Source organism: Flavobacterium sp. SP2 (genome assembly GCF_057626655.1).
The window spans coordinates 288,358-346,028 of the sequence record NZ_JBVHBT010000005.1 but is presented as its reverse complement, the minus strand read 5'-3'; the positions used below and the strand labels follow the sequence as shown (position 1 = coordinate 346,028).

At 31.9% G+C, this 57,671-nt stretch carries 55 protein-coding genes (2 of these 55 only partly in view); 35 read left to right on the top strand and 20 right to left on the bottom strand.

Annotation, left to right across the window (positions count from 1 at the left end; genetic code table 11):
* The 4 genes from ACZ098_RS12570 to ACZ098_RS12555 all read right to left on the bottom strand — a co-directional run.
* Positions 1-354 carry the 5' end (the start) of a hypothetical protein gene (locus tag ACZ098_RS12570; RefSeq protein ID WP_487312098.1) on the bottom strand. The gene continues 1,956 nt to the left of window position 1, outside the view, so 354 of the gene's 2,310 nt are visible here — the first part of the coding sequence; the start codon lies at positions 352-354; its stop codon lies off the left edge, out of view.
* A gap of 808 nt (positions 355-1,162) precedes the next feature.
* The gene (locus ACZ098_RS12565; protein WP_487312097.1) at positions 1,163-2,155 is read right to left on the bottom strand and encodes a hypothetical protein; all 993 of its coding nucleotides are present in this window, start codon (positions 2,153-2,155) and stop codon (positions 1,163-1,165) included.
* Between the two features lie 388 nt (positions 2,156-2,543).
* Positions 2,544-3,485 (bottom strand): MBL fold metallo-hydrolase, encoded by a 942-nt coding sequence (locus ACZ098_RS12560; protein WP_487312096.1) that lies wholly within the window; start codon positions 3,483-3,485, stop codon positions 2,544-2,546.
* Between the two features lie 248 nt (positions 3,486-3,733).
* Positions 3,734-4,522: a PhzF family phenazine biosynthesis protein gene (locus ACZ098_RS12555; RefSeq protein ID WP_487312095.1), complete on the bottom strand. Its 789-nt coding sequence runs from the start codon at positions 4,520-4,522 to the stop codon at positions 3,734-3,736.
* Between the two features lie 353 nt (positions 4,523-4,875).
* Between ACZ098_RS12555 and ACZ098_RS12550 the strand changes: the two genes are divergently transcribed.
* Positions 4,876-5,514 carry an SOS response-associated peptidase gene (locus tag ACZ098_RS12550; protein WP_487312094.1) on the top strand — a complete coding sequence of 213 codons (639 nt, stop codon included), beginning with the start codon at positions 4,876-4,878 and terminating at the stop codon, positions 5,512-5,514.
* A 278-nt stretch (positions 5,515-5,792) separates the two neighbouring features.
* Here ACZ098_RS12550 and ACZ098_RS12545 read toward each other — a convergent pair whose 3' ends face one another.
* The 6 genes from ACZ098_RS12545 to ACZ098_RS12520 all read right to left on the bottom strand — a co-directional run bounded on the left by ACZ098_RS12545 (position 5,793) and on the right by ACZ098_RS12520 (position 13,886).
* Complete coding sequence (locus ACZ098_RS12545; RefSeq protein ID WP_487312093.1) at positions 5,793-6,422, bottom strand: hypothetical protein; 630 nt, start codon at positions 6,420-6,422, stop codon at positions 5,793-5,795.
* A 321-nt stretch (positions 6,423-6,743) separates the two neighbouring features.
* The gene (locus ACZ098_RS12540) at positions 6,744-7,370 is read right to left on the bottom strand and encodes an AAA family ATPase (RefSeq protein WP_487312092.1); all 627 of its coding nucleotides are present in this window, start codon (positions 7,368-7,370) and stop codon (positions 6,744-6,746) included.
* Positions 7,371-7,750: 380 nt separating this feature from the next.
* Positions 7,751-8,734, bottom strand: coding sequence for a transcriptional regulator (locus ACZ098_RS12535; RefSeq protein WP_487312091.1), 984 nt, complete (start codon positions 8,732-8,734; stop codon positions 7,751-7,753).
* A 131-nt stretch (positions 8,735-8,865) separates the two neighbouring features.
* Positions 8,866-9,156, bottom strand: coding sequence for a helix-turn-helix domain-containing protein (locus ACZ098_RS12530; RefSeq protein WP_487312090.1), 291 nt, complete (start codon positions 9,154-9,156; stop codon positions 8,866-8,868).
* A 1,437-nt stretch (positions 9,157-10,593) separates the two neighbouring features.
* Entirely contained in the window at positions 10,594-11,424 is an 831-nt protein-coding gene (locus ACZ098_RS12525) for an RteC domain-containing protein (protein WP_487312089.1), read from the bottom strand.
* A gap of 32 nt (positions 11,425-11,456) precedes the next feature.
* Positions 11,457-13,886, bottom strand: a complete 2,430-nt coding sequence (locus tag ACZ098_RS12520; protein ID WP_487312088.1) for an aminotransferase class I/II-fold pyridoxal phosphate-dependent enzyme — start codon at positions 13,884-13,886, stop codon at positions 11,457-11,459.
* Between the two features lie 222 nt (positions 13,887-14,108).
* On the opposite strand from ACZ098_RS12520, the gene ACZ098_RS12515 reads away from it, so the two are divergent.
* From ACZ098_RS12515 to ACZ098_RS12500, 4 genes are all read left to right on the top strand, one after another.
* On the top strand, positions 14,109-14,492 hold the full coding sequence (locus tag ACZ098_RS12515) for a DUF7793 family protein (RefSeq protein ID WP_487312087.1): 384 nt from the start codon (positions 14,109-14,111) through the stop codon (positions 14,490-14,492).
* A gap of 299 nt (positions 14,493-14,791) precedes the next feature.
* Positions 14,792-15,712: a helix-turn-helix transcriptional regulator gene (locus ACZ098_RS12510; protein WP_487312086.1), complete on the top strand. Its 921-nt coding sequence runs from the start codon at positions 14,792-14,794 to the stop codon at positions 15,710-15,712.
* Between the two features lie 102 nt (positions 15,713-15,814).
* Positions 15,815-17,308, top strand: coding sequence for a MauE/DoxX family redox-associated membrane protein (locus ACZ098_RS12505; protein ID WP_487312085.1), 1,494 nt, complete (start codon positions 15,815-15,817; stop codon positions 17,306-17,308).
* 88 nt (positions 17,309-17,396) lie between these two features.
* A complete protein-coding gene (locus tag ACZ098_RS12500) occupies positions 17,397-17,657 on the top strand; it encodes a DUF6520 family protein (protein ID WP_487312084.1) in 261 nt (86 codons plus the stop codon).
* A 38-nt stretch (positions 17,658-17,695) separates the two neighbouring features.
* Here ACZ098_RS12500 and ACZ098_RS12495 read toward each other — a convergent pair whose 3' ends face one another.
* Genes ACZ098_RS12495 through ACZ098_RS12485 form a run of 3 tightly spaced genes read right to left on the bottom strand, consistent with a single transcriptional unit; the run spans position 17,696 to position 24,804 of the window.
* Positions 17,696-20,311 (bottom strand): S9 family peptidase, encoded by a 2,616-nt coding sequence (locus tag ACZ098_RS12495; RefSeq protein ID WP_487312083.1) that lies wholly within the window; start codon positions 20,309-20,311, stop codon positions 17,696-17,698.
* A 60-nt stretch (positions 20,312-20,371) separates the two neighbouring features.
* Positions 20,372-21,775 (bottom strand): RagB/SusD family nutrient uptake outer membrane protein, encoded by a 1,404-nt coding sequence (locus ACZ098_RS12490; RefSeq protein WP_487312082.1) that lies wholly within the window; start codon positions 21,773-21,775, stop codon positions 20,372-20,374.
* Between the two features lie 20 nt (positions 21,776-21,795).
* The gene (locus tag ACZ098_RS12485) at positions 21,796-24,804 is read right to left on the bottom strand and encodes a SusC/RagA family TonB-linked outer membrane protein (RefSeq protein ID WP_487312081.1); all 3,009 of its coding nucleotides are present in this window, start codon (positions 24,802-24,804) and stop codon (positions 21,796-21,798) included.
* Between the two features lie 1,663 nt (positions 24,805-26,467).
* Here ACZ098_RS12485 and ACZ098_RS12480 point away from each other — a divergent pair.
* The 25 genes from ACZ098_RS12480 (at position 26,468) to ACZ098_RS12360 (ending at position 46,174) form a co-directional block, all read left to right on the top strand.
* Complete coding sequence (locus ACZ098_RS12480) at positions 26,468-26,689, top strand: helix-turn-helix domain-containing protein (protein WP_487312080.1); 222 nt, start codon at positions 26,468-26,470, stop codon at positions 26,687-26,689.
* A 159-nt stretch (positions 26,690-26,848) separates the two neighbouring features.
* Positions 26,849-27,277: a hypothetical protein gene (locus ACZ098_RS12475; protein WP_487312079.1), complete on the top strand. Its 429-nt coding sequence runs from the start codon at positions 26,849-26,851 to the stop codon at positions 27,275-27,277.
* Between the two features lie 182 nt (positions 27,278-27,459).
* Positions 27,460-28,050: a hypothetical protein gene (locus ACZ098_RS12470; protein ID WP_487312078.1), complete on the top strand. Its 591-nt coding sequence runs from the start codon at positions 27,460-27,462 to the stop codon at positions 28,048-28,050.
* A gap of 210 nt (positions 28,051-28,260) precedes the next feature.
* The gene (locus ACZ098_RS12465) at positions 28,261-28,518 is read left to right on the top strand and encodes a DUF7660 family protein (protein ID WP_487312077.1); all 258 of its coding nucleotides are present in this window, start codon (positions 28,261-28,263) and stop codon (positions 28,516-28,518) included.
* A 176-nt stretch (positions 28,519-28,694) separates the two neighbouring features.
* Positions 28,695-28,904, top strand: coding sequence for a hypothetical protein (locus tag ACZ098_RS12460; RefSeq protein WP_487312076.1), 210 nt, complete (start codon positions 28,695-28,697; stop codon positions 28,902-28,904).
* A gap of 182 nt (positions 28,905-29,086) precedes the next feature.
* Positions 29,087-29,581 (top strand): hypothetical protein, encoded by a 495-nt coding sequence (locus tag ACZ098_RS12455; RefSeq protein ID WP_487312075.1) that lies wholly within the window; start codon positions 29,087-29,089, stop codon positions 29,579-29,581.
* A 173-nt stretch (positions 29,582-29,754) separates the two neighbouring features.
* Positions 29,755-30,375 (top strand): hypothetical protein, encoded by a 621-nt coding sequence (locus ACZ098_RS12450; protein ID WP_487312074.1) that lies wholly within the window; start codon positions 29,755-29,757, stop codon positions 30,373-30,375.
* Positions 30,376-30,609: 234 nt separating this feature from the next.
* The gene (locus ACZ098_RS12445; protein ID WP_487312073.1) at positions 30,610-31,647 is read left to right on the top strand and encodes a WG repeat-containing protein; all 1,038 of its coding nucleotides are present in this window, start codon (positions 30,610-30,612) and stop codon (positions 31,645-31,647) included.
* Between the two features lie 789 nt (positions 31,648-32,436).
* Complete coding sequence (locus ACZ098_RS12440) at positions 32,437-32,850, top strand: hypothetical protein (protein ID WP_487312072.1); 414 nt, start codon at positions 32,437-32,439, stop codon at positions 32,848-32,850.
* A 211-nt stretch (positions 32,851-33,061) separates the two neighbouring features.
* On the top strand, positions 33,062-33,493 hold the full coding sequence (locus tag ACZ098_RS12435; RefSeq protein WP_487312071.1) for a hypothetical protein: 432 nt from the start codon (positions 33,062-33,064) through the stop codon (positions 33,491-33,493).
* The gene (locus ACZ098_RS12430; RefSeq protein ID WP_487312070.1) at positions 33,494-34,291 is read left to right on the top strand and encodes a sterol desaturase family protein; all 798 of its coding nucleotides are present in this window, start codon (positions 33,494-33,496) and stop codon (positions 34,289-34,291) included.
* 184 nt (positions 34,292-34,475) lie between these two features.
* Positions 34,476-35,312, top strand: coding sequence for a hypothetical protein (locus ACZ098_RS12425; RefSeq protein WP_487312069.1), 837 nt, complete (start codon positions 34,476-34,478; stop codon positions 35,310-35,312).
* 195 nt (positions 35,313-35,507) lie between these two features.
* A complete protein-coding gene (locus ACZ098_RS12420; RefSeq protein ID WP_487312068.1) occupies positions 35,508-36,122 on the top strand; it encodes a hypothetical protein in 615 nt (204 codons plus the stop codon).
* 213 nt (positions 36,123-36,335) lie between these two features.
* Positions 36,336-36,737, top strand: coding sequence for a hypothetical protein (locus tag ACZ098_RS12415; RefSeq protein ID WP_487312067.1), 402 nt, complete (start codon positions 36,336-36,338; stop codon positions 36,735-36,737).
* Positions 36,738-36,954: 217 nt separating this feature from the next.
* Positions 36,955-37,314 (top strand): hypothetical protein, encoded by a 360-nt coding sequence (locus tag ACZ098_RS12410; protein WP_487312066.1) that lies wholly within the window; start codon positions 36,955-36,957, stop codon positions 37,312-37,314.
* 243 nt (positions 37,315-37,557) lie between these two features.
* Positions 37,558-38,157: a hypothetical protein gene (locus tag ACZ098_RS12405; RefSeq protein ID WP_487312065.1), complete on the top strand. Its 600-nt coding sequence runs from the start codon at positions 37,558-37,560 to the stop codon at positions 38,155-38,157.
* A gap of 216 nt (positions 38,158-38,373) precedes the next feature.
* Positions 38,374-39,672 (top strand): hypothetical protein, encoded by a 1,299-nt coding sequence (locus ACZ098_RS12400; RefSeq protein WP_487312064.1) that lies wholly within the window; start codon positions 38,374-38,376, stop codon positions 39,670-39,672.
* 48 nt (positions 39,673-39,720) lie between these two features.
* Positions 39,721-40,077 (top strand): hypothetical protein, encoded by a 357-nt coding sequence (locus tag ACZ098_RS12395; protein WP_487312063.1) that lies wholly within the window; start codon positions 39,721-39,723, stop codon positions 40,075-40,077.
* A 182-nt stretch (positions 40,078-40,259) separates the two neighbouring features.
* A complete protein-coding gene (locus tag ACZ098_RS12390) occupies positions 40,260-41,246 on the top strand; it encodes a S41 family peptidase (RefSeq protein WP_487312062.1) in 987 nt (328 codons plus the stop codon).
* Positions 41,247-41,419: 173 nt separating this feature from the next.
* Positions 41,420-42,025 (top strand): hypothetical protein, encoded by a 606-nt coding sequence (locus ACZ098_RS12385; protein WP_487312061.1) that lies wholly within the window; start codon positions 41,420-41,422, stop codon positions 42,023-42,025.
* Between the two features lie 190 nt (positions 42,026-42,215).
* Complete coding sequence (locus tag ACZ098_RS12380) at positions 42,216-43,118, top strand: hypothetical protein (RefSeq protein WP_487312060.1); 903 nt, start codon at positions 42,216-42,218, stop codon at positions 43,116-43,118.
* A gap of 520 nt (positions 43,119-43,638) precedes the next feature.
* Positions 43,639-44,163: a hypothetical protein gene (locus ACZ098_RS12375; RefSeq protein WP_487312059.1), complete on the top strand. Its 525-nt coding sequence runs from the start codon at positions 43,639-43,641 to the stop codon at positions 44,161-44,163.
* Positions 44,164-44,344: 181 nt separating this feature from the next.
* Positions 44,345-44,935, top strand: a complete 591-nt coding sequence (locus ACZ098_RS12370; RefSeq protein WP_487312058.1) for a hypothetical protein — start codon at positions 44,345-44,347, stop codon at positions 44,933-44,935.
* 178 nt (positions 44,936-45,113) lie between these two features.
* Positions 45,114-45,542 (top strand): hypothetical protein, encoded by a 429-nt coding sequence (locus ACZ098_RS12365; protein ID WP_487312057.1) that lies wholly within the window; start codon positions 45,114-45,116, stop codon positions 45,540-45,542.
* Positions 45,543-45,760: 218 nt separating this feature from the next.
* Positions 45,761-46,174, top strand: coding sequence for a hypothetical protein (locus ACZ098_RS12360; RefSeq protein WP_487312056.1), 414 nt, complete (start codon positions 45,761-45,763; stop codon positions 46,172-46,174).
* 285 nt (positions 46,175-46,459) lie between these two features.
* Here the strand turns inward: ACZ098_RS12360 and ACZ098_RS12355 are convergent, their stop codons facing one another.
* Entirely contained in the window at positions 46,460-46,663 is a 204-nt protein-coding gene (locus tag ACZ098_RS12355) for a hypothetical protein (protein WP_487312055.1), read from the bottom strand.
* A 266-nt stretch (positions 46,664-46,929) separates the two neighbouring features.
* On the opposite strand from ACZ098_RS12355, the gene ACZ098_RS12350 reads away from it, so the two are divergent.
* Genes ACZ098_RS12350 through ACZ098_RS12335 form a run of 4 tightly spaced genes read left to right on the top strand, consistent with a single transcriptional unit; the run spans position 46,930 to position 48,518 of the window.
* Positions 46,930-47,688, top strand: a complete 759-nt coding sequence (locus tag ACZ098_RS12350) for a hypothetical protein (protein WP_487312054.1) — start codon at positions 46,930-46,932, stop codon at positions 47,686-47,688.
* Positions 47,689-47,728: 40 nt separating this feature from the next.
* Positions 47,729-48,124, top strand: a complete 396-nt coding sequence (locus tag ACZ098_RS12345; protein ID WP_487312053.1) for a DUF5675 family protein — start codon at positions 47,729-47,731, stop codon at positions 48,122-48,124.
* A gap of 9 nt (positions 48,125-48,133) precedes the next feature.
* Positions 48,134-48,355 carry a hypothetical protein gene (locus ACZ098_RS12340; RefSeq protein ID WP_487312052.1) on the top strand — a complete coding sequence of 74 codons (222 nt, stop codon included), beginning with the start codon at positions 48,134-48,136 and terminating at the stop codon, positions 48,353-48,355.
* Complete coding sequence (locus ACZ098_RS12335; protein WP_487312051.1) at positions 48,336-48,518, top strand: hypothetical protein; 183 nt, start codon at positions 48,336-48,338, stop codon at positions 48,516-48,518. The genes ACZ098_RS12340 and ACZ098_RS12335 overlap by 20 nt, the downstream gene beginning before the upstream one ends.
* 86 nt (positions 48,519-48,604) lie before the next feature.
* Here ACZ098_RS12335 and ACZ098_RS12330 read toward each other — a convergent pair whose 3' ends face one another.
* From ACZ098_RS12330 to ACZ098_RS12315, 4 genes are read right to left on the bottom strand one after another with little or no spacing between them, the layout of a single operon-like run.
* The gene (locus tag ACZ098_RS12330; protein ID WP_487312050.1) at positions 48,605-49,894 is read right to left on the bottom strand and encodes a PcfJ domain-containing protein; all 1,290 of its coding nucleotides are present in this window, start codon (positions 49,892-49,894) and stop codon (positions 48,605-48,607) included.
* Positions 49,895-49,898: 4 nt separating this feature from the next.
* Positions 49,899-50,255: a PcfK-like family protein gene (locus ACZ098_RS12325; RefSeq protein ID WP_487312049.1), complete on the bottom strand. Its 357-nt coding sequence runs from the start codon at positions 50,253-50,255 to the stop codon at positions 49,899-49,901.
* 11 nt (positions 50,256-50,266) lie between these two features.
* Positions 50,267-50,446: a hypothetical protein gene (locus tag ACZ098_RS12320; protein ID WP_487312048.1), complete on the bottom strand. Its 180-nt coding sequence runs from the start codon at positions 50,444-50,446 to the stop codon at positions 50,267-50,269.
* Positions 50,447-50,475: 29 nt separating this feature from the next.
* Entirely contained in the window at positions 50,476-50,898 is a 423-nt protein-coding gene (locus tag ACZ098_RS12315; RefSeq protein WP_487312047.1) for a DUF6943 family protein, read from the bottom strand.
* 901 nt (positions 50,899-51,799) lie between these two features.
* Here ACZ098_RS12315 and ACZ098_RS12310 point away from each other — a divergent pair.
* Entirely contained in the window at positions 51,800-51,964 is a 165-nt protein-coding gene (locus tag ACZ098_RS12310) for a hypothetical protein (RefSeq protein ID WP_487312046.1), read from the top strand.
* Positions 51,965-52,372: 408 nt separating this feature from the next.
* On the opposite strand, the gene ACZ098_RS12305 is transcribed toward ACZ098_RS12310, so the two are convergent.
* Together ACZ098_RS12305 and ACZ098_RS12300 are read right to left on the bottom strand one after the other, a co-directional pair.
* The gene (locus ACZ098_RS12305) at positions 52,373-53,524 is read right to left on the bottom strand and encodes a hypothetical protein (RefSeq protein ID WP_487312045.1); all 1,152 of its coding nucleotides are present in this window, start codon (positions 53,522-53,524) and stop codon (positions 52,373-52,375) included.
* 55 nt (positions 53,525-53,579) lie between these two features.
* A protein-coding gene (locus ACZ098_RS12300) for an NACHT domain-containing protein (protein ID WP_487312044.1) crosses the window boundary here: on the bottom strand, positions 53,580-57,671 show its 3' portion. The gene runs 162 nt beyond the window's last position; the window shows 4,092 of its 4,254 coding nt (coding positions 163-4,254); its start codon lies beyond the right edge, outside the window — the gene reads right to left on this strand; its stop codon occupies positions 53,580-53,582.

Sequence of the window (57,671 nt, the reverse complement as noted above, 5' to 3'; positions counted from 1 at the left end):
AATAAAAAAGAAAACGGTTAAAAATACACTACTCAAGAAAACTAATAATTTTGCGGAATTATTTATCATTATGTTATCCCAGCCAAAAAGTGGCTCAAAATTGAATATTAAAAAAGGAAACGTTAATATAGTTATAAATAGTGTCAATTTAAAAATAGAAATTCCAAATTGTCTACGGAAAAATTTCTTTTTTAATGCCTTTTGAGGAAAATCATTATTGAATAAAACTGATATATATTCAGAATTATACTTTTCACCAATGTTTGATATTTTGTCAACGATTATAGGATAAGCAATACCAAAAATTGCAATATCAATCGCGACACAAATTTCTATTATATTTTCTATCGTCATTTCATGTTTTGTGTTTGATTCTGAGGTAAGCTTGCCACTAACGTGTTGCCGCTTCACGAAGTTGCGGATTTTCAACACTTTAGTTTACAAATATAGACAAAATTTAGTTTCAAAAATTACCAATTCTGATAAATCCCAAACCCCGCAATTTCGTGAAACGGCTGTTGTGCGACGGTTTTTTCTTTGAGTACAATTTGCATTTAATTTTAAAAAAAATATTATAAAAAAACTTATTTTTTGATGTTCCATTTATAGGACAAAATAATTACATAATTGGTTTTTTTAGTTTTTAACTTTATAAAAACTAAAAAAACCAAAGAAAATTTAAATAAGTATTTTTAAATATAGTTTTTAAAATTTCATTTATTTTCGTTTTTTTTAATTTCACGTAATGTAAAAATCATTGCTACTATTAATAATAAATTTGAAGCAATTCCGGAATAATGGTTGTTTTTTAAGTTTTCAAAGTCCAATTCAGTTATGTTCAAAATCAGTAAAATTAAACTCGCTAAAATTATTATGTAAGCAAATTTTTTTCTATTCATAATTATTATTTATTGATATTATTATTTATTTATTATTTCGTTCCGTCAAAATGACGCACAACTAATGTATTTGCGAAAGTTTATGTAACATTTACGTTATTTAACGTAATGCCGCTTTGCGACAGTTGCTGCTTTTATCACAGCCGTAAGCAAATATACCGAAAAGTTATGAAAATAAAACGTGATGAAAAAGAAAAAAGATATTCATTAAGCTTTCCAAATAAAACCCAAGCCTAGCGTAAAACCTGTGTTGTAGGCTGTTTTTATTTTTTTATTTTTCTCATAATTATATTTACAAAACTATATAGAATTGAAATTATTAATAGTAAAGTGAATTCTAAAATTGCAGAAAAATTAGAATATTCCATTCCCTCAATACCAGCAATGTCATAATAATATTTTTGTTTTTTTATTATTTTATTTTTCAAAATTAAAAATTCATAAACAGGATAATGATCGTTTTCAATTTCTCCACTTTTTAATGTTACAAACAAATATTTCCTAAAATATTTTATAGTTGGTTTTCTAGTTTCATTTAATATCGTATGAATTGAAAAACTTGAATTATTTTTATTAATAGTTACAAATTCAATTACCGAACCATTATATTGATTACCATAGATTTCATAAGAACTTTTTGGAACATCTAAAAACTTTGATTTTTCAATTAAAGAAAAGATTGAGTTTACTTCTGTTTGGTTTAATTTTGCTTTTTTAGATTTTAAAATATTTTTCCATTGGTCAATATTTCCATGAGATTTTCCATTGGTTACTATAGCTCTTATTGGTCTTTCATTATTTGCATAATAAGTATCTGAAATTCGTTCAACGTTTTCAAATTTTGTAGAATCTGAATTAATTCTATATGTTTTATCATTGATTTTTTTTTCAAAACTTGTAATTGAAAGAATTTCTTCAGTTTTATTTAATTCTTCAAAAATGGCTTGTCTTTTAAAAAAATATCCCCAATAATTATTATTTATTATGATTCCAGTCAATGTTAAAATTAATAAAAGAGGAAAATATAATTTACCAATTTTCAGTAAATAATTTTTATTTACAAGTTTAGCTGAAATACTAATACTTAAGACTAAAGGAAAAATAATAAAAAAAATGTACCAAGAATATCTATCTGAATGATGGTAATAAAAATATTGTTCGGTTTCTAAATTATTAAAACTTATTATTTTTAATATAAATCTTATAATTGTATAAAAAATTGAACTTACAAATAGTAAATTTAGATATTTCTTCATTTAATTATTTTATCTCGTTTCTGTTGCTCGAAAATAGCCTATAACGTCCCCGCGCTACACGCAGTTTGGGACTAAATTAAGCCCATTCTTCGGATTTGCCAAATCTTCCATATACAAAACCAACTTCAAATTAAGCCAAATACCCAAATTGCTTGTAGAGTGTGTTGGGCGTAGTTTTTCTTCTTCGTCATTTGTGCATTTTACGAAATATTTCAGCCATTGTCGGCCAGCCTATATACTTATTTTCTTTGAGATAGTTTGAATCGGTCTCAATTTCTGATAGACGAATTATCGTGTCTTTTGTTTGTACATAAACATTGTTAAATGTGAATATTAGCAAAGCTAACAGATATTCATGCTAATTGAAATTTTGGATTTTGAAAATAAACTACTTTTTTGAGCGTTTAAGAACAAAAGGCTCTCCGGGTGCTAAAACTTTGATTCGTTCAGGATTAACAACTACATCGTAAAGTTTTTTGGGATCTCCATTAAATGGGGCAAAGTCTGGTGAATCTACCGAACCCCAATGACAAAGTAGAAGCAATGCATTAGGATATGCGTTTGCAATTTTTACTGCTCCTTCAAAAGTAAAGTGCCACTCACTATCTGAAAAGTCAAATAAAATAGCATCAGGTGCTGTCATTGTAAGGTGTTCGGGTATTAGTCTGGAATCACCTGTCGCCCAAATAGTACCGTCTGGTGTGTCAAACCAGAAGCCACAAGCATCTTCATTTTTAAACCAACGTTTACTCATGCCTGGATAAGCATTCTGATAGGCATGATCAGCAGGTGTCAATTTTATAGAAATGTTTTTCACTTTGAAGTTCTCACCAATGTTGTGTCCAACTGATTTGAGGTTTAAGTTTTTCATCAATGAGTCAACATAAACTGTCGAGTGGTAAACATCCGTAACTTTTGACATTGCTACATTTGTCGGAACACTAAAATGATCGTTGTCGGCATGAGTTATGAAAACTGCATCTAAATGTGGGACGTCCTTAGCTGAAATGGGGAAGTCAATTAAAAGTGGCATATCGAAGCCTTCAAGTAGAGGGTCAACCATAAAAGTTGTACCACGACTATTAATTAAAAAGCCCGCCATACCTAACCACCGGAGTGTTGTCTTTTTCGATTTGCCGAATGCCTTCTTGCCAAAGGTTTGTGTCGGCGGTGCCTTAGCTTGATACTTTTTTTGAACAGTCTTTGTACTATCAGAAAAGGTTTGTGCACCGGAATTGATAGTTACAAAAAGTGCGGTAAGTATGGTCGCAATAAAAGATAGTTTTTTCATTATGTCAACTTTTCGTTCTTTAAATTGTTTGTCACTCATAAATTGTCTGATTGTAATGAGGTGTCGTTAAAATTACGCCCAACTATTGTATTTGTGAAAGTTTATGTAATCTTTAGGTTGTTTAAAGTTTGGCGTCTTTCATTCAGTTGTTGCAGCAAACACTTAGCTTAGCAAACCTACAAATTCTCTTTGAAAGGTATAATTGTGGCTATCAGCCTATTTTCTACTGAATCTAAATAATAAGGTGTAGCCCAATAATTGATTGCATAAATTTAAAATGGTTGTTATTATTCTATCCAAAAATTTCCAATTGAATATGTTCTAGCTTGTCCGCTAATTATTACGCGATTCTCTTTATTTATACAATTTAGTTTTCCAATTCGTTCTGAGATTTGTAATGCTTTAAGTTCATTTTTATTTAGACGAGTTGCCCAAAATGGGATTAATGAACAATGTGCAGAACCTGTAACTGGATCTTCTAAAATAGAAGCTTGCGGTGTAAAAAATCGAGAAACAAAATCGCAATTTATTCCTTCAGCAGTAACTATTACTCCACCTGTTTCAAGGTTTATTTGGTCAAAGAATTGGCGGTTGATCACTATGTTTTTTATATCTTCCTCTGAATCATACAACAATACATAATCTCGTGATTTTAAAACTTTTTTTGGTTGTATGTTTACTGATTTTGCAATGTTTTCAGGTAAACTACTTTCAATCGGCATCCTAGATGGTAAGTCCAAGTGATAGAAATCATTTTCTGCTGTAACTGTTATGTCTCCGCTTAAGGTTTCAAAAATTATTTTATTTTTCTTGTAATTGAGAATTGTTTTTAAACAATGCGCCGTAGCAAGTGTTGCGTGTCCACACAAGTCCATTTCAATTTCGGGAGTAAACCAACGTAGGTGTATTTTTTCGCTTTTATCAACAAAAAATGCGGTTTCAGCAACTGCATTCTCTTTTGCGATTTTTAAAAGAATATCGTTTGGTAACCAATTATTTAATGGTACAACACAAGCAGGATTTCCTCCAAAAATAGTATCCGTAAAAGCATCAATTTGATATAATTCTAGTTTCATTCTATAATTTTCTGTACAATTAGTGTAACCATTTGACGGCTTTATGAAGGGTTTGCGACTATAGAGTTCGCCTTTACAAATATAGTCAAAACTTTAAAATTAATGTTCTTTCCAATTTCAAATATATTGTATGGCATTTCTTTCTTGAAACTGGTTATAATTTAAATTTTTGCAAAGTTTTATTTGTATTTTAACTTGTTACACTATCTTGATTTTATGCAATACAACCGCTACCCATTAAGTTTTTCCTCTACATGTTGGATTTAGACTTATAAATAATTTGAAAATGAATTTAGTAGTTATGAAAAAAGTTTTTAGTTTTTTAATTTTCATTATTTTTACTAAAAAAAAGAATGTGCTATTATGTCCAACAAGGGAAAAAAGCTGGTGAATTAACCGATTATTTGGGTCGGGGTATTGATGATCATGAACCTATTCTTACCTCGGATTTTATAAATGGTTTTAGCCATCCTAATTTACCAATCCTCCTAGATAGCACACCTAATCTTATAACCACCAATTTTACTTGGGGATTGCTTCCTACCAATAGCAATAAAGACTTTAGAAAAAGTACGCTTAATGCTAGGGTTGAAACACTTGAAGCAAAGCCGTCTTTTTCACCCTCTATAAACAAGCGTTGTTTGGTTTTAGTCACTGCTTATTATGATTGGCATTGGAACGATCCGTTGGGAAAATCAAAAACCAAGTATCAAATCAATTCTCAAATAGATGAAGTGTTTTTTCTAGCAGGCCTTTATAACAGTTGGCAGGATAAGGATGGTCAAATTTGGAATACCTTTAGTATTGTAACTACTGAAGCTAACCAAATGATGCAGTATATTCATAATCGAAAAGAAGCTGCAGGTGATCAAAGAATGCCTATTGTTATACAAAACACTGATGAACAAGCTTGGTTGGATTCTAAAAATTCCCCTTTAGATTTTGCGTTTCCGAATTACCAACCCAATATTATTGGATTTCAAAAAGTTTAGGTAATGCTTTTAGCTTTTACTTCTATTAACTCTTGACGCATTTCAATCATCAAAGAAGTTAAGTTGTCGGTTGAAATATCAGACTTGCGGTCGGTGCGCCCAATGTTGCATTCGTATTCCCAAATCTCTAGAATATCGGAGGCTTATGCTGAAAGGAATCCTAGGAAGGTTCGGATTTAATTTATGGTTGGATTGTCATTTTCATAACCCTTGACTTTATTCCTACTTTGTCGCGTTTCACATCATTAACCGCATGTTTTTTTTGCATTATTCTGATGCTATACATTAGTATTGTTTCCTAGTTTGTTTATATAACCCATCAGACCATATATTGCACAACCGTTTTTTTGTTCCCCTTCTAACTGTCCAATTTCTATAAATTCAATTGCATTTGCGAATATCTTTTCGCCTACTAGGTGTTCGATGAGGATGTATACGGCATCTCTAATATTGGGATTTTCTTTATGAACGATGTAATTTTTTAACAGGACTTTGATTCCTACTACTGTTGGTTTGTTTGGATTTTTAATTGGGATGAAGTACATGTCACTTATTCTCAAGTTGATGCCGCAATAGTTGAGTGGTTTATCTGTTCCTTCTATAAATTTTGTTAGGTTGGTCTCGGGTTGGAGGAAAGCTTTGATATTCCAGCGTTCTATTTTGGGTGCATGATGCACTAATAACTCTACTTCTTTGAAAAGGTATGGGTTTCCATTGGCTGTAATGATTAAGTCGGCGCAAGTATTTTTGTACTTGATCACAATGTCAAGGTTTGCGTTGTATTGGTGCAGCATTTTTTTAAGTTTGTTGAACTGGCTTCTTAGTTCGTCCTGTTCGATTTCGTTTAGCAGTAGGAAAACGAAGTTGTTTTGTTGGAAGTAGTTCCAGAAGTTGGTTATTGTTTTCATATTGTTTTTTTTTAACCACTAAGAGCGCGAAGAAGGCATAAAGTTCACAAGGTGTTATTATTTCTTGTTCGGTGTTGTTTTGTTGGAAGTGGTTCTAGAAGTTGGTTATTGTTTTCATTTTTTTTAACCACAAAGAGCGCGAAGAAGGCACAAAGTTCACAACGTGTTATTATCTCTTGTTTGGTGTTGTTTTGTTGGAAGTGGTTCTAGAAGTTGTTTATTGTTTTCATATTGTTTTTTTTTTAACCACTAAGTGCGCGAAGAAGGCACAAAGTTCACAACGTTTTATTATCTCTTTTTGGGTGTTTGTGATTCTGTACTTTATTTGCGTTTGTCTTTCGTTGTATTGTCGAAAGCTATTAAATTGCATAATTCTCTTAATCGAGAGCGCACCCGATTACCGTACTGGGTTTCAATTTCGGTGGCGGATAAGTTGGTGGTGAGGTGTGTATGGATTTTTTTTGTTGTAAAAATATCGTACCGACTCAGCAGTATTTCTGCCATTACATTGCATTCGTTACCGAAGTATTTTAGGTTGTTTTCCGTTCCTAAATCGTCGAAGCAAATCGTTTTTGGTTCTGCTTCATACAGTTTTCCTTTGCTGTATCTGTGTATGATTTGATAACCGTCTTGAATGAATTCGAAGCTGACGTCTCGGCATGGTTTTACGTAAAATTTGTGATTGGTAGGAGTGAGGTATTTCATGATGTTCATTAGTGAGGTTTTGCCACAGCCAATTGGTCCGGTTAATACTATGCCCTTATTGAGATTTATTCCGTATTTGATACATGTTGGTTCGTCTTTTAGAAAATAGGCACTTAGCTTGTGGATTATTGGGTAATCGGTTTCAAGGATTTTGAACTGATTGCCGTATAGCTCGGTGCCTTTTTTTTCTATCCAGTTGGTTATTTCAGGGTAGCTGTAGTTTGATTTTAAATTTTCATTCATTTGGATGATTTTTTGTTCGTCGACGCGAGAAATGGAACGCGGATGAAACTGATTTAGGTGATTTTAGCGGATTTTTTAAACACATAGAAACATAGATTTTAGTTTTTTTTTCTATGCGCTTCGCTTTGGATAGCTTTTCATAGTTTTCGGTGGAGCGAATTTTGGCACGCGGATGAAATGGATTTCTCGGATTTGCGCGGATTTTTTACATACATAGAAACATAGATTTTAGTTGGTTGTGTAGGCGCTTCGCTTTGGATAGCTTTTCATAGTTTTCGGTGGAGTGAATTTTGGCGCGCGGATGAAATGAATTTCTCGGATTTTCTCGGATTTTTTAAATATAAAGCACTTCAACTGCACACGGTATGACAAATCACTTATTACAATGGTTCTGCATAGTTTTTTTCGGTTGTTGCGTTTAGTTGTTTTGACCGGTTTGGTGGATTTGTGTCGGTATTTTGATTGAAATTTATACTGTTTAGGATCCAGTTTTGCGCAGCAGCTTGCCAATTTACCATTGGTGTTTTTCCTCCAACCAACCAACCTACACTGGAAAAATAATTAAAGAATTTTTGGGCTTCCAGTTCTGGGAAGTTGTTTTCTTTGAAATAGGATTTGACATTTTCGATTGTTGGTTTTTCATTTTTCAAATGAGATACCTCGACTGCGCTCGGTATGACACAATCGTTCGTTATGTCTTTTTCTTTTTTTTTGGAACTTTTTTGCCGACTTGTTTTTGTGTGCTCCGCATTGTAGTCGGCGAATGCCGGAGAATATGATTCGGTTCTTTTATCCAATTCTGCGTCCGGCATTTCTTTTTCTAATTTTTCTAATTTTTTTAAAATGAATATATCTTCTTCAATTTTTTTTGCTTGCTTGCCCACGTTTACACCGTTTAAATTGTTTGAATTGTTTGGTTTGTTTGTATTGTTTATATAAGATACTAGTGCTTGTTCAGTACGTGTTTCCTTAGTAGTATACGACTTGTCTGCTACTTGTTCTGTGGCTAGTCTACTAATTGGTTCATTTTTAGGTCTTGTTGTTTTTTCGTTTTCTGGTATCGGTATTAAATCGATTGCGAAATTGAATAAGTATACATGACTTCCTCTGAATGGATTGAACGATGGCTCGTATTTTATGTATCCCAACGCATGAAGGTTCTTGAGGCATTTGTGATAGGTCGCTTTCGAACTTATTTTGCTTATTTGCATTATTTCATCGCGTGAAATGCTGATTGGATTTTTGAAGCGGTTGCAATTCCAAAATTGGAATAGGGCAATGTATAAACTTATGTGCGTTGGATTGAGTGTTTTATCTGTGGCTACTTTTTCGAAGAAACCTGTTAGGTGTTTGATGTAGTTCATTTTACTAGTGATTAGTGATTAGTAAATAGTGATTAGTTGAAAGTGTTTTTTTTGATTATACTTTGTTCATCGGTTTGCCTCCTATGCAGGAGATACTTCGACAAGCTCAGTATGACACTACTACTAACAGGTCACTTGAAAAGTGTTGGTATTGCTGCGACTTTGTTAGTTTTTAGCAGTTTATCAATGTCTCCGTTTTCATAGTAGAAAGTGCCACCTATTTTGGTGTAGGTTAGGTTTCCGTTGCTTCTTAATGTTTGTAACGTTCCAGGTGAGATTTTTAAAAGTTGAATAACTTCTTTGGATTTTAGCCATTTTTTGTTCGATGTAGTTTCCCCTGAATGAAGTAGTTTTTTAATATCATTGAGGAGGTCTGTTTTGAACTCTTGAAGGTCTTCTTTTGTTACTATTGCTACTGTCATGGTGTTTATTTTGGATTGCGTTAAATTGTTTTTGTTTGACAAATTTCCTTATCCTTTGTTGGTTTTTATCCCAATGGCTATCGTAGTACCGTGAAAATTTAACAGTACTATTTTTGTAGGAGTTGATTTTATTAGGGAAAAGGGTAGTAGTAAACGATGCGATTTATTTGTAGTTTAAAAATGATGGTTAATGTTGATTATAATTTTAATTATGACTAAAAAAAAACAGTAAAATCTCGATTTTAATGAGGTTTTACTGCTGGTCGGTTTCGTAGTTACGTATTTGTGTTTTAAGTTCTCGATTAGCTGCGCTCTGTTCGGCAAAAGCTCGGGTCATTTTTAATTAGTAAAGCTTTCGCATTACTAATCAAAAACACTCGAAGTGACGGTATTAGTGAAGTGGCGGTATTAGTTAAGAGATGGTTTTGGTAGTCACGTTTACGTATTTAAAGTTCTCGATAATTTTTCAATTAATAAAGCTGGCGCGTTATTGATTGAAAACACTCGAAGTGACGGTAGCGGTGAAATGACGGTAGTAGTTAATTGACGTTTAGAAGGTTTGAATTCAGATTAGGTTTTAGTGCTGGTGGGTTTCGTAGTTACTTATTGGTATTTAAAGTTCTCGATTAGCCGCGCTCTGTTCGGGAAAAGCCTCGGGTTATTTTCAATCCATAAAGCTGGCGTGTTATGGACTGAAAACACTCGAAGTGACGGTACCTGTGAAATGACGGTACTAGTTAATAGATGGTTTTGCCAGTCACGTTTACGTATTTAAAGTTCTCGATATATTTTTAATCAATAAAGCTGGCGCGTTATTGATCGAAAACACTCGAAGTGACGGTATTGGTGAAGTGGCGGTATTAGTTAAGAGATGGTTTTGGTAGTCACGTTTTCGTATTTAAGGTTCTCGATTAGCTGCGCTCAGTTCGGCAAAAGCCTCGGGTTATTTTCAATCCATAAAGCTGGCGCGTTATTGATTGAAAACACTCGAAGTGACGGTAGCGGTGAAATGACGGTAGTAGTTTATTGACGTTTAGAAGGTTTGAATTCAGATGAGGTTTTAGTGCTGGTGGGTTTCGTAGTTACTTATTGGTATTTAAAGTTCTCGATTAGCTGCGCTCAATTCGGGAAAAGCCTCGGGTTATTTTCAATTAATAAAGCTGGCGCGTTATTGATTGAAAACACTCGAAGTGACGGTAGCGGTGAAATGACGGTAGTAGTTTATTGACGTTTAGAAGGTTTGAATTCAGATGAGGTTTTAGTGCTGGTGGGTTTCGTAGTTACGTATTGGTATTTAAAGTTCTCGATTAGCTGCGCTCAGTTCGGCAAAAGCCTCGGGTCATTTTCAATCCATAAAGCTGGCGCGTTATGGATTGAAAACACTCGAAGTTATGGTAGTATCGCATTGACGGTTGAGATGAATTGCTTGTTTTGGAATTAAATATCTTCTCGCAACATTTTTTGTTGTAGGTTAAGCGTTAGTTCTTCTAGGAATTTTGTTTTACTGCTTTTTCGTGCTTTTATTTCGGTGTAGGTTTTATAGATGTTGTCGAGCTTGATGTTGAAGAAATCTTCGAAGGAGGAAGTAATCATGTTGATGTCAGCTGCACCATGATTTATTGCGCCATTTGAGAATAGCGCATAAATCAATTCGGTTAGTGCTGTTTTGGGACCGGTCCACACTAAGACTTTGTGTTTCTTTTCGTCGAAAATATCGGAATCGTTTACTTTTAGTTTTTTGAGTTCTTGTCGGATGTAATGTATGAAACGGTACATGGCTTTGACTTTTGCCCACAGCATGTCTTGTGATGTTGTGAATTCGGGAAATTGGTAGTAATCGGTCATCGGTGTAAAAGGGAAATTGTCTCGGTGGTTTCTGGTAAAGAATTGGTGGTCGAGGTAGTTGTACCCTTGTTCCATGTAATGCACGAAATCGGCGTTTTTGTAAAAAAACTTGTTGATTTTGCGTAATTCTTTTTGCAAGAATTGCACTTTATAGGAGTTTCCTGCTTTCGGCATTCTTAGTTCGCAGGAGCGTACTTCGGTAAAGTAAATCAGTAAGCTCATTGGTATTGGTTTGCTATTTTTAAAAAAATCAATCTCCTCTGGAATGGTATTGAAGTCCTTTTTATCGACGAGGTCTTTCAACTCTGTCAACGTTTTGTTACAAAGAATTATTCCACTTCCTGCTTTGCTGAGCGTTGTTTCGTTTGCTTCGAGAATTTCGTTGCACCTACTATTAAATGTATCTATGGTCTTTTTTAACATCGTTTAAAGTATTAGTTATCAGTAGGCCTCGATTATTTTTTGATGGATTTGTAGTCGTTTTGTAAGGTATTCATGACTTCCATTGCATAATTGTCTCTGGCTTGAATGTAGGCCACTTTGGGAATTGCTGTGGCTCCTAATTTTCTTTTTTCAAACGATGCAGATACTCCGAAATCTACTTTTGGAATGTTTAGTGCGTTGGCTCTTTTTATGGTTTGAAATAGTAACTGTCGGTACAAGTGGAATTCTTTTGCCCATTTGTAATCCATACCGATTAATTCCGGTACGTAAACGGTTTTATCATTTTTGTAGCAAAACATGACTCCTGTAAATGGGTTTTCGGTATCGGTTTTTAAAGCGACTAAAATGAATTCCCAGTTTGGACTATCGTTCATGTTTTCAAAAATCTCGATGGTGTATCTGAATGTATTTATTGCGTAATTGTTGTCTTTTACCTTGTTGTATAATTGGTATGCTCTTGCTATTTCTGTTTCACTTAGTCTATCTTTAATTATGACTTCGTAACTGCTCTCATAGGGAAGAATTTCTTTGTTGAAATGTTTGCGCGATCTAGGCGATAAAGCCTTTGCAAACTCTTCGTTTGTATTCCATGTTTGGTTTTGTACTACACAAGATTCTGGCATGTTGATTTTGAAATATCCTTGGTCTTGTATTGTTTTGCTCCACATGTTGTCTTCTTCGAAATCTCTTAAAACTAACATGTCCGCGTTTAGAACATTGTATTTTTCTTCTATGTTATCTAAGAGCAATTTCCAAGCTTTTTCTGCTGAAGGATGTTCTTGATTGATAAAGAAATGACTACCTTCTGTGAATAGACAACCCATACTCAGCACTTTTGAAGTTAGGTATAACGGATCTGACTTTCTGACTTCTTCTACTTGTAAGGAAACGGATTCTGTTGCCAGCATGTCGTCTTTCCATAGTCCGTACGTGAAAAAAGTCATTAGTATTGCTTCTCCGTTATTGTCTTTGATGGTGTAGTAGTAAAAATCGCATTGGTTGGATATCTCTTTATGTTTGCTGAATGTTTTTTCCAGATATACCATTCCTTCATAATCGAATATGTTTTGTTTTCCCATGAATTTGTTCCATTCTGATTTATCTATTTCTTGGATGGTGGTTTTTTCTTCCATCAAAAGGTTTTGATTTTGAATTTTTTCAACGCATTCTTCTTTTTTGAATTCTAATCCAAAAGCCTGTTTAATTTTACTGTCACTGTTGTTGGTTTCTTCCAGTGCTTTTGGAAAATGGTATTCTAGTGCTTCTGCCAACGCTTTGATATCTTCTTTTTGGTTGTGGCTTGATAATGTGATTCTGATGCCGGTATTCTTGATTGGAACTGCTGGATAAATTCCAAGATTTAGAAAAAAGCCCTCGTTGAAAAGCCTGTGTGAAAAGTTGTATGCTGTTATTGGTGTTCCCATTCCAAGAAAGAAAACAGGCGATTCATTTTTTGAAATTATGGGTAAATTTCCGCTTGATAGTAATTGATTGAAATAGGCAATTTTATTTGCTAAGTCTTTTTGTTTTACTTCTATTTCAGACGATAGGTGTATGTTTGCTGATGCAATTGCTGCTGCTACAGAGGCTGGTTCTAATTGTGCCGAAAAGGTTAGCGGTCCACCAAAGTTTTTAATTTTATCTCTTAGTTTTTGATTTTTGCAAAACACCGTTGCTCCACTGGCACCGAAAGTTTTGCTTAACGTACTTACTACGACGCAGTTTTCAGGAAGCTCATTTATGGCGTCAAAGATGAACCCTGTTCCGTTTCTTCCTTTCCAACTCATACCGTGCACGTCGTCGAAGTAGAGGTACAGCTGTTTGTATTTCTCCGCTAAAGCCAATAATTCTGGAATTGGTGCGTAATCGCCAAACATGGAATATACACCATCTGCCATGTACCATATTTTGTTGCATTTACTACTGAGCTGTTTGATTTTATCTTCTAGCATATTTACATTACTATGTCTAATCATTTCTACCGGAATTCCTCGAAGTTTTAAAAGCTGACAGGCGTTCTGAACGCTCCAGTGGACTTGATGGTCCATGATTACGGCATCTTCATCTCGAATTAATGTTGGAATTACGGCTAAGTGCCCTAGTGTGCTGTTCTTGGTTATGATAGGAGGAATGCCATACATTTGTTCGATTTTAGTCTCTAATTCGTGGTAGAGTGGATGTGCAATGTATGATTTGGAGAGTGGGAATTGTGTGCCGTAATCGCGAATGGCTTGAATCGCTGCTTCTTTAAGTCGCTCGTCTTGTTCTAATCCGAGATAGCCTGTGGTTCCGAAATGGAACATTTCTTTTCCTTTAATTTGGATTGTTCTGCCTGTTAGTTTTTTATCTTCTGCATACAGGTGTAAAACGCCTTCGTTTTTTGCTCCAGATAACACTTCATCTACGGTATCGATGAAGTTGTTGTGTTTGATTTTAGCCATAAGTTCGATTTTTTTAGAGGTTTTTTTTATTTGGGAATTTAAAATTCAGTATAAAATTTGAAAGTATTTTCATACTACTACTGAATTCTCCCAATAAGACAAGTCAAATTCCCGAATTGACAACAACTACTTCAAATGGCAACAAATATTCCCAAATTAACAACCTTTGTATGGACAAATGTTTCTATTTTTGTTAAATTACTACCCCTAAACTCCTAAAACATGATTGCAGCCCATGATTTTTATGAGAATGACTATGCCCAATTTTGGATTGCTGATGGTATTCTCTTTTTTAATTATAAGCCTGATTTATCCATTGATCTTCAAGTGGCACAACACGTGGTCACTGATCGTATTCGTTTTCAAAATGAAAAATCTTATCCTATTTTGTGTGATGTCCGTGGACTAGTTACCGCAGATAAGGCGGCACGAGATTATCTAGCGCATTCGGGTTCTATTTTAGCTGACGCTGTGGGACTTGTTGTTCACGAAAAAGTTTTGTTTACTATTAGTACGTTTTATTTACAAATTAGTAAGCCTGTGGTGCCGACGCAGATTTTTACTAGTGAGCGTGATGCTTTGGTTTATTTGAGGAGTTTTGTTTAGTTGATTTAAGCAGATTGCAGATTGCAGATGGTAGAAGGCAGATTGTAGATTGCAGATTGTAGATTGCAGATTGCAGAAGGCAGATTGTAGATTGCAGATTGTAGATTGCAGATTGTAGATTGCAGATTACAGATTACAGATTGCAGATTGCAGAAGGTAGATTGCAGAAGGCAGTTAGCAGGAAGTGGATATTAAGAATTAAGAATTAAGAATTAAGAATTAAGAAAATAGAATATAAAGAATAGAAAAATAGAGAATAGAAAAATAGAGAATCGCGATTTGATAGCGCAATAATTAGTATGGATAAACCACATAATCAGGAACGGATTGTTACGATGCATCAGATGTTGTTTGAGATGGCGCGTGGCAATTTTACTAGTCGAATTCCTTTGAGTTCGTATGATGATGAATTGGAGACACTTGTTGTTTTGATTAATATGGTTGCTGAGGAAATGAAAGAAGCTATTTTTCATGATGGTTATGTAAATACGCATAGTTCTCAAGAATTTGTTACACAAACGACTTTTATTCTCAATGAGACTTTTGTTATTCAGAGTTTCACTCCTGAGGTTACTTCTTTTTTGGGGTATTCAGAAGCCGCATTACTTGGTAAACCCTTTTGTTCAATTGTTACCTCAAAATCCTTGGAACTCTTGCGTACCGTTTTAGAAGGTGGCGTTTCATTGCCTACTAGCTTGCCGCTTGATTTTACTACGCAAGAGAAATTATTGGTTTCTGTATCTTGCAGTATAGGTAGGTTAATTAATCGTTCGGAAATCATTGTCAGTCTTTTGACACCGGTTCGTAAGAACTATTATACTCCCATGGCTGGAACCGTTGGTTCGGAAAAGCACAGTAAAACACGAAAGTCGGATGCCCTTTTAATTCAGAAACTGTACGATTATATTTTGGCGCATCTTGATGAACCACTTCCTTCGTTGAAAGAACTTTCACGTGTATTTGGCACTAATGAACATAAGTTAAAGGAAGGTTTTCGCCATTTTTTTAAAACTAGTATTTATCAGTTTTACAATGAGGAGCGTTTGAATCGCGCTCACTATATGATTCAGCATACGGCACTACCTTTAAAAAGTATTTCTGTAATGAATGGATTTAATAACTATCCCAATTTTTCGAAATCCTTTAAGAAACATTTTGGTTGCTCTCCGTATGAAGTGCATCGAACGGAACATGATTTTTCCCTTAACGCTGGTGCGTGATTTTGCAATTAGTCCGTTTTAGATACTTTTTGCTCCCAAAAAGACAAGTGTTATTGTTTTGAATTTCAGAATTTTACTTCATGAAATTTAAATTATAAGGTTATGCGAATTCCTGCTCGATTACAACCTATTTTATTAGAGGTTATTTGTTTACTGTATATTTTATTGTTTGTTTATGCGCCTGTGAGTAAGCTGTTGGATTTTGAAAATTTTCAGGTTCAGCTGGGTCAATCGCCCTTGTTGAGTCCGTATGCCCACATCGTAGTTTATAGCATTCCTCTTCTTGAACTTCTTATTGCACTATTTTTAATTGTACCGAAGTATCGCTTTATTGGACTTTTTTGTGCTTTTGGAATGATGGTGCTTTTTTCGGTTTATATTGTCATTATTTTAAATTACAGTTCTTTTATACCGTGTTCTTGTGGTGGTATTTTATCCGAAATGAGTTGGACTGAACATTTAGTTTTCAATATCAGTTTTGTAGTATTAGCTTTACTCGGTATTGTGATTCAGAATCGTGGAACTCTAACCTATCTTAAGCTTTTCCTTAGTATTTTCGTGATTGGTTTTTTTAGTTCGCTACTTGTTGTTGCTTTATTTTTACATTCTGAAGAAGAGATTCATAGAAATAATAGTTTTCTGAGACGCTATCCACATCATCCCATCACTTCTTTAAAAGGAATTCCGATACATTACAATTCATATTATATTGCTGGATTTTCAAAAGACAAAATCTATTTAGGCAATAGTACTGCGCCGTTGCACTTGCTCGCTGTTGATACCTCTTTTGTCAAACAGGCCTCTGTTCAAATTGAACTACTTGATTTTAAAAATTATACTTTTTCTTCTGTCAAAGTCAGTGTACGAGATTCCGTTTTTTATCTTTCTGATGGCAGCGTGCCGATTGTATATAAAGGAACAACCGGTTTTTGGAACGCTAGTACTTTGCTTAAAGGAGGAACAAGATTTTCTTTACTTGAGCTACTTGACAATAATGACTTTGTAATTAGAGGAAATAGTGGTAAAAATGGCGAGCACGTTTTAGGAATTCTAAAAAAATCTAATAGATTACAAGCGAGATTATATCCTCATGTCTTGCAAAAGAAAATCGATGGAATATTTGATACTGATGGCATGCTGCTCTACAATGAAGCTTTAGAGAAAGTTGTTTATGTTTACTATTATAGAAATTCTTTTGTTGTTGCTTCAACTGATTTTTCGAAAGTTTATAATGGGAACACTATCGATACTGTTAGTCAGGTTCCGATGGAATTTGCTTATTTGAAATCTACTTCAGAAAAGAAGTTTGCTAAGCAACCCTCTATGATTCAAAAGTATGCCACTACTACTGGTAAATATCTTTTTGTCAAATCTGATCGGTTGGGTCAATATGAATCGGAAGTGATGCTTACTCAGGCTAGTATTATTGATGTGTATGATTTAGAGCAACACACTTATGAATTCAGCTTTTATCTTTATCATTACAATAATGAGGAAGTTAAGAGTTTCAAGATTTACGGAAATCGGTTGTTTGGTTTAACTAAAAATTATTTGATTACGTGTACTTTAAAGTCGCGTTATTTTAGGAGGAAATGAAAAATACTATTTAAAATTATACTGCAGTGTCAGGGATACGATCGAAAACCTGTAAATAGAGTAGATCATCACTATTAATTCCATTATTATGAAAAAATTTCGTTTTCCAATAGCGGTTGTATTACTTGCTATTACTGGTGCATTTGCATCACAAGCTTCCTCAGCGAAGCCAGTTGCTTTGCAAACCGGATGGATTGATTCTCCATCGCCCTGTCAAATTGAAGTTTCGTGTAGAACCGAAGTCGGTCCCGTTTGTACTATGTTTCATCAAGGACAAACCAAGCAGGCTTATGGCAAAGTTAATCCTAACGATGCTACTTGTGCTAAGGTGCTTTACAAAGCGTTGTAATTTTTAAAATTGAAAGGTGTCCATTATGGACACCTTTCTTATTGTTTTCCCATCCAGTCTTGTTTGTGTTGGTCCTTTAAATAAAAATCTAACCATTCTTTACACTTTAGCATTAGATCGAATTGGTTGTGTTTTTGGGTTATTATGTGACCTTCGTTTGGATAGACTAGTAGTGTACTTTTTTTACCTAGTCTCCATAGTGCACTTTGTAGTTTCATGCTGTGTTTCCAGTCGAGTTGCTTGTCGTCTGTTCCTGTCCAGATCAAAACTGGTGCATTGATGTTCTCGGCACTTTTTAAAGGCGAATTTATATCAAATATTTCATTGTCAAAGGTTGCTAGCATTCTGAATTGGTCAAATTCGAACCGCCACATGTTTGACATTCCGTGTCCGTCGGTAGTTAAGTAGGCACTTACTAAATCGATCATTGGTGCGCCGATTATTGCGGTTTTGAATATGTTGGAATGTCCCATAATGTATGCTGTTTCAAATCCACCAAAGGAATGGCCGATTAGTGCGATTGCATTTTTATTGATAGTCGCTGTTTTTACTGCTTCCTCTACGGCTGCTATTACACAATCAGTTGCATCGTCGCCGGTTGTGTTTATGCCATACGCAATGTCTGGATATAATACAAAATACCCTTCGGAAGTATAATTTGTATTGTTAAATCCGTGATCGGAATAGCTAGAAGGATTGTTATACTCCAACACTTCTTGTGCTTTCTTTTCATAAATGCACACCAACATGGGGTATTTTTTGGTTGCGTCATAATTTGCCGGATAGAATAATGCTCCTCTTAGCTCTTTGCCGTCTTTATTTTTATAAGTTATCAATTTTGAATTGCCCCAATAAAATTCCTTTTGTTGTGGGTTGGATTGTTTTATTTCGGTTTCAATTCCGTGAGAATTTACACTGAATAGTCTGGGTGGTAAAGTGAAATTACTTTCGAGAAATAGGAACTCGCTTTCGCTTTTTGTTTTTGCTAGTACGTGTACTCTACTTTCTTTTTTGAACAGCTGTTTTATAATTCCGTTATGGTACGTAGCAACTCCTTCGCCTAATGTTGTACTGCTTTGCGTCTTTAGTAAAACCATTTTATTGAAATCGATTACTTGCGTTTGAAATCCGAAAAAGGTGTACCTAGGTGCTGGTTTTAATCTGTTTTCGTGCACTCTATATATTGTACCTGTTGGTTTTCCGTTTGTGATTCTTTTTCTGGAGGTGCCATCGGGTTTCATTAGCCAAATGTCAAATTGGTCGTACATAATCATGTTTTCGTCATTTTTTGTCCATCCTGGACTTCCATACGGTGGAATTAGATTTGGTCGATCGTAATCCAATCGGTGCACCGCTAAAGGCATTCCGATTGTTATGCATTTGTGTTCTTGTAATTTAATATTGTACGTCCACCAATTGTTGTCTTTAAAGTAGGCAATATATTTCCCTGCAGGAGACACTACAACTTGATTTTCAATTCTTGTTTGTTTCGATGACAGTAGTGTTTTAACTCCAGTTTTTAGGTTTTTAATGTAGATTGCAATGTACTCTCCACCGTATTTGTAAAATGGAGTTAGTTCCTTAAAATTGTATAGCAACACATTGTCATCGTTACCGGTTAGCACTGCGTTTTTATGTTCTTCTTCTTCCACAATAACTACTTTTTGTTCGTCTGTATTCCATGAAATCCATGTTGTTGCGTTGTTGTCTTCTTCGTTTTTATCTGCTGGTGGAATTGTTTGATCTTCTGAAAGCCAAATTTGTACCGCCTCTTTATTTTTTGATGTTGCATTTTCATTCGGAATTTGCTTGTAATCGAAAAAGACTTGATTGCTTTTTGCTGAAACATACAATTTTGAAATAGGGATGTAGCTGTTCTTTGGAAAGGTCGCATTGGTTTTAGGATGTAACTCTTTAAGAATAGAATTCTCTGCTTCAGTGTTGCACCAATACACAATATGATTTTTGTATGACAAATCTGGTTCCCTCATTTCTTTGAAGAATGCTAGTTTAATACTTGAATCGTCCCATTGCAATCCATTGAACTTTGAATCGCTGTCGGTAACTATAACTTTTTCCGATATTATTGCATTAAGTGTATACACACTAACTTTATTTAGACCGGCTAGCTTTGCATGGATTGCAATTTTGGTATTGTCTGGACTGAATTTATATTCTATTACGTTGGTTATACTTTTTGCTTTTAAGGTTTTTAAATCTAGAATTTTTAAACTTTTGGATTCGTTAGTTTGTTCTATAGCAATTGCGTAATTACCATTAAAAGAAAAAGAGTATTCGAGAACCTCTACACCTAAAAGATGTTGTTTGCCTGTAACCAAATTTACAAGATGCATACTATCTTTTCTAATAAATCCAAACCATTTACTGTTTGGTGAAAATGAGGCGTTGTATGCTCCTGTAAATGAATGGGTTTTGCTTTTTGTTTTGTCCACTAAAAATAATGTATCTGCTTCTTGATGTAGGATATTATAATATACCCATTTGCCATCGGCACTTAGGTCAGAAGCTCCAAAATCGCTCCATGCTTTATAGTTTTCTCGTGTTAGGTATTTCTTTTGTTGTGCTTGTAGGGTGGTTTGATTTACCACTAATATCCCATAAAAAGCCGCTACAATTACATTAACTGATTTCATATTCGTTCCTTTTAAAGTTAAGTCCAACCAACGGTTTAGTACTTGGTTGGACTGTTGGTCTTAATATCCTGGGTTTTGTGGTGCTAAATTTCCGTTTAGGAGTAGTTCTGATTCCGGTAATGGCCATAGTTGGTCCTTGGCATCCCATCCTGCTTTTTTGCTGCTCAGAACGCTACTTGCTGTTCCCGTTCTTTTGAGGTCGAACCAACGGTGTCCCAATTCGGTAAAGAACTCTTTTCTTCGTTCCTCGATTATGGCAGTCAATAACTCTGTTTGTGTAGTTGCTGTAGTATTTGCTAATCCCGCTCTGTTTCTAATTTTGTTCAGATCTGTTTTGGCATTTTCCAAATCGTTCAAGTGCGCATTTGCTTCGGCACGAATCAGGTATAATTCTTCCAATCTAAAGAGAATTGAATATTCTACCGAAGCGCTTGTGCTTGTATTTTCTTTGTATTTGTTTGGGAAATAGTAGTTTTGCGTTCCGTCGGTTACTGTTCCAATCCAATTGGTTCTTCGTGAATCGCCTGCTTCAAATTCGTTTACCAAATCGTTACGCAATGCAAATATTGGTGGAGGTGCGCTTGTAAATTGGAATGTTTGGGCTTCTAATGTATTGTTGCCACTGAATTGTGGAGCAAGTTGCCATATGGTTCCTGTGCTGTTGTTGAGAAAAACTGTATTCAAATCATCTACAAAAGTGTATATTGTTGTTGCATTAATTACTTCAGCCGCGTAGCTGCTGGCTTCTGACCAATTCTCCGTGTATAGCATTGTTTTCGCCAATAATGCCTGTGCTGTACTTTGATTGGGTCTGGTGCGTTCGGTTCCAAAATAATTTAGTGGCAGTAACGCGATGGCTAGCTGTATATCGTTTTTTATGTTGTTGTATACTACTGGTATGCTTGATTTACTTATACTTTTATTTACTTCATAATCAGTGGTATTCACATAAGGTACTTCACCAAAAAGATTGACTAAATAGAAATGTAAATACGCTCTTATGAAATAGGCTTCGCCAAGTAATCGTGCTTTGTCTTCGGTGTTAATTCCTGTTGATGCTGTAACTCCTTCTATGATGGCATTGGCTGCATAAATTAGATTGTACGTTCCGTTCCATATTGACGACGCTGTATTGTTGGAAGGAATTAGACTATTTTGGTAAAATTCTTGTGCCGGTAAACCACTGGTGCTGTAGTAGTCCAATTCGTCTGCATAGGTACTTAGTAATGCACTAATGCCTGTTGAGGTTCCTTGTACCAAAACATCATTGCGCATTTTGGAATAGATATGTGTTAACGCCGCATCCGCAGTTGCTGCGTCCTGGAATACCGCTTCGCCTGTTAGTTGATTTGCTGGTAATTCCACCTCGACAAAACTTTCGCAGCTATTTAAAAACCAGCTTAGTATCGTGATGGCTAACCAAAGCCCAATTGTTTGCGTTGTATTTGATTTATATGCATTCATATTTTTACTTTTTATAGTGATTAAAAATTTAGTTGTGTTCCTATTGTTACAACTCTTAGTGTAGGCAGTCGTCCTTGTGACTGGTTTTCTGGATCGGCACCTTTAAACTTTGTAAACGTTAGTAGGTTTTGCGCTTGAAAATAGAGTTTACAACTCCATTTTTTGAGTATTTTATTTGGTAAGGTATAGGACAGTGAGAGGTTTTTTATGCGTATGTAAGAGGCATCACTGAAAGCGGCATCACTTGAAGCGTAATACGTGTAAAATGCATTAACTGCTGCATCATTGAAACCGGCGGTGAATACTTGTGTCGGATTGGTATCGCCGGGTTGTTGCCAATGGTCTAACACATCTGTGGTCATGTTACTTGCCGATCCTGGTAAGTCTGCAACTGCGTTGTTGTTGATTCCGACTTGTTTTACGAATTGTACTAGGAAATCCAATTGCCAGTTTTTGTAGGTCAAGCTATTTTGCACGCCTCCAAAAAACTCTGGCGCTGTGTCTACTATTTTTTGTCGGTCTTCTGTAGCTGTGAGTAGACCGTCTCCATTGAAGTCTTTGAATTCGTAAATTCCAGTAGTTGGATTTACTCCTGTAAACTCGTAGACTTTTCTGATGCTTAGTGATTGACCGATTGCGTATTGGTTGGCGTAGACCGAACCTTCTAAATTTGGGAACGCTATTAATTTATTTTTTGGTATTGTCAGGTTATAGGAAGTCGTCCATTTGAAATTCGTTCTACTGAAATTGTTGGTTCTTACTTCTATTTCTAATCCACTGTTTTCGACTGTTGCGTCTAAGTTGGCTTGAATGGAATTGAAGCCAGTTGTTCCTGGTAATGGAATGCCTACTAATTGGTTGGAGGAGCGGTTTTTGAAAAATGCTGTTGTTAGAAAAATACGGTCGTTGAAGAATCCTAAATCTAGCGCCATTTCTAGTTTTTTGTTGACCTCCCAACTGAAATTAGGATTGAATAGGCGTGCAGGTTCTAAGCCGATAGTTCCGTTGTAGCCGATTCCGGTAGGCGTGTAGGTGTTTAAAAATTGATAATCGCCGATTTGGTCGCTTCCTGTGGTTCCGTAACTGGCTCTTAGTTTTCCAAAACTTAGGAATGGTACTGCTTTGTTTATAGCTGTTTCTTTACTGAATATCCATGCGGTTCCTAAAGCACCAAAATTTGCGAAGCGATTTCCTGAGCCGAAACGGCTTGATCCGTCGCGACGTCCTGTAAAATTAAAGAAGTATTTATCATTAATGCTGTAATTTGCTCTGCCAAACACTGCATTGTACCGGTACATTGCTGTTGCGTTGTTCATTATTTGCGTGAAGGATGCTGCGGATAGGTTTGTAATTAAACTGTTGCTTGTGAATCCCGAAGCAAAGACTGCTAATTGGGTAGCGGTTCTTTCTTGGAATGTGCTTCCTATCAACAGGTTTAATTTTGATTTTGCAAAAGACTTTTGGTAGTTTAGTTGTGGTTCGATACTCCATGATTGCTGATTAGAATTGCTTACCATACTGGTCGATGCTGCGCTGGTTAATCCGAATGCAGGATTGTAGATGGTGTGCGGTGTGGTGCTTGATTCTTCAACTTTTGTATCGTTGTACCCCAAGGCAGTTTTGAATTCTAAATTTGAACGTACTTTATACCCAACAACTCCGCCAAGATATAGGCCTTTGGTTTTAGCTAGGTATTTTCCTTGGAGTAGGCGCAATGGGTTTTCCCAGGTTCCGTTTTCCCAGTTGAGGTTTCCGTTTTCGTCATATAGTGCTGGTGCGTTTGGTGCCAATGTTGTGGCGTTTCTGGTTAGGTCGGTGCTTAGCAGGTTGTTTTTATCTGCTACATAATTTCCTGAAAGGTTTATTGTGAAGCGGTTGTCTTCGGAGGTGTGGTTTATGTTGAAATGCAGAGCGGACTTCCCATAACTGAAATCGCCTGGAAATACTGTGGTTTCTTGAAAATTGGTTCCTCTGATCAAAAATTGCGTCGTTCCAGTTCCGCCTGAAATACCTAGTTCTACATTTCTTGAAGTGGCTGTACCGCCAATTAGTTCTTTTTGCCAATCGGTGTAGCGGTTTCTGTCCCATGTTCCGTTTACATCGTACGCCCAAGGTGGTAATGTGGTTATGCCATCGTTTGCGAATGCTTCTTCGCGCATTGCTAGGTATTGTTGTGTGTTTAGTAATTTTAGTCTTCTAGTTATTGTTCCGGCGCCTGTGTAAGTATTGAAGGAGAATTGTGTTTTTCCTTTTTTTCCTTTTTTGGTTGTGATTAGGACTACGCCGTTGGCACCTCGCGAACCGTATATGGCGGTTGCATCAGCGTCTTTTAGGATTTCGATGCTTTCGATGTCGGATGGGTTGATGTTGTTTAGTGGGTTGATGCCTGCGCCTGGCAAAATTGCTCCAGAAATATTGGTGTTGCCTAGGCTTTCTGATGCAAATGGTAATCCATCAACAATGTACAGCGGTTGGTTTCCTTCGGTTCGGATGCTGTTTCTGCCTCGGATTTGGATGTCGAAACCACCACCAGGAACGCCTGTTGTTTGTGTTATGTTTACACCCGCCATTCTTCCTTGTAGTGTTGCTAAAACGTTAGTTACTGGTTGTTTTTCGATGTCTTTGGCTGTTACTTTTGCGATGCTTCCTGTTCTTTCTTTGTCTTTTACGGAGTAGTAGCCTGCGTTTATAATTACTTCTTTTAGTGTTGTGCTGTCTTCCTCCAATTTGCTATTGATTGTATTGCGGTTGGCTATTGGTATTTCTGTTGTTTTGTAGCCAATGAAGGAGAATACTAGAATGTCTGTTGGTAGTACCTCGATAGTGTAGTTTCCTTTTTCATCGGAAAGGGTAGTGGTTGGTTTGTCTTTTACCGATATGGTTACGCCGGGTAACGTGCCGTTCGCATCGGTGGTGGTGCCTTTGATGGTTGTTTGTGCCTGCACTCCGATACAGAAAAGGAGTAGGAGGTAGTACATTTTGGGCGGTAGTGTTGGTGCCCAGTACGTTGAGTTTGAATTTTTATTCATACTTTTGGATTGGTTTAATTAGACTTCGGTTTGGTTTGCTTTGGTCCTCTATTCGTCCGCCAAGAAGAGTTAGAGGGCCTTTTTTTTTTGAGTTGCTTAGCTTTTCGCTTCGCTCATTTTTTTGCCACGAATTACTCGAACTATCACTAATTTTTTTTCGCTTTGCTCCTGGTTTTTTAGACGTATTACACGAATTTTCACTAATTTTTTCGCTCCGCTCACGTTTTTGACCACAAATTATCACAAATTATCACCAATTTTTTTTCGCTTTGCTCCGTTTTTATGACATGAATTACTCGAATTTTCACTAATTTTTCGCTCTGCTCCTGGTTTTTTACACAAATTACACGAATTTTCACTAATTTTTTTTACTCATGTTATAGTATGCGGATGGCATGGATTTTAAGGAGTACTTTGTCTGTTTGACCTTTGGTCTCGGGTCGCTGCTTGTTGCGGTATTTCACGGATTTTACGCTTCGCTTCTTACTGATTACTTCGTCAGTTCGACCTTTGGTCTCGTGTGTTGCGGATTTTTTTGTTTCGCTCCGCTCATGTTTTTGACCACAAATTATCACAAATTATCACAAATTTTTTTTCGCTTTGCTCAGTTTTTATAACATGAATTACTCGAATTTTCACTAATTTTTCGCTCTGCTCCTGGTTTTTTACACGAATTACACGAATTTTCACTAATTTTTTTTTACTCATGTTATAGTACGAGGATGGCATGGATTTTAAGGAGTACTTCGTCTGTTTGTCCTTTGGTCTCGGGTCGCTGCTTGTTGCGGTATTTCACGGATTTTGCGCCTCGCTTCTTACTGATTACTTCGTCAGTTCGACCTTTGGTCTCGTGTGTTGCGGATTTTTTTGTTTCGCTCCGCTCATGTTTTTGACCACAAATTATCACAAATTATCACAAATTTTTTTTCGCTTTGCTCCGTTTTTATGACATGAATTACTCGAATTTTCACTAATTTTTTGCTTTGCTCCTAGTTTTTTACACGAGTTACACGAATTTTCATTAATTTTTTTTGCTTATGTTATAGCACGCGGATGGCTCGGATTTTAAGGAGTACTTCGTCAGTTTGACCTTTGGTTTTGTGTTTCACAGATTTTACGCTTCGCTATTTTTGCCACTGATTGTTTGGATTAACACTGATTTTTTGCGTTGGTATTTTTGTGATTTATTTTGTGCGTTAAGGTGGTTTTTTTTGTTTTATGGCATAGGCTTTTGGTTTTAAGGTTTTTTAAAGGAAAGTGCTCTGCCGTTGCTTGTTGCAGCCAAGCGCAGGCAGTGCCTTTCCCAACTAACTCATTGGACTAACTGTGTTTTGGTTGCGAGACTTTTAACCTAGGAGCAGTGCTAAGAATGGAAGTGAGTGACCTTTAGGAATAAAAAAAGGCATGGAACTCAGCTTATTGACTTTGAGGTACTGGTATACCTTGCAACAATAAGTGAGCCCACGCCCGAGAGCATGAGCATCTTACTTATCATCTCGTTGCAAAAATTACCAGTTTTCAAAGTCGAGATTCAAAGCGAATGCTTCAATATTTTATATGAAGAATCGCAAATATATAAATTCAAAGTACAAATATAAAAAAATAATTTATAATCGGACAGTTGTCCGATTATTTTTAATAATTAACAGCTTAATTTGTTTATATGAGTGATTTAAATAGAAAAATTTGCAATTATATAGCGAAGAATTGGATTGGTGAAGTTCAACCAAAAACTGAATTTGCTTTAAATCACAATATTGATGAAAAAACAGTTCGAAGAATATACAATGACAGCACCTACAATATTTCTTTGAATACTCTAAATAAAATCTGTGAAGCACGGAATGTTACCCTTTCAGAATTTTTTAAGATGATTGAATTATAAAACAAGGTATTAATATCTACTGGTAAATTTACAAATACAACTATTTTAGGTGCGAAAATATTGTATTAATCTGCCAGTAAATGTTAAACTTTACACCGTTATTTATTGCTCTGATATATGCTAAAGTCTTGTTACTTCTAAACTTGTAAGTGCTTCAACATGAAAAGTATATTTATTTTATTTGCTTTGGTTATTGCGGTAGCTTGTAAATCAACTTCAAATATAACTGGAGTGTACGAGGCGAGATTATCTGATAGTACTACTTATACCTTTAATCTGTCGAGTAAACAATTTACCCACAAACTGCTAGATGGTAGCATTTCTGACGGTAGGTTTAACATAATACATTATCATTCTAAAAATTTTCAACTGGTATGTAATGAGATAGTTTTGAAAAAAACAAGTAGTTTTATTAAAGAAACAAATGCACATGGCGATTCTATCGTGATAGGAGTTAACGATGGCTATCAGCGCTTGGGACAAACTGTATTTGAGATTACCATAAAAAAAAGAACTTTGTTATTTCGAAAAACTTATTCTAATCAAACACATATAATAGAAAGTGAAGGGATTTTAATTCGAAAATAGTCTAACCAATTTACCAGTTTCTTGAAATAACAAGGCGAGGGATTTAATTGAAACTGGAACGGTTAGTAATATAAAGATTTATCTATATTTGTGAAGGCTTAGTCTCGGTTTATTGCCACTTCGTGAAGCCTTGGAACGTTAACTGTACTATTCTCACAACAATGAAAACAAAAACAATTAAAATGAAAGTAAGTAGAATAATCACAATTTATCTGTTTCCATCCGTACTATTTTTTCTAATAAGTTGTAATCAGCAAAAGAAAGAGAAGCCATTAAATGAAAAGCCAACAGCTACTGCCTATAAAGAATTTACAATGTCTAATAACTTATATTTATTAGCCCCAGAATTTAACTCAACAACTTGTGAATCCTATGGAGAATGTGATTGTTGTGCTAGCAATTATATATTTTTAGATCGTGAGAATTTTATTTCAGTTGATTACTGTTTGGATGCTGACACGTATTACAGCGGAAAATATAAAATTGAAAATGAAAAAGTAGCATTAAAATTTAACACTTTAGTTGTACAAAAAGAGTACAATTGGGAGCGTGAAGTGGACAGCACTAGTACTGCACCTGAATATCAACTCACAACCGAAAAATGCAAATCATTTCAAGCTACGTGGTTACAACTTAATTGTAAAAAGAAAATATACTTTAAAACTCTTGATGCGAAAACTCAATATGTATCAATTGACCAATCAAAAACTGCGCAAAGCTTCTTGACTAAATTGAAAAAAGAAGGGATTATGGAAAAACTTAACATTAAGTAAATACTGCGGTTAAATGGGGTTTCAAGAAATGGAGTGGCGCTAAATTTATCAGAAATCGGAAAGGTTATAATTTAAAGATTTGGTTATATTTGTGAAGGCTTGCTCTTGGTTTATTGCCACTTCGTGAAGCCTTGGAACGTTGACAGAGATTTTAAAAAAGCTCGATAAATAGGGGATGAACTTGAAAAAAAATTAGTTAAAAGCAAATAAATGAACGATAACCTCACAAAATTTAATGTGACAGATAGAAATTCTTTTATAGTATTTCTAGATTTACTACGAAAAGATTTAATAGAAAATCCACAAGATTGGGAAAACAAAAGTTTGGAAGATTTTCTAGAAGCTTTATCTGCATATACTGAAGATATTCAAGGCTATTATGATAACAGGAAAATGGACATAGATGCAAATCAACCAAATTGGAAAACTTTTGCCGACATTTTTATGGGTGCTAAAATTTATGAATAAAAAACAGCTTATAACAGGCTTGACAAGATTGCAAGTTTTTATAGCAAATTCACGTTTACATTTTGCAAAAAAATTTATCTTTGATAGTACTATGCCAGTTTTAATAAATAGTAAACACTTGGAAAAGCCGAAAATGATATTGATGAAATTGGAAGAAAAAAAACTATAAAATAGTTATGGATATAAATAGAATCAAAATTTGCGATGAATGCAAAAGTAACTTCTACAATGATTCTTCTGAAATGGAAAATCTTTGTCCAGAATGTTCCTATTTTTTATATGGTTATCCAAATTGTGAACATAATTTTATAGAAAATCGTTGTGAAAAATGTTATTGGAATGGAAAGACAAGTGAGTATATTAAAAAACTGAAAGCTGGAAAGTAAATATATCGAACGCGCAACAGCGGTTTTAAGTAATGGAGTGGCTTTAGATTTATCGTAAATTGAAAAGGTTTTTAATTAAAAGTTATGTTTATATTTGTAAAGGCTTGGTCCTGGTTCATCGCCACTTCGTGAAGCCGCGACAAGTTATGAGTAACTTTGGAAAAACTTTATGAATATAGACAATGAACAATATAGCTTATAATAAACTTAATGTGATTCTATACTTTTTACTCGGGATAGTATTTTATTTTTCAATTATAGTTTTACTACTTTTAACAGCAACCAAACTTGTTCATTATGTATTTCCTCTAATTTTAATACTAATTGGTGGTAATTTCTATTATCGAATCAGTAAAGCAGTTCTTCATATTATCGTTGGAAAACCCATGATTAAATTTACTAATGAAGAATTTATTGACAATTTTAATGGTGTAAAAGTAAATTGGAAAGATATACAACTACTTTCTTTTGAAAGTGGGAAAGCTCCGTTTGTTGTGTTTGACTTAAAACAAAATTCATTATTCTACAATCAAATGACAAATCCATTAAAGCGATTGTTTTATCAATTTGAAGCATATTCTGGAAAATCATTCCGAACAAACATTCGCTTTGCCGAAGGAAAAAACTCAGAAATTTTCGAAGAGATAAAAAAGTTTTATAACAAGGTGAAGAAATAAAAGCTACCCATAACAGTGGTTTCAAGAATCGGCGTGGTAAGGGATTTATTTGAAATCAGAAAGGTTTTTAATTTAAAGTTTTGGCTATATTTGTAAAAGCTGGGTTTTGGTTCATCGCCACTTCGTGAAGCCTTGGAACGTTAACAAACTATTTTAAACCAAAAAAACTTAAAATGAAATATAAAATTTTACTTGTTGTATTGTTTATAATTACAAACATAACTCTGGCACAAGAAAATCAAAACCAATTGAAAATGATTTCTGAATATTCTTCAAAAAACTCAGAAATTCGAGATCTTTTACAATTTGAAGGAATTGAATATTTAAAATTGCAATTTACTGGAACTGAATTGAAAACTAAATCATATCAATTGACTGTTAAAGAAATATGGAATGGTAAAATAACTAGAGATACTGTTGTGTTCGATAGTAAAACCATAGGTATTCAGCAATTTGAAAAAGTCAATGATACCGTTTTTAATTTGAAAGTTATTTCAAAACTAACTTCAAAGAATAAATTAAAAATGACATTTAAATTTCCTAGATTTTCAATTACAAAAGAATATGATGCAATTGAAACTGACGAATATAGTTTGAGAAATATTGCAGAAGAAAGTAAAATGGAAATTAGTTATGATAAAAAGTTTTATTTATTAGCCTATATCTTACCTTATGATAGAAAAGACGGTTCTAAATCGTGGTGCGATGTAGGAACAAGTGGAAAAGATATTGAGAAATGGGGTGAAAAATTTGGCATTAAACATTACCTTTTATTTGAAATGAAATTTTATTAGAACAACCCTCTGCCAATAAAGAATTGTGCTTAAAAACAAACTAAAGGCGGTTTCAAGAAATTGCGAGGCAAGGAATTTATCTGAAACGATAAAGTTTTTAATTTAAAGTTTTGGTTATATTTGTTACGACTTGGTCATGGTTTTAGCGAGTTTTCTAAGTTGTGGAGTGTTGAACAAGTCTACTATTACATAAACTATTACAAACATTTAAGTTAGCTGCTATTTAAAAAAAAAATGGAAATAGAAAAAGTATTTATTGACTATTTAAAAGCCTTTTATTCAAAGAATTTTGAAAAAGTATACAACCTTTTGTATGATGACGATGTAGATAAATTTTATCATAAAGTTGTGGAAATCGCAAACAAAATGGATGCTTTCGGTGAAACTGATCTGTTTTTAAAAAAGTTTAATCTTGATTCACTTGACGAATTAAATAATTTAAGCATCAAAGAATTTACAATTGCAATATTAGAAATTGCAAAGGTAGAAGTTGGAGAAAAAGAGTTTAACAAAATCATAGAAGGAATTAAAATATCCAACATTGAAAATGCTACTTTCATATCAAAAGTTCACTACGATTATCCTATAAAACTATATGATAAATGGATAATAAGTCAAGGTTGTGTTGAGATGATTAAAACGAAAGGGTTATGGAAAATACTATTTAAATCTGGAATGGAAACTGGTTTTAATAGATTTCACGAAGAAATTGATCGATTTAATTCACTTAAGTTAAAAGATAATGTATCAGCTATCAAATTTGAAGGAGACTTAGTAAAATTTACAACTATTGGTTTTAAAGATTTTACAACTGGGAAAATTATTTTTGAACCTAGATTTAAAGATGCTGGAGATTTTTCTGACGGTCTTGCGTCTGTTCAAATTATTAAAAAGTACGGATATATCAATTTGAAAGGTGAATTAGCAATAAAACCTCAATTTATATTCGCAAATGATTTTTCTGAAAAACTAGCAAGTGTAAAAATTCTTCTTGAAGATGGTGAAAAATGGGGCTTTATTGATAGAAAAGGAAGTTTTAAAATCGAAGCGATTTATGATGAAACGAGAAATTTCAAAGACGGATTATGTGGGGTAAAACTAAACGACAAATGGGGATTTATTAATAAAAAGGGTGAACCAATTATACCATTTGAATTTGATTATGTAGAAGATTTTAGTTTTGGAACCGCATTCGCCGAAATTGAAAATGAAGATGGCAAAACCACACAATTTGTAATTGATAAAAAAGGAAAAATAAAAGAAATTGATTAATAGTGAGCCGCTAACAAAGAGGTGTGTTTCAAACAAACTTAGGGCGAGTCCAAAAATGACCTGGCACGGTATTTATTTGAAATCGGAAAGGTTATAATTTAAAGTTTTGGTTATATTTGTTACGGCTTGGTCGTGGTTCATCGCCACATCATGAAGCAGTTGAATGTTGGCAGTACTACTAAAAAAACGCAATCAACAAATGACAAAAAAGTATAAAATCAATTCAATTATTTATAGTTCAATTCTTGTTTTTGCATTAATATTCATGTTATTGCTATTGTTTGCAAGTGGACATGGAATTAAATTTGATTTTTGGGATTATGCTATTCCAGTTCTTATTTTTTTAAATTTAGTTTTTTTGTATATTTTTCCAAAAATTTCAGATGAAAAAAGCAACTTTAAAACAGTTCTGCGTGTAGTACTATTTTCATTTTTAATTACTAGTTTATATCTCTCAGTGCGAAACATTGTCGAAATTCTGTCAGGAAATTTGATTCCAAGTTTTGTTTTTTTTGCTGTAACAATAAGCGGAACATTTATTACATCAATAGTATATTTATTAATTGAAATTTTGAAAAAGAATACTACTAGCTGCTAACAAAGCATTGTGCTTAAAACAAGCTTAAAGGGTTTCGCGAAATGACAAGGCACTGGATTTAATTGAAATGGAAAAGGTATTTAATTTAAGTTTTAGTTATATTTGTAAAGGCTTGGTTTTGGTTTACCGCCAGTTCATGAAGCCGTAAAACGTTATTGGCTATAATATTGATAACCCTGCTCAAAAAAATCATGATTAAAATAGAATTTGAAAAACCGAATTTCGAAAATTGCGAATGTTGTGGAAAGGAAACTACGAAGCTTACAAGATTTGTCTATAAAGATAATGACGCATTTGCAATTTATTACATAAAGTTCACCAAAGATCACGAAGAAAAGATTGCTACTGGAATAATCAGTATTGGAGATTGGGGAACTGATGACGAACCGAAAAATAGATTCTCATTTCCATTTAGAATTTGGACGAATAAAGACAATTTTCAAATCGGACTAATCGATAAAGAAGAGTCGCCATGGAAACAAAGTTTACTCGGAAAAATATTGGACAGAAAAGATGCATTGAAACATCCTTGGATAAGCGAAGTATTTCATATTACAGACCATATTGTTGTCGAAGATAAAGAAATGGTTGAATATTTTACCTAACAGTAACAGCCACTAACAAAGAACTGTGCTGTAAAAAAAACTTAAGGCGGTTTCAAGAACTCTTGAGGCAGTGGATTTATCAGAACTTGGAAAGGTTTTTAATGTAAAGTTTTATCTATATTTGTGAAGGCTTGGTCTTGGTTCATCGCCTCTTCGTGAAGCCGTAAAACGTTGTGTATAATTTTATGAGACGCTCTAAAATTCGAAGATCATGAATAAGAAAATAATTTTTAAAACTATAGCATTGACAAATTTTATTGTTTTGCTGACAGCTTTTGTATTGTACAAGAATGGCTCATTTGATAAATTCTTCACTAGCAATTCAAATGTTAAGTTGACAAGTCCTAACGGTGGAACTCCTGTAGAAACAACTAATGAATTACCTATCAAAATGACTGACAGCGTTCAAATACAAAGACTTTCGTCATCAAAATCATTGGTTATAATTGATAATATCAAACTTAAATCATTCACTTCAAAACCCAAACAAGATTCATCAAAAGTCAATTTGACAGAAGTAGAAAAACGTATGATGTATAGCTCAAAATCAGGAATAATCGTTGATCCAAAAATATTTCAAAGAATATCATTTCCGGATAGTTTAATAACCAATAAGAATAAGCTAAAAAAGAAAAGCAACTAAATGTATTTTGTAAATATTCTTTTAGCGACAGGATTAAGTTTACTTTTTTTAGCATTGGTTTTTATACCAATGGAAAAAGCGTTTCCTGCAAATCCTAATCAAAAAATATTCAGAGCAAAATGGCTTTTAGATTTGAGCTATTTCTTTGGACAATATTTGTTGTGGAGTAGTTTGGTTTTAAAAGCATTAAATTATTTAGGATTATGGTTAGACAAAAATGTTTCCTTACAATTTAGGTTCACAATTGCAGAACAACCATTTTGGTTACAAGCAATTGAAGTTTTGCTTTTGAGTGACTTTCTCATTTATTGGGGACATCGCTTTCAACATAAATACGATTTTCTTTGGCAGTTTCACAAAGTTCATCATACAGCAGAAACTCTTGATTGGCTTGCTGCTCATAGAGAACATCCACTAGATTCAATTTACACAGTTGGAATTATAAATTTACCTGCATTACTTCTTGGCTTTAATTTAGACGCATTAGTTGTAATGGTCGCTTTTAGAGGAATTTGGGCAATCTACATTCATTCCAATGTAAGACTAAACCTTGGTAAGATAAAGATGTTATTGGGTTCGCCAGAATTACACCATTGGCATCACGACAAAGAACGAGACAGGGGAAACTATGCAAACATTTCTCCTCTTATGGACATCTTATTTGGAACTTATATTTGTCCTCCAACGGAACCAAAAGAATTTGGAATTAAAGAAGACTTTCCAACAACTTATATCGGACAAATGTTAAGGCCTATAGTACCTAACAAAATTTGGAAACACGTAAAGACAAAGAAATAAAAACGAACGTAAATTGGGGTTTCAAGAAATGGTTAGGCTCGGGATTTATCAGAACTTGTAAAAGTTTTTAATGTAAAGTTTTGGTTATAATTGTAAAGTCTTGTTTCTAGCTTCATTGCCACTTCATGAATCCTAGAGACATTGTACAATATTTTAAAAAACAAAACGCAAAAAAAATAATACTATGGAAGAAGAATTTACATATGATGAAATTGTAAGTTTGAATGAAGTCAAAACTAAAATTCTTGATCCTAGAAAAGAAGTATTGACTAACATTTTGGTACATTTCATAGAAAATTTATCAAAATCTTTGATTCAAGAATCCGCCAAGGATTTATATCAGTTGCGAGTAGTGAACTTTGAATTTGACCAACCATTTACATTTAGTTACGTTGCCTATTCAGGATGCAGTCATATTCCCTCAGAATTTACAAATACAATTGTAGAAAATTTACAAATTGAAGATGCTGAATATGGGGAATTAGAAGAAATTTTTGAAGCGCTTGGATTTGAAACCGAAGATGATATAGAATGGTTTAATGAAGCAACATCAGAATGCTTTAATCAGTATGAATTGTGTAAAAGAATGGAATGCCTATGGTTTTATGAATGTTGGGTTATAGCAAAAGACAAAGCTATTACTGATGTAAATTATAGATGTTTTTTAATCGAACACGACAATTTTGGAGGTATAGATTTAAATAGTGGTGCATTCCTGACAGATAAAGAAATAAGAAAATCCTTAATTGCTGATGGCTCAGTTGTAGCACCAATTTACGAAACCAAATATATAGTTCATAAGAATGACAAAGAAGAAATTTGGGGAACAGAAATTAAAACTTTTTCTGATTTTGATATGGCCTATACCTATTTAAAATCAGTGGTCAATGAATCAGATGAAGAAAATGCTGAGAAAAATTATTTAATTCGAAAGTGGATAAAACTACCAAAAGCTGAACAAGGACAGTATGTTTGGGTAATTGACACAGAGTTTGGTAAGAAATTCATAAACGATAATTGATAAAAAACGTCGCTTAATAGCGCTTTCAAGAAATGGCACGGCTCGGGATATATCAGCCCGCTTTTGGATTTAATTTTTCATTTTTTAGAAAGTAATCTTTTCATAACTTTTCGGTATATTTGTTTATGGCTGTGATAAAAGCAGCAACTGACGCAAAGCGGCATCACGTTAGCAGATATTTTAGAAAAACCGAATATGAAAGAACAATTCAATGGAACTTGGTTATTTATAAAAACTCCAGATCATTACGGAAAAAACAATGTAATTGAGTTTAGTGAAAATGAAATTAAACATTTCGATATTGAAAATTCTCAAGGGATTTCATTGTTGAAAAAAATGAATGAAAATTGGAGCGAAAAACTATCGGAAACAGAATATAAATTTATAAATCCTAATAGAATTAGAATTATAAGAAATGGTATAAATCATTCCGTTTTAAGTGAGCATGAATCAGTAACTGTAGATTGGAAATTTGAAGATGATTATGAAAAGTTAAATGCAACAGAAACAGAATTAACTGAAAGTGAAATTCAAAGCTTAAAGTTTCAGTTTAATTGGAATGGAGAAAAAAGAACTATTAGATTCAATGAGATTTTAGATTCTCCAATACTTCAAGAAATTAATGAACGATTGAAAAGAGAAGGAAGTAAAATTGTTTTAGAAAAACTAAATGAAACCTTATTTTTATCACTTTACAATAATAACGATTCAGAAAAACTAATCCCTATAAAATATGTTGACAAAAAAATTTTAATTTTGTATGGATTTCCGAGAGAACCTTATGAAATTCAATGTCAAGTTATTGAATAAAGAACAGCTGCTACTAGCGCTTTCAAGAAATGGCGCCGTACGGGATTTACCAGAAATCACAATGGTTTTTTAATTTAAAGTTTTGGTTATATTTGTGAAGGCTTGGACTTGCTTTTTGCTGCTTCTTTATGTTGCTGAACGTTGGCAGAAAGTTTTTAGAAATAGAACTCAATTTTTAAAAAAATAGATATTAAGAAGAAAGAATAAAGTATTATGAAAAATTTAAAATTTGGACATTACTTCATTTTATTCTCAATCTTATTATTTGGTTTTTTGCATTTTCGTGGGGTAAGAATACAAAACGAAATTAAAAATCTAGGAAAAAATATTGTAGTACAATTTGTTATGAAAAAAAGCTATCCAAAAACAACAGATTTTTATTTCTCATATTACGTAAACGACTCCTTATATACAACTGCAGGATCAGACATTAAATACGATATTCTTAATTCTGACGAAGAAACTCAAAGCATAGATAATTTAAAAATTAGATCTTATTATTTGGCAAGATTTAATCCTAAATATCCGAACAACATAATCGTAAATCCAAACAAACAAATTACTGATACATTAGAAATAGAAAAGTTTGGATTTAATATGAAAGAAGAAAATTGACAAAAAGAATTGTTTGCTTAAACAGAAGAAAATTTATAAGGTGAAATAGTAAACTTTCTGCCTAGAACAGTTGCAAGAAATGGCACGGCACGGGATATATCAGAAATCACAGTGGTTTTTTAATTTAAAGATTTGGTTATATTTATGAAGGCTTGGACTTGCTTTTTGCTGCTTCTTTAAGTTGCTGAACGCTCCTTCAACCTTTAAAAAAAGCGTAATGAAATATATAAGTTTAGTTCTTTTGATTTTTACTTTACAATCTTGGGCGCAGAAAAATGAATTGAAAAAAGTTATAAATAGCAAAGAAATGTCATCTGAATTAACTTTAGAAAATTGGAGAGAAATTAAATGTACAAAAAACAGAATCGCAACCAAAAAAGACATTGATAATGGAAATGCAGTTTTCGTAATTGAAAATGCTGAAAATAAACCTTACGAAATAGATTTACCAAAACTTGCTTATTTGAACGATTCTGAAAGTAAAAAACAAAAATTGGTTGTGATAATTCAAATTGAGGAATCTTCTCAGGGAATAGTTACTGGTTATAAAGATTTTGATAGAAATTATGGTGCATGATTTTTTTATGAATTTAAAATCTTAAATGAAAATGAAATTGAAAGTAGTAAAGGTAGCCGGTAACAGTGGTTTGTAATAAGTTCTAGGATTGCGCTTGCTGATTAGTTTTCTTGGAAAATAATTTTGTGACTGCAATTCTGTCTTTCAAAGAAATTTTGTAGGTTTGTTTAGTTCGAATTTGCAAAATCAGTATACGGCAAGTGTTTGAACGTTAGCGGATAGACGACTAATAGTGCGATAAAAATGAGAATACCAAATAAAAGAACACTAGTAAATACAAAAAATATATTTATTATATCTCTACTAGTAATCGTTATTACTATATTGAGCGTGTGGTTTTATGGAATTGGAAAACATCAAACAGTAATTGAAAATTCTTTAATTTCAACTTCAATAGTATCAATTGCTTTTTTTCTATTTATTTCAATTAGTTTGTATAAAGGAGTTAAACTTAAAGACAATTTGGGTAAATTAACAGACAAAATAAATTCAAAAAAATTAGATTATTTAAAAGACATAACTCCAACAGATTTTAGCGGATTAGAATTGGGATTAGATGTTGCTGAAGGAATTGGAGGAATTATTTTGAGCATAATTTTATGGATTCTTGTAACAATAATTTTGAGTTATTTATTTTTCGCCTTAGGAACAATAATTTGGTTTTCAATTTTGCTTTTTCTAGGAATGTTATATTGGATATTTTTTAGAGCACTGAGGTTAATTTTTAAGAAGTCGGCTGAGTGTAGCGGAAACTTTGAAAGAAGTATTTTTTACGGAATTATATATACAATTCTTTATAATTTTTGGATATATGGGATAATTTTATTGACAAAAATTTATTAAAAAAATATCCGCTAACAACGGTTTCAAGAAATGACGCGGCACTGGATTTACCAGAAATAATAAAAGTTTTTAATTATATTTTTAATGGCTTGGTCATGGTTTTTTAGTAAGTTCTTTAGTTTACGGAATGTTGAACAAGTATACTGTTATAAAAACTATTACAAATATTCAAGTTAGCAGCTAGTTTCTCCTAAATAACAATAAAAAATAGCATCAATGAAATCATTCATACAATATCTTTTTTGTTTCTTCAGCTTTTTAGGAATTGCACAAAGTAATTTTCAAATTGATAGCGTTCCATTCAAAAAAATAAATTTATTGGATTCGGAATACAAAGATTTTGTTACCGCAGAAAATAATGTTTATGCACTATCTCAAAACAATGATTTAATAGAAATTGACTTAAGAAAAGACAAGTTTAAATTAATCAAAAATAATATTACAGCACTAGCAAAAAAATCTAATGGTGAATTAGTATTTGGAGATAAAGACGGTAGAATATTTATATTAAACAAAAGGAAAAAAGTTAAAGAAATAGAAAAAATTGATGCTGAAATTTATACTATATTAGTGAATTCAAAAGATGATTACATAATTTATTCAAACAAATTTATCTATTTTAAAAATAAAAGATATGTACCTAAAAGAGAGACTAACTTTTATGGAAAAGTTAGAGCTAAATATACTGGAACACAACTAATAAAACCTGACTTCATTTATTTAGATAAAATGGATTTTATTTGGTTTGCTTATGATGAAGGTGAATGGGGCGGTAATGTTTGTTACTTTGATTTAAATAAAAAAGAATTCATTTACGATGATTGGTTAAGAGTTGACGATGGCATTAATTATAAAGATAGGAATGAGTACTTTACAAAATTAAAAGAAAAATATCCAGAATTAATTAAAGTTAGAGAAAAGGATACAATATACAAATATCCATATAATTTAGGCATTTCCAGTGGGGTCAAAGGAGCTGCTTACAATAACAACGATGAACTATTTATTACTTCAAGTGGTGACGTTAACATGATATACGTCACAAGAAACGCTTTTCATTATTTTGTTGATGGAACGATCGAAAAAATTACTAATAAAAAAAGTGACTATTATACTTCATGTTTTAACCAAGATATTCTTGTAGATGCAAGATATAAGATTGCTTTTGAGCAAAATTTTATGGGTTTTAAAAATAAAGATAAAGATTTAAGAGAAAACATATTAACAGCAAATGAAGTTAATATTTTAGGACATATTTCTTATAACAAATACGATAATAACTTATACTTTTTTAGCTCAAAGGGATTTTTCTCGTTAAAAAATTTTGATTGTAATTTTTCAAAAGAATTATATTTTAGTCCAAAACTAACTTGTAATTCACAATATGAGAAAGACTATTGCATACATTTAAACGTAATTAAGTTTGAATTTATAAGTGAAAAAGAAATTCTTTTTTTAACAAAGAATGACGGAATTGGATACTATAATGGTCAAAGTTTAAAATATTTTAGATAAACTGAATAATAAAACCATCTGCGAGCTGTAACAACTTAAACTGGAACTATGAATTATCGAAAAATAAATTTTCTTTATATATTGAAAATCTTGATTGTAGGTATTTTGTTTTTTGCATTATTTAATCTGAACAATCATTTAATAGGGCTTTATAAAACAGAATTAGATAAGAACTTACAGATTGAGGAAAAGTTTGCAGAAAAAAGTTATTTCGAGCAATATAAATTAGAAAATAAAAACAGAAGTAAGGTAGAAGATTTTAGCAATTATCTTCACTACATTTTCCTAACAACTTTATTTGGGATTTTAATTTTATCATTTATCAATGAAAAAATAGATTCAGAAAATAAAAAGTTGGATGAATTAGAGAAAGAGAAATATACATCGCACAACAACGATTTTTAGAAAATGGCGTCGCAAAGTCGTTCTCAGAAATTGAAAAGGTTTTTAATTATATTTGTAAATGCTTGGTCTTGGTTTTTTAGTGAGTTCTTTAATTTGCGGAAAAAGGAACAAGTCAAGTGTTACAAAAACTATCACAAACATTCAAGTTCTGTGACATTAACAACTGAATCATAGACAAAAAAATGAAAACAACTATTAAATCTTCACTCCTTCTTATATCAATTATTATTTGGGGAAATTGTTTTAGCCAAAGTAATTCGAACATTTCAAAAGAAGTTATTCGATTCTCGGATGAAATTAAAAAGTCAATTAAAAAATACTCAATAGTGTCTAATGAAATAGATTGGAAACAATTAGAACAAACTATAAATTCTCTTGAATTTGGTGGAAAAGAGGATGAAGATAAAAACCTAATAATAAAAACATATATCAAAGTTTTAAGAGATAAAGGTGATAAACATTCTTTTTTTAGAACAAATGCACAAATTCAAAATTATAAGAAAAAGGATTCAACAACCATTTTTTCTACATCAAAATATTTGGAAAATAATATTGGTTATTTAAAATTACCTGCCTTCTCATCATATAACCAAGAAACCACTCGTAAATATGCAAATACTATCAGAAATCAAATTGAGCAACTTGATACAACATACGTAATCAAATCATGGGTTGTTGATTTAAGAAATAATGGTGGCGGAAATATGTGGCCAATGATTGCAGGTATCAATTCTTTAATGAATGACGGTATTGCAGGATATTTTCTATCAAATAAGAATCACGGAAAAACACCATGGATTATTAGAAACGGTATCATAAATTATAGCAACCTGACAATAAATAGTTATAAAATAAAACAGCCAAATGTAAAAATTGCAATATTAATTAATAATAAAACAGGCAGTAGTGGTGAAATGACAGCAATATCAATGATAGGCTTGCAAAATTCTAAAACATTTGGGCAAGCAACAGCAGGATATACAACAGTTAATTCAAGTATAATTTTAAAAGACAAAACTGAATTATATTTAGCGACAGGATATTGTGCTGATAGGAATAACAAAAAATATATGAATGAAATTGTACCTGACCAAATTGTTAATAGTGATAGTCATAATGTGGAGGATTTAACACTAGTAGAGGCTACAAAATGGCTTACAAATAAATAATAACTTCACACAACAGGGGTTTCAAGAAATGGCGAGGCACGGGATTTATTTGAAATGGAAAAGGTTTATAATTTAAAGTTTAGTTTATATTTGTAAAGGCTTGGTCTTGGTTCATCTCCACTTCATGAAGCCTCAGAACGTTGCCAGTAAGTTTACCTAAAAAAACATAAAAAATGAAAAGCATTATAGTTTTACTATCAGTAATTTTATTTTCTTGTAATTCAAAAAAGGAAGGTGAAAATCTTTGCGACTTATCAAGTCGAATTTTAATTAAAGAAAATTATAAATATAATTTGTACTTATCTGAAAACATTAGAAATCAAATAGAGGAAAATAAAACTAATGAAAAATTGTTAAGATTTGATAACTTAACAAGTAAGTATTTAGAATATTTAGCAGAAATTGAATCTGAAATCTCTTCAAAAACTACGAAAATATTTTTCGAAAATGATAATTATTCAAAGAAGGGTAAAGAATTTATTAAGGTAACAAAAATATACAAAGCAGAAATTGAAAAATTAACAATCAATGAAAATTTGAAAAAGCGAATGAATCTAGTTCTTAATATGAATGATATTCAAATGCCAGAAAAAAGAGGTGAGATTCCAGAAAATAATGAAACTGCCGAAATAAAAGTTAGAAAAACTTATTTTAAATATTTAGACTATAATTACAGAGATTTTACAAAAAATCAATCTTTAGTTTTTTTATTAAATAAGAAAAGAAGCATTCTTGAGATTGAAAATGAATTTATTCAAGAAACAATCAATTCAAAATAAAACCTAGAGCCAACAAAGAATTGTGCTTAAAACAAACTTTAAGCGTTTCAAGAAATAGCACGGCTCGGGTTTTATCTGAAATCGGAAAGTTTTGGTAATAGTTGTGAAGGCTAAGTAATGCTAATTACCTCTTCGTGAAGCGTCGAAACGTTCGCAGATATTTAGGAGGCACAGAAAATAAAATATAAGTATGAATTTCAAAAACAAAAAAGCACTACTAATTTTATTCATTTCAGTTTTTTTAGTTTGTTGCAAATCTAAAAATAACGCAATCAAAATTATAAAAGATAAAAACTATGAATTAAAAATTGCAGCGGAACAAAAAGCAGTTTTGATTCTATTTCCTTGTTTTCCTTGTGGTATTGAAAATACTAAAACAGAAGCAAAATTTTTGAAAGATTTTGAAAAAGAAGGAATAACAACTTTACTGCTAAATTATAATCAGAAATTATATTTAACAGAAAGTGAAAAAATTGAATATTCAAAAACAATAAATTCAATTCTTGATAAAAATAAAGTAACGAAAGAAAATATTTTTATAGGTGGTTTTTCTAGCGGTGGAAATGTTTCAGTTGTGCTTGCTAACTATTTACTGAAAACAGAAAACGCAATTCAACCAAAAGGACTATTTATAGTTGATTCGCCATTAGATTTAGAAGAATTATATAACGGAGCGAAAAGTGATATAAAAAGGAATGTAGCTAAAGATGCCATAGAAGAAGGCAAATTTTTAGTTGAAATGCTAGAACAAGAAATTGGAAAACCCGAAGTTAGTACTGAAAACTACAAAACACTTTCACCATATCTCATTTCCAGTAATTCAACCGTAAACATTGAATACCTTAAAAACATAAAAGTTAGATTGTATTGTGAGCCAGATTTAGAATGGCAAATGAAAAACAGAGGCAGAAAATATGAGGAACTAAATGCTTATAAATTGGAGAAAACATATAATTCATTGGTAAATTTAGGAAGCCAGAAAGCAGAATTTATTAAAACTGAAAATCGTGGAATAAGAGCCAACGGAGAAAAACACCCACATTCTTGGAATATTGTAGAAAGAGAAAGTTTGCTACAATGGATTGAAGAATAAAAAGCATTTTTGTAAAGTATCCACCTAAAATAGGCGTCGGCAGCGCAAATTAGCTCTTGTTTGGGGTTGAAGACACCAACGTTGCGGTCTTGTACTGATAATTTGGGGTTCTAGACCTCAAATTTGGGGTAGTAAGACCCCAAATTTTCGATTATATACCTCAATTTTTTGGTTTTTAACCGCATAAATGGCCTTAGGAAGCTCAAATTTTGACTTTTGGAACCTCAAAAATGAACTTATAAACCCCAAGAGAGGATTATTGAACCCCAAACGCCGGTTAAACGGATTAATCTGTGCCCACGAATTATACAACTTACCGATAAATTTCTGTAGATAGTATAGTACTGCAATTGTTGGACACGAATCTTAGTTTCTAATTATGTTAAAGTAATTAGAGATTTTTATATATTTGGTAAATGCGGATTGTATTGCATTTAAGTCATACCATATAAAATGGTTTGATGGAATAGGGAAGTGGTTATGTATTAGTTATACGACAGCTTAGAAAAAAGCACGAAATATGAGAAAATTCGGAATTTTAATTTTGACAATATTTTTATCAGTTTTGATCGCTTCAATTTATGGAGCATTGCACGATCAAGTTACTTATTCAATTTCTTCAGAATATTTTACGGTATATAAATTTGATCAATTTGGTTTTTTGGATTGGGGAAATAATAATCCGAGAATGACAACAGCACTTATTGGAATTTTAGCAACATGGTGGGTTGGATTGTACATTGGAATATTTCAAGGATTGGTAGGCTTAATCCATCCGAACCATAAATTGATGTTTAAATACGTTCTTCAAGCAATATTAATCACTTTAGGAGTTACCCTACTTTTTGGAATTTTCGGCTATATTGCTGGGAAATTTGACGCAGAAACTTATCAAGATTGTTGTTTTCCTTATGAAATTAAAGATGGGAAAAGTTTCAAAATTGTTGGTTCAATTCATAATTACGGTTATATCGGAGGAGAAATTGGAGCCTTTATCGGAATTGTTTACCAAATAATTAAAAGACGAAAAAAAGCCGTCTTATAATAGCAGTTTCAAGAAATGGCGGTACTCTGGATTTCCTGAAATAGGATCGTTTTTTAGTTTGAAGTTTTGTTTATATTTGTCAAGACTTGGTCATGGTATGTTGCCACTTTATATATTGAAATGAGAGCGATATACTTTATTGTCGAAAGATAGAATACTAAGAATGACAAAAATTTATAAAATGAAATTAAAACAAATATTTTTCGCAATAGTATTATTAGGTTTTTTATCATTTAATGTAGCTGAAAAAAGAACATTTGAATTTAATTATCCAAAGCAAAAAGAGGTTAAAATAAGTTTATTATCTGACCATTTCAAGAAATTTAATAAGGGATGGAAAGGTTCTTATTATTACTACTTTGCCGAAAATGATGGTTATATATGTTCAGTTTTTTTCTGCAAACTAAATGAACAAGAAAAACTATCTTTAGTCGAAGTACCTAAAACAGTATTGATAAACAAATTTAAAGAAGATGGGAAAGAATTTCCTGAAAATTCTCCAATATTCGCTTATACATACTTTAAAAATTATTCTAACATAAAAAATATGGAAACTAATGTTGAAAGTTGGGGTGAAATGACAGATGATTTTATGTTTAGAGAAAACGTTATCAATATTGAAGGATCAAAAATTTCTCAAAATCATATGTATGGATACGCTATGTTTGGTAATGACTTATTTGTAAATGTACATTTATCAAAAATTAATTGCACTGACGAAGAAGTTTCAGAAATGAAAGTAATAATAAATTCACTAAGAAAAGAAAAATAAGAGTATTATCGCACAACAGTAGTTTCATGAAATATCTAGGCACAAAATTCATCTGAAATGGAAACGACTTTTAATTTAAAATTTTGGTACAATTTGTAAAAGCAAGGTCTTGTCTTAATGTAGCTTTTTTACATTGCGAAATGTTCACTAGGAATTGATAAACAACATACAATTAATAATGAAAACCTCCAAAGAAATTTTAAAAACTATCATTCCAATTTCAATTGGATCGTTGATTTTTACCTTATACTTTTTTGCTACAGACATGTTAGCATGCAAACTAGAATTGGAATCGTGCGAAACAGATGAGTTGAGTACTTCTGTGTATTTAATTTTTATGTTAGTCATTATATTAATTTCAAGTTTGTACCAAATTAGCTTAGGAAATTGGATTCTGAAACGAAGCTGGAACAAGTTACTATTAAACATTGTGAACAGCATCATTTTAGGTTTACTATTTACACTGGGTTTACTTGCAATGGAACTTTTTAACGGAAAGGCAATCGAAGTAAAATTTTACGCTGGATTCTTTTTAATCATGTTCATTTTAGGAATGTTATTTTCAATTTTGAAATGGTTTTTCGGAAAATATTTGAACAAAGTTTGATTGATAAAATCGGATGCTAGTAAGAGTGGTTTCAGGAAATTACAAGACAAATTATTTATTTTAATTACTAAATATGTTTGTTACTATTATTACTATATTAGTTTTTAATGATTATCAATTGTGGAAGTTGCAAAACCCTAAACATAGTGAAGTTAATTAAATATAAATAATGCAAAGTGAATAAAAAATTAATTATACATTTAGTTTTGCCTTTAACCATGATACTCTTCCTACTTTTTACGAAGTGGTGGATTGTTGATGTTATTGATGGAACAGACGGGATAATGTACGGATTTCCATTTATATATAAAGCTCCGGCATTTTATACGTCTATGGCAATAGAATATTTTATTTTAGAATTGCTTGCCGACTTCCTGATTTATTTTGGATTACTATTTGGAACAGTTTATTTGATAAATAAATTTTTATTTGTAGTTACAATTAGAAAATTGGTCTCTGTTTTTTTGTACATTTTTGCATCTTTATTAGTTAGCTTGGAATTAGTAGTTGCTTTTATGCCAGAAAATAAGATTTCATTTAAAAGAGATTATGACATTAAAATTAAACAGACAGGATTTGAATTTCCATTTAATAACTCTGCTAGAAAAGAATTTGACAATTATCATAAATAAAAAAAAACCGTAATAACTTAAAAATTAAGTGATTACGATTTTTTAAAGTGGAGTCGCCGAGAATCGAACTAACTTTGTTATTACTTGGTTTAATTAGGGATTCATTTTGTTAAAATAAAATTGACCCCGAATTTGTACCCTATCAAAATACTATAAATTGTATCTAAATCTTAATTAATGTAAAGTTAGATAATTTATTTATCACAAGCAAACAATTGGTATACTATTTTTTGAACTAGTTGCTTATATTTTCAATAGTTTAGCAGTCTTTTAGCTGTTCAAATTTTATCCAACTATACAGCGCACTACGTGTTCTATTTTAAGTCCTGTATACTCGCAAAATTCTTCAATAGAGATAAGTTGATGCTGTTCTTTATTTAGGTGCTTCTTTATCTTCAATAAATACAATCTTGCTTGAGCATATTCTTTTCCCATTATGCGTTGCACATCTTTTGGATAAATACATACCCTTGTGCTGCTTGGTATCACTTTTATACAATTTAATACTTTATCTATGCCTTTGACTAGGCTTTGAGTAAGCTTTACTATCTACTACAAATCTATGTAATTTCTGATTAATGACGCATATTATAATAGTCGATTATGTGTGATTTTGGTTGGTTTATAAATTAGACTGTTTGAAATGTGGTTTTTATGATTGAAACTTTGATTAAATCATTCGGGATTTAGTTGCAACGATTAACGAAATGAAAGTGAGTTGTGAGAATGAGTATTAATCAAAAATTGTATAGATTATGGCTAGACAGAAAGGCATAATAAAATTAAAAGGTACTATCGGTGATATTACTTTTTACAAAACGCAGGATGGACACTTGGCCAGAGAAAAAGGCGGTATTGACGCTAGTAGAATTGCAAGTGATCCAGCGTTTCAAAGAACTCGTGAGAATGGGTCGGAGTTTGGTAGAGCAGGTAAGGCTGGGAAGCTTTTGCGTACTGCTTTAAGACCATTGCTGATTAATTCAGCAGATGGTCGAATGGTTAGCCGCTTGACTCAAGCGATGGTGAAAGTTATTCAAGCGGACTTGGTGAGTGATAGAGGTTTGCGTAATGTAATTGATGGAGAAGCTGAATTGTTATTTGGCTTTGAATTCAATATTAGAGGTAAGCTTGGAACTAGTCTTTATGCTCCATATGTTGGAGCGATTGATCGCGTTGCTGGAGAAATTACTGTTGATATTGCTTCTTTCATTCCTGCGAATATGGTTTCGGCACCAAGTGGAACTACGCATTTTAAAATTATTTCTGGCGGTGCTGAGGTAGATTTTGAAGCTGAAACTTTTGTTGTTTCAACTTCTGAAACAGCTATTTTGCCTTGGGATTCGACACCGACAGCAGTAATTTCACAAACTAATGCTGTAACTCCGGCTAGTACAAAACCATTGTTTTTAGCTTTAGGAGTTGAGTTTTTTCAACAGATAAATGGAACAATGTATCCTTTGAAAAATGGTGCTTTTAACCCATTATCGATTGCGAAAGTTGATAGCGGTGTGTAATGGACTTCGACAAGCTCAGTCTGACAAGAAAGGTTAAAAGATGATTTTATTTTTAACTAGAACTTATTTCCCTGAAGGAACAAATGGTAAACTCGAATGCGATGGCAAATTAATTTGTAATACAATTGAATTGCCTTGGAAGATGAACGAAACGAAGGTTTCCTGCATTCCGGAAGGGAAGTATTTTATAGGAAAACGCTACAGTCATAAATTCAAATGGCATTTGGAAGTTTTTAATGTACAAAATAGAAGTTTGATTTTGTTTCATCCAGCCAATAATGCTTTGAAAGAGTTGAATGGTTGTATTGCTCCCGTAACAAAAATTTCTGGACCTGGTTTAGGTTTAATGTCTCGAAAAGCTTTTACAAAGTTGAAATACTTGGTTTATAAAGCTTCCGATAAAAAGGAAAGTGTTGTGTTAGTTGTTCAATCTTAAAAAAAGATTATGAAAAAAATTGTAAGTAGAGTGAAAGCGCCCACACCGAAATTCTTTAAAGTGCTTCGAAATATTGGTTTGGCGTTAGCAGCTGTTGGTGGTGCTATTATAGCAGCACCAGTTACACTGCCTGTTATAGTAACTTCTGTTGGAGGTTATTTGGCTGTTGCAGGTGGCGTTGTTTCTGCTGTTAGTCAGTTAGCAAAAGAAAATGATGCACCATCCGATTAATCCAACTTTGGTTGGAACTGCTGGAGGTACATTTTTGAGTATTGTACCCAACTTGAATTCTGAAGATATATTAAAGACAGTTGCATTGGCAACAATAGGTGCCGTAGTCAGTTTCTCAATTTCGGTAGTATTAAAATACTTTAGCAAGAAGCACAAAAAATAATGTTTAGCCTTTGTTGTGGTGACCTTTGGGTTAAACAAATTGAAAGCCAAGTCGTAAGACCTGGCTTTTTTTTATTTTTTACAATTTTAACAAGCTGTTTTCATCCTAGCTCTTATGTGGTGGAGGTTTTTGCTAACAAGGTTTATAATTTGCTTGTTGTATTTTGTTGCTTTATTCCCAATTCCTCTTGCTTGAAGTATTTCTAAATTTTCGAGAGAAATTTGAATAGTTTCTGCATGGATTCCATTCACTTTAGCAGAGAATATTAATGAGTTATCTTTTTTGTAATATTCATTTGTGAAAACACAGTGCTTGTGAATGCATCCTTCTTCCAAAAATTCCGTTATAGTTTCAATTACATTTATTGAAATATTTTTTTCTGAAAATACCAACCCGAAGAAGTGCTTTTTAGCTTCAAAATACTTCCTTTGATTATTGGTGATTTGCTTTTTCTTTTCTTCGAAAGTATTTTTAATGATTTCTTCTTGTTTTTTATCTACAAGTTTATCGTGAGCTTTTGCAAGGTCCATTGGACAAATGTATTTTGGATTTCTTGTATCTCTCCCAAAATAGTGAAGCAAATCTATATAGTCCATCCAAAGCTTTGCATCTTTAATAACAAAGTTGTTTCTGATGCAGATTTTTATGGCTCTCCAAGACATTCCATTGCTTTTAATACTAGTGTTTCTGATGTGATAGTAAAGCAAATCAATCTGATTACTTTTCAATAGTGTTTCTGCTATGCTATCGGTTAATACTGCTCGAAATAAGACTTGAGGTGCAATGCCATGAAAACTCCTTTTAAATCCATTTCTTCTAATGATTGGAAGGATTTTTTTATTGGGAATTATATAGCTTGGACTAAGATAAAATCTACTGTTATTGTCATTTTGTTTCAGCGATAATTCGCTGCTTACAATCCATTGATCATAATACTGCGATAATCCCATTACATTTTTTGACAAACTTCTAGTTTTACCATTTTCATCTATAAAAATTTGCATTACCTCGTGAGCCCAAAAAGAACATTCTTTATTTTTTCTCATGGACTTAGTGATGCAAATCATTCTGATGAGTTGAAACTTGTCAACAGTAGTAATTATTTGGTAGTAATCTGTTTGAGTTAGTCCATTTCGGTAGTTGTGTGAAACAATTAATTTTTTAGAACAATTAACACAAGTAACCTTGATGTGCTTTTTATTATCAATTACTTTCCAGGTATGTCCACATTCTAGGCAGAAAATACTTTTCCTTGATTGCACTGCATACTTATTAAAGCATTTGGAAAATGCTGCATTGTTCTGTTGTTGAGTAATAGGAGGTAAGGCAATGCTCAAGGCTACTATTTTACATTCAAGTGCTGATTTTGGCTTCATAGCTTTACAAATTAAATAGTGAGGTTTGATTTACATCTGGATTCTTAGATGAAGTTTTCACCTGCTCTTTTACTTTTTGTGGTGGAGCTGCAAGAGCTTTGTTTACTATTATTTTTGCGTTTAATGGTTTGCCTATTTGGATGCTGTCTTCATCATAATAGTGCATTGCCATATTGTAAATCTCATCATCTGCAAAGCCTTGTCTGCCTGTTTTTTTTACTTCGTTCAAAATATATATAGCGCAGTCGTCTATGTTTTTATATGGCTTACTGAATGTTATTGCAAACAGTTTATCATTTTGTGCTATTTCTTGCAAATAGGCAGTAATAGCCTCTTTAAATAGGTCTTTAGTTTGTTCCATTCTATTGATTTTTAATGTTCTTCACATTGGTTTAATTTCACTTCTTCAATTACTATTTTTGAACTTGGCGTTTGCAAATTTTGGTATTTTGCACAGTCCATTGCTTTGGTTCTGCAATCGAAAACACCAAAGAATATCCGTGATGTTTTGGTTTTCCAATTGTCTGTTTGGTAGAGAATAAAGAGTGTCATAGAATTGATATTTAGGATTAATAAATGAATTATCTATTGCTGTAACGATGCACAATAACTCTTCGCATATCGTTGATTAAATTGATATTTTCGTGAAATTGCTTTTCTTTAAGTTCTAAAAGTTTTAAAGCTGCAACATGCTTTACATGGGCTTCGTATTCTTCCATTAGTAATTTCGACTTTGGGAAGAACTCTTTTTTGAAATCTGGCAGACGTAAAAATGAAATGACTGAACCAACCAGATGTTGGTGCCAAAATTTTGATTTCCATAAGCTGTATGCAATCCAATAAATGTTTTCACAATCTTCTTTGTTATCAAAGATTACTACAAAACTGTTTGTGAATGGCTCATTTTGCGGCTTTCCGCTATTCATTCCTTTGTTAAGTATGAATAAATGAGGTTTGTTGTAAATAGTTTCTTTTTGGTGGGTTTTTACGATAAAATTCATCATGGCGTTAGATTAAAGATTAGCTTTTCTTCAATTTCCTGCTAGGTTTCTGATGAATATAGGTGTGCCTCGCTACGCTCTGCGCACATAATTTTTTTCAAAAGAAAAAAAGAAAAAAAAGAAAGTCGTACCTCAAGTGGAGGTTTCAAGAAAAGCAAGTTTTTTAGAAAAAATACTACCTGATACATCGACGGAAATAGGGTTGTAAAAAGCAAAGGATTAAGTCACTCGTAACGATATGGGTGGAGATTTTTTCTAAAACCCGAAGGGCTTGAACTTGCTTTTCTTGAAACTGGAACTTAACTTTACTTTCTTTTATTTTTTTATTTTCTTTTCTTTTAATCCGATAAGTTTCTGTTGAAGACAGATTTAAAATGTTGATGGAATAGAAGATGTTCTTCGGAAAGGGTATGAATTTTTAAAACAGAAAAAAGAGATAACATACTATTCCAATTATTTTTCTGTTTTAAAAATTCATACTCTTTCCTTGGTTGTTTTTTGAGGATGCTTTTTAGTCAGTTGACAAATTGAGTTTTAGGTAGCAGTATGCTTCTTATGGAAATGGGAAGCATCTTCAAAAAACAATGCAACTACTTACCTAGTGGGATGCGGCAGTAACGCAGGCAAGTGTATCTTGTTTTATTTGCTGACCTTGTATTTTCTGATTGATTTTCTATCGACTTGATGCCCAATCTTTCTTTTAAAAGATTGATTAGAATGATAAAGTAAATGAACAACTGAAACCGCTTGGCATTGAGCCGATGGGAAATCACTATATTTTGAAGTACTGGCAAATAAAACAAGATACTCTTGCTGGGTTCTTTTGGTTTTGTGGATAGAAAAATGGCTTTTACCATAGTTAAATCCACAATACATTAAAGCCATTTTTCTATTTACAAAAGCAATGCAAACACTTACCAATTTAAACGCAGAGTTGCTAAAAACAGTAACCGTAGAAGTTCTTGAAAGAAGGTATAACCGTAAAGTTGCTGATGGAATGGAGAACGTTGTTAAAGCCAGTGGCGAAGGATGGTCTTTTTTATTGCAGGCTGGCGCGAGGAAGCAATAAAAAAAGTTGTCCTAGAGCCACTGGCAATCGTCCGGGTTTGGATGGCTGTTTTACATAATTGATATTATTAGTTCATCCTATATTTGAATAGGAAGAAAGGTGTGAAAATGAATAATAATACTCAATTATGTAACACAGCTTGGGTAAAAAAAATTACTGGCGCAAGTCACGAAGTGTACGCGTTTTTGGTACAAAAACTGTGACAGTAATTTTTTTGTAGGGTAGGAAAGGAGTAGGTACTGAAATATAAAACTTAATTTTAGCACCGAATTAATAAGAATGTTCTCGTTATTAGAAACATAATTAGTGAAATGAAGCAAACAAATATCTAAGGTTAGGAATACTTGGACTAAATAAGGATTTTGTGCAGGTGAATGAGATAATTTGTAAAATAAAAAATTTTAAAAATTAAAATGTATTATAAATTTTACTAAGGGTTTCATTTGAGATAGAAATTTCAGCATTTTTATTATTTATGTATAGCGATTCACAACTAAGATTCTTAATTATTTTTCTTCTGTAGATATGCTTTCCCATGTTAACTTGTATTTCTTTATTGTTGTCAATAATTTTGGAAAATATTACATTCCCTATTATACTTTTAAAATTTGTAATGTAATTTTCTAATCGTTCTATGATTTGATTAATATCGGTAGTCATAAAATATAATGGACTAACTGGAAAATAAAGAAGACCATTGAAGTGTATGGGTATTTGATCAGCTTCTTTCTTTATTTTACTAATTATTTGATTTGTTAAATTGAAGTGTATTGCAAGACCTTCAATTTTGTCTATATCCAAAAAATATTTTTTAGAGATTTCAATTAATTCATTTCTATACTTCATTGGTGCAATTAAAAAATTGAAACGTTTGTCTGAATAATAAACAATTTGCCCATAAAGATGTACTCTTTCTTTTGCTTTGGCAATTATTTTACTTATTTCAGTGTATTCAGATTTTTTTACTATTATTTTTTGTTTTCCTATAAATGAGTTTTGAGGCGGTAAATAATGAAAGTTTTCATGAAAAAAATAATGATTCTCTCTAATGAGAATTCTTTCCTCATTCTCATTCAATGATGACACTTCTATATAAACGGTTTCATTATTATTAGGATTGATAACTCTAATATCAGGTGATTTATCTATATTATTCTCTACTGGAAAACTTACTATAAAATTTTCTTTGATATAATTTTGAGCAATCTCAACAAATGGAATACCTTCTTGTCTAGATTTGTCTCTCAGTAGTAATTTTTTTTGCAGTTCAGAAAAATTAATATCAGATGTTTCTAACACTTTTAGTGTCTCTGCAAATTCAATAATTTCAAATATCCTAAATTCCGTTTTTTCAATAACCATTTGTCTCATGGGATTATTCCGATGTGAAGATTTTAGGAAGCTTCTACCTAGAATTTTTTCTAATATAACTAATGACTCATAATATTTTTTTCTAATGTTTTTATTAAGTCCATCAGCTATTAAAGCATAGTCTTTTTGTTTTTCCCATCTGTAGTGGTCATTAGCAGACTTAAATACCTTAAAATAATTTTCATTCATACTTTCCATATTTTATGCTTCAAAATCATTAAAATAAATTTGTTTAATTTAATTCTTAGTTAATAAATAAATACTTGTTGGTATCTAATATTTTTAGAACTTCATTTATTTTATATGGTTTTGATTTATGATTGTAATATATTTCTTGAACATCATTTTTTAGTTTATTTAAATAAAACAAATCGATATTTAGAGCTTTAAGTTCATTAACTTCAAATTTGTTTATTAAATCTATAGTTTGAGAACATATTATTTCATCATTGGATTTACATATGTTAATTATAGCTTCATACGATATTCTCAATGGAGAATAATGACTACCAAATAAATCTTCTAAATTTTTGAGTGAAAGACATAATTCAAAAGTTTTGACTAATGTGTGAATTGCTTTTGAGTTTGTAAAATTTTTCCAATCATCATTTCTAAATTCAAATTCGCCATTTAAATTTTTATCTATTTGATTTTTTATAATTGTATAATATCCATCAAAACCCAATTCATAATTTAAGTTAATTAGTTTTCGTACAATTTCTTTTTCTGTGAATATACTATTTGTTATTAATTCAGAATGTTTGTTTAATATGAAATCAATAATAATTACATTTTGATTTTGTTTAGTTATTAACTGAAAGATACAATTATATAGAAATCTATAGGTTTCATCATTAGTTGGTGAAGAATAACTTAAAAATTCTTTTAGAGTTGAAATATCATTACTATAAAAATTCTCGATTATTTCTCCTGCATAATAGTAATTACCATTATCTAAAAAAAGATAAATTTTAGACTTTAAATCTAAATTCAAGTAATCAATGCTAATATTATTTTCTATGCAATATTTTATATGATTACAAAAACTTGAAGGACTAAGCTTATTATTAATAAGATTATTTAAAATGCGATTATTTATATTTTCTATATTTACAATACCATCTAAATAATCTGTAGTTATCCCTTGTTCAATGGTGTTGAACCACAACATGTCTAAAAGTAATTCTTCTTCAAGATTAAATTTAAAATGCTTCTGAAATATATAGATTGCTTCAAATAAATAAAACTTATCATAATCATAGGTTTCATTAATTGATAAGTGATTATTATAATATTCTTTCGCCAAAGTAGTGTTTTCTTCACACCAATTTTTAATAAAATCTTTTTGAGTATCTGATATTTCGATTTTTTTTCCCTTTTCTTCTTTGGGTAGATTATTAACTATATCAAAAATTATATTGAGATTTGAATTTACTATTTCATTGTACACATCATTTTTGTTGAGTTTTTTTCCTTTTGGATAATTATCTCTTAATATTTCATATAAAAGATGTTTTGCATTTTCAGTTACTTTTTTTTGCAATTCAAAATCATCATAGTACCTATGGTAAAACTTATCAATATCGTCAAAGCTTAAATCATTTTTATTTAAATATTCATAAAGCATAGTAATTTGATTTGTAATTTCTTTTTTATCAAATAAAATATCAAAGTTTCTCTGATCTCTTTCACTCCAAAATGTATTTCTGTCGTCTCTTTCGTCTTGACTAAATTTGTCTTTAAAAATATATTTAGAGTTAGATTCTATATATTCTTCAAAAACTTTACTTAACAAATAATTTCTATGGCTTAATACATTTCTAAATTGCTGCAAAAAATCCTCATTTAAAATTCCATTAACATATTTTCTAAGGATTATATCAAATTCGTAATGAGTTGTAATTTCGGCTAAAAAATGTTTTCGATCAGAATTACCAATTATCGATTCAATTATTATATCAAAAAGTTGTTTCTCAATTCCACATGATTTTGCAACTTCTAAAAGCAACTTATCTTCATAGTAATTAGCTTTGTCATTTATTACTGCATCGGATATTAACTTTATTAATTTGTTATGAAACTCAGGTTTATTCTTAAAAAAATCGTTTATATGTGATAGAAATTCTTTTATTATGCTTTCTTTGAATTGGTAATTTTTTTGATTCTCAATAGAAAATTCGTATATCAATAATAATATATTACCATCGTTTATTTTTGTAAATAAATTAAAAATATTGTCTTTGGTTGAGGTTATTGAATTGTATTTTGATATAGTTTTCCATTTTTTATTTCCAATTGATTTTTCTAATATCTCTAAGAAATAATTAATATTTTCAATTACTGATTGAATAGGAACTGAATATATTATTGAACTAATTATTTCTTTATCGTCTCTTTCATAAAGCAATTCAATAATCTTATTAAAGAATATTATGTTACTATTAATGTTTAAACTTTTAGAGAGCATTATTGCATCCTGAATTAAGTAAACATAATTTACATCATCATCGTCACTTTCTTTAATTATATTAATAATATTTATTTTTAATTCCTCGAAAAACATTTCTGGAACATTCATGTAAGAAAGAAGCTTTATTGCTGACATTCTAGCTCTTCTATGAATTTTTGTATCTTTCATATTAGAGATTAAATATTCTATGTTTGAATTACATTCACTAAATGAAGCAATGCCTTTAGCATCGTTAATCCATAAATTGTCTTCAATGCAATTTTTTGTAAACAAACTAATCAGAACTTTAGATTTTATTTCATCTGTAATTCTATCTGAATCTGCATTAAAAAGTATTTCGTAATCATTTGATAAAAGCCAATTGATTAAAGGATTATATATCGTTTCATCAGAAATAAGGTTCAACATAAAGCTTACAACATTATACCATGTAGGATGAACTTTATTTATGTTATCGTCAATTCTAAGTAATTTTACAATTTCATCAAAACTTAATTCGGATACTATTTTCGCAACAAAGTATTCTTGAATATTTTTAAGTACAAAACTCCAATTTTCTGATAAATTCTCTTCCAAAAATGAATTTTTTGCCAAACTTATTTCATCAACATTTGCCACTCTTTTAATTTCTGAAGCTGTCAAAAAAGGTTTTTGCATTGATTCTAAAGCAAATGCAATTTTTTGAGTATAACTAATAATGCCATCTTTATCAAAGTCTATATCATTGCTAAATTTATTTAGTTTATCATGATTCAATCGAGAATTTACAAACTCTTGAATAAGTATTGCTTTGTTAGTTAAAATTTGATTATTCTTAATAAAATAATTCCCTATTAACTCTAAATAAAATGGATTTTCTAGTATATCTCTATTTTTATAAGTATCAAATGTTTTATTATCGTATAAATTCAAATCAAATTTATTTTTAAGAAACTGTAAACCTTTAGAAACACTAATTTCATTTAAAAAATAGGTATCGAAGTTACTAATCTCTTTGATGTATTTGTTGTAAATGTTAGTTCTACAACTCAGTATAAATTTGAATTGATTATTTTCAAAAATTTCTGCATTATCAGTTGTAAAAAGCCTTAACTTATTACTAAAATCAATGATGTTTTCAATTTCATCAATTCCATCAAAAATTATTATTTGATTAGGAATTACCTTAAAGTTAATTGGTAAAAAATCTTCAATTCTAGATGTTACTGTAAAGTTTTTAAGAATTTTAAAAGTAGGTATGATATTTATTCTATCCCTAACATTCCATAATTTTACTGCAAGTCTTTTTAATTCAGAAGTTTTTCCAAAACCTGGATTGCCTAATAGAATAATGCCAAAATTATTAGGTTTCATTACCGAAAGAACTGTTTTTTTATATGAAATTGGAAAGTAAAATTCATATTCTCTTTTTTGATTTTCTCTTACAGATCTTTTAATATGAAACTTGTCAACATCAATATTGCCAATATATTTTTCTTTATCTAGTTCATCAATAACTATTTTCTGTAAGTTTTTGTTTGAAAAAATATATTTATCAAATTGGTTTAGTATATCTTTTCTGTCATTGCTATCAATGACTGGAGCATCTTTTAAATATGCTTTTTTGTAGATTTCAGGGTAAAGAGAAAAATATTTGTGAATTTCTGTTTCGGGACTTAAAAAAGCAACTTTAAAATTATTGTTTGCAAGACTTTCTAAAAAAGGTTTGTTTCTAGTTTCTTCAAAAATATTTGTAAAATTACGTTTTGGAGATATGAAAAGTACTAAATCTACATTTTTATGTGTTGTAGCGATTTGAGGTAATTTAATTATTGCATCAGTATAATTTAATTCTGTTGTATAATCTTTACATTCACTATAAATTAC

Bases quoted from the DNA above. Each gene is read 5' to 3' on its own strand.
- ACZ098_RS12335 (WP_487312051.1), top strand. From the start codon at position 48,336: ATGATGCACCATCCGATTAATCCAACTTTGGTTGGAACTGCTGGAGGT.
- ACZ098_RS12395 (WP_487312063.1), top strand. From the start codon at position 39,721: ATGAATTATCGAAAAATAAATTTTCTTTATATATTGAAAATCTTGATT.
- ACZ098_RS12380 (WP_487312060.1), top strand. From the start codon at position 42,216: ATGAATTTCAAAAACAAAAAAGCACTACTAATTTTATTCATTTCAGTT.
- ACZ098_RS12360 (WP_487312056.1), top strand. From the start codon at position 45,761: ATGATACTCTTCCTACTTTTTACGAAGTGGTGGATTGTTGATGTTATT.
- ACZ098_RS12325 (WP_487312049.1), bottom strand. From the start codon at position 50,255: ATGGAACAAACTAAAGACCTATTTAAAGAGGCTATTACTGCCTATTTG.
- ACZ098_RS12515 (WP_487312087.1), top strand. From the start codon at position 14,109: ATGATTGCAGCCCATGATTTTTATGAGAATGACTATGCCCAATTTTGG.
- ACZ098_RS12520 (WP_487312088.1), bottom strand. From the start codon at position 13,886: ATGGCTAAAATCAAACACAACAACTTCATCGATACCGTAGATGAAGTG.
- ACZ098_RS12350 (WP_487312054.1), top strand. From the start codon at position 46,930: ATGGCTAGACAGAAAGGCATAATAAAATTAAAAGGTACTATCGGTGAT.
- ACZ098_RS12345 (WP_487312053.1), top strand. From the start codon at position 47,729: ATGATTTTATTTTTAACTAGAACTTATTTCCCTGAAGGAACAAATGGT.
- ACZ098_RS12480 (WP_487312080.1), top strand. From the start codon at position 26,468: ATGAGTGATTTAAATAGAAAAATTTGCAATTATATAGCGAAGAATTGG.
- ACZ098_RS12465 (WP_487312077.1), top strand. From the start codon at position 28,261: ATGAACGATAACCTCACAAAATTTAATGTGACAGATAGAAATTCTTTT.
- ACZ098_RS12340 (WP_487312052.1), top strand. From the start codon at position 48,134: ATGAAAAAAATTGTAAGTAGAGTGAAAGCGCCCACACCGAAATTCTTT.
- ACZ098_RS12495 (WP_487312083.1), bottom strand. From the start codon at position 20,311: ATGAAATCAGTTAATGTAATTGTAGCGGCTTTTTATGGGATATTAGTG.
- ACZ098_RS12475 (WP_487312079.1), top strand. From the start codon at position 26,849: ATGAAAAGTATATTTATTTTATTTGCTTTGGTTATTGCGGTAGCTTGT.
- ACZ098_RS12510 (WP_487312086.1), top strand. From the start codon at position 14,792: ATGGATAAACCACATAATCAGGAACGGATTGTTACGATGCATCAGATG.
- ACZ098_RS12415 (WP_487312067.1), top strand. From the start codon at position 36,336: ATGAAAAATTTAAAATTTGGACATTACTTCATTTTATTCTCAATCTTA.
- ACZ098_RS12330 (WP_487312050.1), bottom strand. From the start codon at position 49,894: ATGAAGCCAAAATCAGCACTTGAATGTAAAATAGTAGCCTTGAGCATT.
- ACZ098_RS12400 (WP_487312064.1), top strand. From the start codon at position 38,374: ATGAAATCATTCATACAATATCTTTTTTGTTTCTTCAGCTTTTTAGGA.
- ACZ098_RS12450 (WP_487312074.1), top strand. From the start codon at position 29,755: ATGAAATATAAAATTTTACTTGTTGTATTGTTTATAATTACAAACATA.
- ACZ098_RS12460 (WP_487312076.1), top strand. From the start codon at position 28,695: ATGGATATAAATAGAATCAAAATTTGCGATGAATGCAAAAGTAACTTC.
- ACZ098_RS12535 (WP_487312091.1), bottom strand. From the start codon at position 8,734: ATGAACTACATCAAACACCTAACAGGTTTCTTCGAAAAAGTAGCCACA.
- ACZ098_RS12390 (WP_487312062.1), top strand. From the start codon at position 40,260: ATGAAAACAACTATTAAATCTTCACTCCTTCTTATATCAATTATTATT.
- ACZ098_RS12420 (WP_487312068.1), top strand. From the start codon at position 35,508: ATGAAAGAACAATTCAATGGAACTTGGTTATTTATAAAAACTCCAGAT.
- ACZ098_RS12310 (WP_487312046.1), top strand. From the start codon at position 51,800: ATGCAAACACTTACCAATTTAAACGCAGAGTTGCTAAAAACAGTAACC.
- ACZ098_RS12445 (WP_487312073.1), top strand. From the start codon at position 30,610: ATGGAAATAGAAAAAGTATTTATTGACTATTTAAAAGCCTTTTATTCA.
- ACZ098_RS12555 (WP_487312095.1), bottom strand. From the start codon at position 4,522: ATGAAACTAGAATTATATCAAATTGATGCTTTTACGGATACTATTTTT.
- ACZ098_RS12410 (WP_487312066.1), top strand. From the start codon at position 36,955: ATGAAATATATAAGTTTAGTTCTTTTGATTTTTACTTTACAATCTTGG.
- ACZ098_RS12405 (WP_487312065.1), top strand. From the start codon at position 37,558: ATGAGAATACCAAATAAAAGAACACTAGTAAATACAAAAAATATATTT.
- ACZ098_RS12545 (WP_487312093.1), bottom strand. From the start codon at position 6,422: ATGAAAACAATAACCAACTTCTGGAACTACTTCCAACAAAACAACTTC.
- ACZ098_RS12565 (WP_487312097.1), bottom strand. From the start codon at position 2,155: ATGAAGAAATATCTAAATTTACTATTTGTAAGTTCAATTTTTTATACA.
- ACZ098_RS12550 (WP_487312094.1), top strand. From the start codon at position 4,876: ATGTGCTATTATGTCCAACAAGGGAAAAAAGCTGGTGAATTAACCGAT.
- ACZ098_RS12525 (WP_487312089.1), bottom strand. From the start codon at position 11,424: ATGTTAAAAAAGACCATAGATACATTTAATAGTAGGTGCAACGAAATT.
- ACZ098_RS12385 (WP_487312061.1), top strand. From the start codon at position 41,420: ATGAAAAGCATTATAGTTTTACTATCAGTAATTTTATTTTCTTGTAAT.
- ACZ098_RS12485 (WP_487312081.1), bottom strand. From the start codon at position 24,804: ATGAATAAAAATTCAAACTCAACGTACTGGGCACCAACACTACCGCCC.
- ACZ098_RS12455 (WP_487312075.1), top strand. From the start codon at position 29,087: ATGAACAATATAGCTTATAATAAACTTAATGTGATTCTATACTTTTTA.
- ACZ098_RS12370 (WP_487312058.1), top strand. From the start codon at position 44,345: ATGAAATTAAAACAAATATTTTTCGCAATAGTATTATTAGGTTTTTTA.
- ACZ098_RS12560 (WP_487312096.1), bottom strand. From the start codon at position 3,485: ATGAGTGACAAACAATTTAAAGAACGAAAAGTTGACATAATGAAAAAA.
- ACZ098_RS12500 (WP_487312084.1), top strand. From the start codon at position 17,397: ATGAAAAAATTTCGTTTTCCAATAGCGGTTGTATTACTTGCTATTACT.
- ACZ098_RS12315 (WP_487312047.1), bottom strand. From the start codon at position 50,898: ATGATGAATTTTATCGTAAAAACCCACCAAAAAGAAACTATTTACAAC.
- ACZ098_RS12435 (WP_487312071.1), top strand. From the start codon at position 33,062: ATGAATAAGAAAATAATTTTTAAAACTATAGCATTGACAAATTTTATT.
- ACZ098_RS12470 (WP_487312078.1), top strand. From the start codon at position 27,460: ATGAAAGTAAGTAGAATAATCACAATTTATCTGTTTCCATCCGTACTA.
- ACZ098_RS12505 (WP_487312085.1), top strand. From the start codon at position 15,815: ATGCGAATTCCTGCTCGATTACAACCTATTTTATTAGAGGTTATTTGT.
- ACZ098_RS12440 (WP_487312072.1), top strand. From the start codon at position 32,437: ATGATTAAAATAGAATTTGAAAAACCGAATTTCGAAAATTGCGAATGT.
- ACZ098_RS12490 (WP_487312082.1), bottom strand. From the start codon at position 21,775: ATGAATGCATATAAATCAAATACAACGCAAACAATTGGGCTTTGGTTA.
- ACZ098_RS12430 (WP_487312070.1), top strand. From the start codon at position 33,494: ATGTATTTTGTAAATATTCTTTTAGCGACAGGATTAAGTTTACTTTTT.
- ACZ098_RS12530 (WP_487312090.1), bottom strand. From the start codon at position 9,156: ATGACAGTAGCAATAGTAACAAAAGAAGACCTTCAAGAGTTCAAAACA.
- ACZ098_RS12320 (WP_487312048.1), bottom strand. From the start codon at position 50,446: ATGACACTCTTTATTCTCTACCAAACAGACAATTGGAAAACCAAAACA.
- ACZ098_RS12540 (WP_487312092.1), bottom strand. From the start codon at position 7,370: ATGAATGAAAATTTAAAATCAAACTACAGCTACCCTGAAATAACCAAC.
- ACZ098_RS12425 (WP_487312069.1), top strand. From the start codon at position 34,476: ATGGAAGAAGAATTTACATATGATGAAATTGTAAGTTTGAATGAAGTC.
- ACZ098_RS12365 (WP_487312057.1), top strand. From the start codon at position 45,114: ATGAAAACCTCCAAAGAAATTTTAAAAACTATCATTCCAATTTCAATT.
- ACZ098_RS12305 (WP_487312045.1), bottom strand. From the start codon at position 53,524: ATGAATGAAAATTATTTTAAGGTATTTAAGTCTGCTAATGACCACTAC.
- ACZ098_RS12375 (WP_487312059.1), top strand. From the start codon at position 43,639: ATGAGAAAATTCGGAATTTTAATTTTGACAATATTTTTATCAGTTTTG.